Origin of the sequence: Streptomyces sp. sk2.1 (assembly GCF_008120935.1) — a bacterium.
Taxonomy (GTDB): Bacteria; Actinomycetota; Actinomycetes; order Streptomycetales; family Streptomycetaceae; genus Streptomyces.
Genome location: NZ_RDBO01000067.1, coordinates 24682 through 80958 on the forward strand (window position 1 = coordinate 24682; position 56277 = coordinate 80958).

A 56277-nucleotide genomic window follows, 5' to 3' on the forward strand; every position below is an offset into this window, starting at 1 on the left:
AGATCCGGGCCACGCTCCAGGCACACCCCGACCAGCGAGCCGGCCGAGACCCCGCGCGCCGCCAGGTGACGCGCGAGCCGGTTCGACCGGGCATCCAACTCACCGTACGAAAGCGACTCCTCGCCCACGGTCAACGCCACGGCGTCCGGACACTCCCGCGCCCGCTCCGCCACCAGACCGTGCAACGTCGCCGCATCCGCGACACCCGCCCCGACGCCGCCCCGCTCTTCCGACAACGCCCGCAACTCCGCCGCACCCAGCATCTCCAACTCGCCCACCAGCGCTGCCGGATCAGCCACCAAGGACGACAGGAGCGCGGCGAAGTGCCCGGTGAGACGCTCGATCTCCTCGTGCCGGAACAGACTCTTGTCGTACGTGAATTCCGCGAGGAGCTGCTCGTCGGTGTGGCCGACGGCGGCGGTGAGGGGGTAGCCCGTGCGGGCGATGCCTTTCTGGTGGTGCACGGCGAGGTTCCCCGGCAGATCCGAGTCGCCGAGGATCTTCGGGTAGTTCTCGAAGACGAGGATGGACCGGAAGAGCTGTTCGCCCTTGGGGACCGCGCTCCATGCCTGTGCGTCGACCAGCGACGTGTATTCGAACTGCCGCAACTCCACATGCTCGCCCTGGAGTTCACGCAGCCATTCCGCCACCGGCAGATCCGACCGCACCCGGGCACGCACCGGCAGCGTGTTGATGAACAGGCCGACGATCGATTCCGCGTCTTCGAGCCCCGCGGGGCGCCCGGAGACGGTGGATCCGTAGACGACCTCGTCGCCTCCGCCGTAGCGGGACAGGAGCAGCGCCCAGGCGCCCTGCACCACCGTGTTGACGGTCACCCGGTGGGCGCGGGCGAAGTCGCCGATTCGGCCTGCCAGGTCGGCGCCGAGCTCCAGGTCGACGTCCCCGAAGCCGTTCGCGCCGGTCGCCCCGCCGATGCCGAGTGCCGTCGGCTCGGCGAATCCGCCCAGGTAGCGGCGCCAGAACTGCTCGGCGCGGTCCCGGGACTGCTCTCCGAGCCAGCCGATGTAGCGGGCGTAGGGGACGGGGTCGGGGAGTCGGGCCGCGGTGCCGTCCGTGGCGGTGCGGTAGAGGGTGAACACCTCCTTCTGCACCATCTGCGTGCTCCAGCCGTCGAGCAGCAGGTGATGGAAGGTCCACAGGACCGTCGCGCGCTCGTCGGCGAGGCGGACCACCGTCAGGCGCAGCAGCGGCGCGGAGCCCAGGTCGAAGCCGCGGCCTCGGTCCTCGCCGAGCACGTCGTCGAGCCGACGTTCCTGTTCGTCGGCCGGCAGGGACCGCCAGTCGAGGACCTCGAAGGGCAGCTCGACCCTGCGCTGCACCACCTGCAGCGGCTCGTCCAGGCCCTCCCACACGAACGCGCTGCGCAGTGCCGTGTGCCGGTCGACCACGGCCTGCCACGCCTCGCGCAGCCGCGTCACGTCCAGCGGGCCGGTGAACTCGTCGATGGACTGAGCGACATAGGGGTTCGCATCCGACGCGTCGTACAGGACGTGGAACAACATCCCGGACTGAAGCGGCGTCAGCTTGTAGATGTTTTCGACGTTGGTCATTTTGAGAACCTTTCAAGGACTGACGCCAGACCCGCTTCATCGAGTCCCGCGAGCGGGAAGCTGTCGGCCGAGACGGTGTTCCGGCCTGCGCCGGCGGTCTCGTCGAGCAGTTCCGTCACGCGGCTCCGCAGGCTTTGGGCAAGTGCTTCGATCGATCCCTCGGTGTACGTGTCGGTCGCGTAGGCGAGCTCGAAGGACAGCGACCCGTCGTTGAGCACGGCGGTGACATCCACGGGGTGGACGCGCACGCCGGACGGTGCGGCGAACCCTCCTTCTTCCAGGGGTAGTCGCACTTCTTCCCCCAGGCCGGCGGGCGGCGGGCCGGACGGCTGAGCCACGGTCAGCGTCACGGCGGGCTGTTCGCCCCCGGGGTGCAGCAGGCAGCCGACGGTGCGGGTGAGGTCCATGCCGTCGATGGGGCGTTCACGGGCGCTCATGGCGAGCTCGACCCGTGCGGGTCCCTCTCGCCAGTCGCGCACCGCCGACTCCAGTGCCTCCAGGGCGACTTCGGCGAGCCGGGTCCGCCGCTCCTCGTCGGTCGTGTGCGCGGGCGTTCCGCTCGGGGCCCACTCGGCGTGCGTGCGCACGCGGGCCGTGGCGGAGGGCGCTGTCGCCGCGTCGGCGACGCGTGCCGCCCAGGCCGTGAACGGCGCGCTCTTCAGGGGAAGTACGACGTCCTTGCCCGCCACGCGCGCCTGGTGGGCGATGTCCAGGTCCGTCAGCAGGATCGGCCAGGACTCCTCGTCGACCGCGATCCGGTGGGCGGCGAGGAAGAGGTACCGGGCCCGGTGCTCGCCGATGTCGAACACGGCGCCGCGCAGCAACGGGCCCTCGGCCGGGTCGAGACCCGCCCTCAGGGTGTGACAGACGGCCTCCATCGCGGCGCGTCCGGCCTCTTCCGTCCGGTCCGTCAGGTCGTGGTGGTCCAGGAGCGCGTCCGCTTCCGGGACGACGTGCAACTTCAGTGCGTCGCCGCCACGTTCGAGCCGCAGACGCAGCGCTTCGTGGTGGTCGATCACCGCGGTCAGTGCCTGGCACAGCGCTTCGACGTCGAGCTCCGGGGCGGCGATCAGCCGGGCGGTGGTGCCCGGAGCGCCGTGATACGCGGTGTCGTCCAGGAGGACCCTCTGGTGCGCGGTCGGCGTCACCGCCCCTGTCACCGGGGGCTCGTCGGTCTCGCTTCCGGGTGCCGCGTGCTCGGCCAGTTCCGCGACCGTGGGGTGACGGAACATCATTGGTGGGGTGATGTCCACGCCGAACCTCCGGGCGCGGGTGATGGCCTGGATGCTGAGGATGGAATCACCCCCGAGTTCGAAGAAGTTGTCGTGGGCGCCGATCCGGTCCACGCCGAGCACGTCGCTCCAGACGCGGGCCACCACCCGCTCCACAGGCGTGCGCGGGGCGACGTACGTCTCCCTCAGGTCGGGGCGCTCGCCCTCGGGCGCGGGCAGGGCCTTGCGGTCCACCTTCTTGTTCGCCGTCAGGGGCAGCCGGTCGAGGAGGACGAAGGCACTGGGCACCATGTACTCGGGCAGGCTCCGCGCGCACCACGCACGCAGAGCGGACACGTCGGGCCGTTCCGCGCCGCGGCCCGTGACGCAGTAGGCGACGAGCCGCTTCGCGCCGGGCGTGTCCTCGCGCACGACGACCACCGCGGATTCCACGGCGTCGTGGCGCACGAGCACGGACTCGACCTCGCCGAGTTCGATGCGGTGGCCCCGTACCTTGACCTGGTGGTCGATGCGCCCCAGGTATTCGACGGTGCCGTCGGCCAGCCGGCGCACGAGGTCGCCGGTGCGGTAGACGCGGGCCTGCGGGTCCGTCGAGAAGGGGTGCCGCACGAAGCGTTCGGCGGTGAGCTCGGGGCGGTTCAGATAGCCGCGGGCCACGCCGGCCCCGCCGATCCACAGCTCGCCCGGCACACCCACCGGGGCCAGGCGGGCGAACCGGTCCATCACGAACAGTTCCGTGTTGGCGATGGGTCCGCCGATGGCAACGGCGCGCGCTGCGGGCACCACCTCGGCGGCAAGTGACCAGATGGTGGTCTCCGTCGGCCCGTAGAGGTTGGTGACCCGGCGGGTGCGCCGCGTCAGCCGCTCGGCGAGGTCCAGGGGCAGCGCCTCACCGCCGGTCAGGACGTGCAGTCGCGCCGCTTCCTCCGGCAGCTCGTCGACGAGCATCTGCCAGACCGACGGGGTCGCCTGCATGACCGTGATGCGCTGCTCGGCCAGGAGTGTGGCGAGCGCCAGCGGGTCGCGGGCCTGTTCCCTGCTCGCGAGCACGACCCGGGCCCCGGTGACCAGGGGCACGTACAGCTCCAGGTTGGAGATGTCGAACATGATGGTCGTGACGGACAGCAGCCGGTCCTCGGGTGTCACGTCCAGCGTGTCACGCAGGCCGAGCAGCAGGTTGGTCAGAGCGCTGCGGGGCACCCCGACGCCCTTGGGCATGCCCGTGGATCCCGAGGTGTAGATGACGTACGCGAGGTCGTCGCCGGACGCTTCGGACGGCAGGTCCGCCGCGCTCTCCCGCGCCACGGCCGCCGCGTCCGCGGCACCGTCCACGCTGACGACCGCGGCACCGCTGTCGGGCAGCCGTCCGCGCAGGCTCTCCTGGGTGACCACGACCGGGGCCGCGGTGTCCGCCAGCATGAACGTCAGCCGATCCAGGGGGTATTCGGGGTCCAGCGGAACGTAGGCGCCACCGGCCTTGAGCACGGCGAGCAGGCCGACGAGCATGTCGGGGCCACGTTCCAGGCAGACCGCGACGAGCGTGTCCGGGCCCACTCCCAGCCCCGTGAGACGGCGGGCGAGCCGGTTGGCCGCCACGTTCAACTCACCGTAAGTGAGGGACTGTTCGCCCGCGGTCAGCGCCACCGCGTCCGGGCGCTCGCGCACGAGCTCCTCGAAGAGCTCGGGGACGCCGAGGTCCGCGGGGAACGGGGTCGCCGTGTCGTTCCACTGGACGAGGAGCCGCTCGCGTTCGGCGCCGGTCAGCAGCTCCAGTTCGCCGACACGCCGGTCGGGGCCCGCGACCGCGGCCGCGAGGAGCACTCCGAAGTGCCCCGTCATCCGCTCGATCGTCGCACGGTCGAAGAGGTCGGTGGAGTACTCCACGCGCGCCGCGATGCGGTCGCCGTCCTCCCGCACCGACATCATCAGATCCAGGGCGGAGGTGGCCGCGCGGAGCGGCAGCCGCTCGGCGTCCAGACCCGGGAACCGCCAGTGCTCGTCGGAGCTGTCCTGCGGGGCGAGCATCACCTGGAACAGCGGGGTGCGCGAGAGGTCCCGCTCGGGAACCAGCTCCTCGACCAGGCGCTCGAAGGGGACGTCCTGATTGCCGTACGCGTCCAGGGCGCGGCCCCTGACCTGCCGCAGCAGCTCACGGACCGTCGGATCGCCGCCGAGGTCGGCCCGCAGGACGAGGTTGTTGACGAAGAACCCGACCAGGCCCTCGGTCTCCGTCCTGTTCCGCCCGGCGATCGGCACGCCCACCGCCACGTCGGACTGGCCCGAGTACGTGGACAGCAGTGCCTGGAAGAGGCCGAGCAGCACCATGAACAGAGTGCAGTCCTCGCGCCGTGCCAGTTCCCGCAGCCCCTCCGTCACATCACCGGGCACCTCGAACTCAAGGCTCGACCCGTGCCCCGAGCGCACCGGGGGCCGCGGCTGGTCCGTCGGCAGTTCCAGCGGCTCGACGCCCGCCAACGCATCTCGCCAGTAGTCCAGTTGGCGGTCGACGGCGGCTTCGCGCAGCCACTGACGCTGCCAGAGCGCGAAGTCCGCGTACTGCACGGGCAGTGCCGCGAGGTCCGCGGGGCGCCCCGCGCGCTCGGCCGCGTACAGCTCCGGCAGCTCCTGCGCGACGAGCCGCATCGACCAGCCGTCGGACACGATGTGGTGCACCACGACCAGGAGCAGATGCTCGTCCTCGGCGGCCCGCACCAGGGCCGCCCGCATCGGCGGCCCCATCTGGAGGTCCATGGGCCGGAACGCCTCGCGCCGTACCACGTCCAGCGGGTCGGGCCCGCCGTCGAGCCGGGCCAGGGGGAAGTCCGCGGGTGCGTCCACGACTTGCCGCGGATCGCCGTCCCGGCCCGCGACGAACCGCGTCCGAAGCGCCTCGTGCCGCTCGACGAGCCGCGCGAGGGCCCGCTCCAGGGCCGCGTCGTCGACGGCGCCGCGCAGGCGGACGACGACGGGCAGGAGATACTCGGCCGACCCGGCCTGCAGCTGGTCGAGGAACCACAGGCGCTGCTGCCCGAAGGACAGGGGCAGTTCTGCGTCGGCGGCCCTGGGGAGCAGGGGGACGCGGTCCGCGTCCTCGGCCCGGCCGCCCAGGTGCTCGGCGAGGCCCGCCACCGTCGGATGAGCGAAGAGATCACGTACCGGCACGTCCACCTGCATCTTGTTCGCGAGGCCGTTCACGGCACGCATCGCCAGAAGCGAATGGCCGCCGAGTTGGAAGAAGTTGTCGTGGACGCCGACCCGGTCCACGCCCAGCACGTCGGCCCAGACGCGGGCCACCTGCTCCTCGACCGGGGTGCGCGGGGCGGTGTAGCCCTGCGCGAGCTCCGGCCGCTCGACCTCTGGTGCGGGCAGCGCCTTGCGGTCCACCTTCTTGTTCGCCGTCAGGGGCAGCCGGTCGAGGAGGACGAAGGCGCTGGGCACCATGTACTCGGGCAGGGTCCGTGCGCACCACGCTCGCAGCGTGGACATGTCAATATCATGGCCGTCCCTCGGTACGCAGTACGCGGCGAGGCGCTTGTCACCCGGCCCGTTCTCCCACGCGAGCACCACGCAGGACGCCATGTCCTCGTGCTCCATGAGGGCCGACTCGATCTCGCCGAGCTCGATGCGGATGCCGCGCACCTTGACCTGCTGGTCGATGCGGCCGAGGAAGTCCAGCGTGCCGTCGGGCAGCCACCGCACGAGGTCGCCCGTGCGGTACATGCGGCTGCCGGACGCGCCGTAGGGGTCGGGCACGAAGCGCTCGTCGGTCAGCTCCTGGCGGCGCAGATAGCCGTGGGCGAGACCGACCCCGGCCGCGTACAACTCGCCCGCCACGCCCGGCGGCACGAGCCTGCGGTGCGCGTCGAGGACGTACAGGCGCGTGTTGCCGACAGGCCGGCCGATGGGGGCGACGCCGGGCCACCGCGAGACGTCGGTGGGCAGCGCGTGGTCGGTGACGCCGTGCGTCTCGGTCGGCCCGTAGCCGTTGTGCAGGGTGCACCAGGGGTGGCGGGCGTGGAAGGCACGGGCGGAGTCGCCGAGCACGTGCGTGTCGCCGCCCTGGGCGATGACGCGCAGCTCCGGCAGGACGGCGCCCGTGGCGTTGGCCGCCTTGTAGAACTCCTCCAGGACGAGGTTCGGGGCGTTGAGCTCGTGGATGCCGTGCCGCTCCAGCCAGCGCACCAGGCCGACCGGGTCGATGCGGACGTTCTCCGGCGCGACGACCAGGCACTTGCCGTACAGGAGGGCGCTGAGGATCTCGTAGGGGGCGATGTCGAAGCTGATCGTCGCGAACTGGGCGACCCTGCCGTGCGGTTCGCCGGGGGTGGCCACGCGCAGCCAGGACGTGAGGTTCACCAGGCCCGTGCCCGGCATCACCACGCCCTTGGGGCGCCCGGTGGAGCCCGAGGTGTACATCACGTAGAAGGGCGTGTCCCGGGTGACGGGCCCGAGCCGTTCGCCGTCGTGCGGATCGGTGGCCGGGCACGCGTCGATCCGTGCCGCGCAGTCCGGGTCGTCCAGGGCGAGCCGGTGCGGCTCCGCGGGCAGCGCGCTCTCGACGGTGGTGTGGGTGAGAACGCAGGTGGGCCGGGCGTCCTCGATCATGTACGCGATGCGGTCGGCCGGGTACTGGACGTCGATCGGCAGGTAGGCGGCGCCGGTCTTGGCCACGCCCAGGAGCGCCGCGACCAGGTCGACGGACTTGGGCAGGGCCAGCGCCACCACCTGTCCCGGTCCCGCGCCGGCGGCGATGAGGCGGTGGGCGATCCTGTTGGCGCGCCGGTTGAGTTCGCCGTAACTGAGCCCGGTGTCCTCGTGGAGCACGGCCGGTGCGTCCGGGGTCGCGGCCGCCTGCTTCTCGAAGAGGGCGGGCACGCTGTCGGCGGGCAGCGGGTGACCGGTGTCGTTCCACTCCTCGAGGAGCCGGTGCCGGTCGGCGGCGCTGAGCATGTCGAGCGCGCTCAGCCGGGCGTCGGGGGTGTCGACCGCCCTGGCCAGCAGGTTCTGGAAGTGCCCCGCCATCCGCTCGGCCGTGGCCCGCTCGAAGAGGTCGGTGCTGTAGCCGAGCTGCCCGTGGAAGGCGTCGGGGGACTCCTGGAGGACGAGGGTGAGGTCGAACTGGGCGCCGTCCATGCCCGTGCGGAGCGCCTCGCTGTGCAGGCCGGGGAGGTCCCACACCTCGTCGGAGAGGTTCTGCGGCGTGAGCATCGCCTGGAAGAGCGGGGTGCGACTCAGGTCGCGGTCGGGCGCGAGGTCCTCCACGAGCCGCTCGAAGGGGACGTCCTGGTGGGCGTAGGCGCCGTGCGCCGCCTCCCTGACCCGGCCGAGGAGCTCCTCGAAGGTGGGGTCGCCCGACGAGTCCACGCGGATTACGAGGGTGTTGACGAAGAAGCCGATCAAGTCTTCGGTTTCGGCCCGGTTGCGGCCCGCCGTGGGCACCCCGACCGCCACGTCGTCCTGCCCGCTGTACTTGGCGAGGTGCAGCTGGAACACCGCGAGGAACGCCATGAAGGGGGTCACGCCCGTACGGCGTGCCAGGCGCCGCAGCCCTTCGGACACCTCGGCGGGGACGGCGAACTCCACGCTCGCGCCGGCACCTGTGCGCCGCGGCGGCCGCTGGCGGTCAGTGGGCAGCTCCAGGGGGTCGAGCCCCGCCAACCGGTCGCGCCAGTAGTCCAGTTGGCGATGCAGGAGCGGACCTCGGATCCTGTCGCGCTCCCAGACGGCGAAGTCCGCGTACTGGACGGAGAGCTCGGGCAGCGCGGGAGCGCGGCCCTCGACGGTCGCCGCGTAGAGCTCCCCGACCTCCTTGGCCAGGACGGAGGCCGACCAGTCGTCGGAGACGATGTGGTGCAGAACCACCAGCAGAAGGTGCGCATCGTCCGTCTCGCGTACCAGGACCGCGCGCAGCAGCGGGCCGTCCTCGGGGTCCAGCGGCCTGCCGGCCTCCTCGCGCGCCAGCCGGAGCGCCTCGTCGGCTCCGGCCGCATCCCGCCGCTCGACGCTGAACTCGACGTTCGGTAAGACCTGTTGACGCGGTTCGCCGTCGTCGCCCCGCACGATCCGGGTGCGCAGCACCTCATGGCGTTCAAGCAGCGCGGTGAAGGCGGCGTCGAGTGCGGGGGCGTCCACGGCACCGCGCAGCCGCACGACCCGGTGGGTCAGGAGCTGTCCGCTGTCGGGCGTGAGCCGGTGCAGGAACCACAGGCGCTGCTGTCCGAACGAGAGGGGAGCGTCCCCCTCTCCCCGGTCGCGCGGCTCCAGGGCGGTGGCCGCGGCGTCCGGGAGTCCCTCCGCGCGCTCGGCCAGCGCGGCGACGGAGGGGCGGGCGAACAGGTCTCCGACGGTGAGGTCGAGGCGCAGGTCGCTCGTGATGCGGTTGACCACGCGCATCACCAGCAGCGAGTGCCCGCCGAGGTCGAAGAAGTCGTCGTGGATGCCCACCCGGTCCACGGCCAGGGCGTCGGCCCAGATCCGGGCGAGCCGTTCCTCCGTGGGGGTACGCGGCGCCACGTACCGCCCGTCGAACTCTGCGCGCAGGCCGCTGGGCTTGGGGAGGGCCTGCCGGTCCACCTTGCCGTTGGCGGACAGCGGCAGCCGCTCCAGGACCACGAACGCGTTGGGCACCATGTGCTCGGGGAGCCGCTCGGCGACGTGCCTGCGCAGGGTCCCGCGGAGCTCGGCCCCGCCGCCGTCACGCCCTCGCCGGGAGACCGCGGCCGGCCCGTCGCGGACGATGTAGGAGACCAGACGCTTGTCGCCCGGCTGGTCCTCACGCATCACGGTGACCGCCTGGGTCACCTCCGGGTGCGCCAGGACGGCGGCGTCGATCTCGCCGAGCTCGACCCGGAATCCGCGGATCTTCAGCTGGTGGTCCATCCGCCCGAGGAAGTCGATGTTCCCGTCCGGGAGCCATCGGACGAGGTCGCCGGTGCGGTAGACGCGGGCGTCCGGGTCGTCGGAGAACGGATGGGGCACGAAGCGTTCGGCGGTGAGTTCGGGACGGTTGAGATAGCCGCGGGCGACGCCCGCCCCGCCGACCCACAGCTCGCCGGGGACGCCGACGGGGGCGGGGCGTCCGTGCCCGTCCATCACGTACAGCTGAGTGTTCGCCATCGGCCGGCCGATGGGGAGCGTGCCGCTCCGCGCGGGCATGCCCGGGGCCACCTCGTAGAGGGTGGCGCCCACGGTCGTCTCGGTGGGCCCGTATTCGTTGAGGACGACGGTGTACGAGGCGCAGCCGGCGGCGGCCGACCTCGCGAGGTCCGCGGTGAACGGCTCGCCCGCCACGACCAGGGTGCCCACGTCGAGGAGGGCGTCGCTCCCCTCCAGCGCCTCCAGGAGCAGTTCGAGGTGGGAGGGGGTGAGCTTGACGGTGCTGAAGTGCTCGCCCCGGGCGAAGGCCGCGGCGAGCATGCCGACGCCGGCCGGACCCGACTCCTCCATGATGACCACTGACTCCCCCTGGACCAGTGGCAGGAAGAGCGAGGGGATCGGCAGATCGAAGGCGATGGACGACAGCAAGACCGATCCGTGGCCGCGTCCGGTCCGCGGGAACGCGGCGTCGGCGCTCATCAGGAAGTCCGCGAAGTTGCGGTGACTGACCTGGACGCCCTTGGGCGTTCCCGTCGATCCGGAGGTGTAGATGACGTACGCGAGATCGTCAGGACCCGCGGAGGGAGGCACGTCGTCGGCGGGCAGCCTCGCGATGGCCGGCCCGTCGCTGTCCACGCACACGACGCCGGGCCCCGCTGAGGGCAGCCGGTCGCGAAGGGCCTCCTGGCTGACGACGACCGACGCTCCCGTGTCTTCCAACAGGAACGCGATTCGCTCCGCCGGGTGGTCCGGGTCCAGGGGGACGTACGCGCCGCCGGACTTCAGGACTCCCAGCAGTGTCGGAACGAGTTCGACGCCTGGGCGCAGACAGACCGCCACCAGGCTGCCGGGGCGCACACCAATGTTCCGGAGGTGCCGGGCCAGCCGGTTCGCCCGGGCGTTCAGTTCCGCGTACGAGAGGGTCCGCCCACCAGCGATCACGGCTGTCGCCTGCGGGAAGCGCGCCGCCTGCTGAGAGATCATCCGATGCGCCGACGCGTCAGCCGGGTGAGGCGTTTCGGTGTCGTTCCAATCGACCAGGATCTGCCGTCGTTCGGCTTCGGTCAGCAGGTCCAGGGTGCCGACGGGTGCCGTGGGGTCCGAGACGAAGGCAGCGAGCAAGGTCCTGAAGTGGCCTGCCGCCCTGTCTGCGAGCCCATCGGGGAGCTCGTGAGATGCGGCCGCGAGGCGAACGGAGCAGCCGTCGGCAGCCAAGGACGCCGCGGGGCACGTGACGCCACCGCTCCCGGCCGTGCCATACGTCGTCGGCTCCAGCAGCCACTCACCGACGGGGGTGTCGGCGTCCGGAAGGGTCGACTCCCCGTCGACCCGGCCGCCGTATCGCGCCATGAGGAGGTGCCCGGCCTTCTCGACCACCACCTCCGGAGCCACGCCAATCTTCCTTGCGAACTCGCCGACACTGCCGATGAGTCGAGAGTCCAGCGGGAACACAGTAGATCCGGCGAGGTCGTCACTGCCCACAACCATTCTCAGGGAACCCTTTCTGCGCATGGATCAGCTCCTTACCCGTTGGCGCGCACGGATTTCACCGAAACTCCTCCGCAGAGGAGCGTCGGCCGCACAACGGGTAGGTTTCACTGACGATGGAGTCAGAAAATTCGGAAGTGGAACTTGTCAGGATCACGCACCGGGCAATATGCCGGGTGACGCACCTGGCACTTCAACCCCTGGTGCCGGCGCCCTCGGGAGCCGCGTCGTCCTCGTCGGACAACGAGGGGAACTTACGCATTCCGCGCAGTGGTGACAAGAGAATCGGAAGGAAAGCGGCACACCCGGCGGCCGCACATACGAGGAGTGCCTCGCGCGACCCGAGCCACCCTGCCACCGCGCCGCCCAGCATGGAACCGGCCGGCATCGCACTCCAGGTCAGGAAACGCATCGTCGCATTGACACGCCCGAGATATTCATCGGGCGCCAGAGCCTGTACACAACTGACCTGAGTGACGTTGTAAACGACTGTCATGAATGCGGTGAAGCCGTTCGCGCACGCAGCGATCCAGAGGGACCAGCCGGAATCAACGAACGCAAGGACAAGCGCGAAAGGGGACCCGATCAGCAGTATCAGCCACATGGCTGGGCCGGGCCCAAACTTCTCGGATATTCTCCTGGAGACAAAGGAAGCGAGTAGCCCACCCACGCCGGACACGCTCAGGAAAAGGCCGATCAAAGCAGGCGAAAGGTCCAGCGTCCTCGCCAGGAAGAGCATGGTCACCGTATAGACGGCATACGACGTCAGGTTCAGCCAGGCTGTCGAGCCCGCGATGGCGAGAAGCCGGGTGTTTCCCCACACCAGACGTAGTCCGGACTCGACCTCCTTGAACATGCGGGACTCCGGCCTGCGGACGGGCGCCTTCTCCGGAGTGCGAATCCGGAAGATGGAGATCGAAGCCACGGCGAGACCCACGCTGGTCACCACGAAAGAGACCGGAGCGGTAAGCAGCGCCACCACCTGACCGCCGAGGGATGGGCCGCCCACGGCGAACACCTGTTGAACGCCGACGAGCTTCGCGTTCCCTTCCAGAACTCTGTCCCGCCCTATGAGGCTCGGCAGGTAGCTCTGATAAGCAACATCAAAGAAGACATTGCAGGAACCGAAGAGAAGAACTGTGACGTAGAGCTGCCAAATCGAAAGGACGTCCATCCACCAGAACAAAGGGATGGAGATCAGGATGACAGAACGAGCCAGCTGACAGAACGCCAGTATATTGCGGCGCCTCAGTCTGTCCACCCATACGCCGGCCGGAAGGCCGATCAAGAGAAAAGGAAGGGTCAAAAAGGTGGAAACAAGACCCACCTCGAATTCGCCAACATCCAGTGCTATAACGGCGACCAGGGGAATAGCAATTCTTGCAATGCTCACGCTTGCGGCGCTGGCCGCTGTTGCAACGAATAGGTTCCTAAATCCCTGATCCCTAAATAACCCCGCTGGCTTGATCATGTGATTTAACGTATCAGCCGCGTTGATCGACTCACAAGACTCCCTAATCATGAAGGGCGTTTCGTGCGCAAATATGCATCCCCCAGGTTGTTCCGGACCGGCACGATCAGGCCACCAGGGCTGGATGTTTGCTTGCCCGGCCGATCGCGCAGATCCTGCATGCCAATGCCCGTCGGTTCACCCTTGCGGCCCCGGTACTCACGGAGCGGTCGGTGCCCCCGGGGCCGTCCGCCCGGCCTGCGGCAGGTCGGCCCGGCCATCGGTACAAGGCCAGACTCCGGCCGCATGCCGGGACCGCCGGCGTGGGTCCCTGGGGTCAACTCCGTTCGTGCGGTGGCGTCATCGCCTGACAGCTTCGTCCCCGAAGACGATCCGGCCGCTCAACGCCACCACGGTTCCTTTACCAACGGCCACGTCCACGTCCCGCGATGTGTTTCTCCTTCCCCGTTGTGTTCTTCACGGTCCTGCAAGAGGGCCGCCGGCCTCCGGGCCCGGCATGGCTGTGTCCCCCTGTCGAACAGATGGCCTGGGGAGTGGTGTCACCGGGCCCGGGAGGTGCCGTCGGAGACGTTGACGAGAGGTCCGGCCGCTGCGCCCGGTCCGGCGCAATGCCGGACGGCTCGCGGACGGCAGGTCTGCATGACGTGGATGCGCGCGTACGACACCACTGCCGAGGCCGGCACGTTCAACTCGCCTGGAGAGACGCGATGTTCGATACCGAAGGCGTGGGCGTGTTCCTCGGCCTGGACGTCGGCAAGAGTGCTCATCACGGCCACGGACTCACCCCGGCCGGGAAGAAGGTCCTCGACAAGCAACTGCCCAACAGCGAGCCGGGGCTGCGGGCCGCGTTCGACAAGCTGACCGCGAAGTTCGGCACCGTCCTGGTGATCGTGGACCGGCCCGCCTCGATCGGCGCCCTCCCGCTGGCCGCAGCCCGCGACGCGGGCTGCAAGGTCGCCCACCTGCCCGGCCCGGCAATGCGCCGGCTTTGACCAGCCGTTCCACCGTAGCCTCGACCCGTTGTGTGCGGACGTCCAGCGGGACGTCACGGCCCCCACCGACCTTCAGGTCGAAGTGCCACCGATTCACTAGGCAAGTGGGTTGTCGGGATGACACTTGTCGGGGCTTGGGTCAGTCGCTCGGGCTCGACGAGCCACGGTGGGGAGGTTGGGTTCCACTCCAGGGTGAGCCTGAAACCCGCTACCAGATGACCTTGAAGCCCTGACGAGGAGGCCGCGCGACCTGGCCCGCCCCCACGTCCGGCTGTCATCGGTGTGATGCGAGAACTCGGCCTTCAGGTGATACGAACCGGATCACAGGACACTAGCCCTGCCGTTCCAGCCATTCCGAAATCACCTGGTTGGTTTCTTCTGGCATCTCCTCCTGGACCCAGTGACCGCAGTCCAGGCCGACCACTTCCACGTTGGGCACGAACTCTGCCAGTCTTTCGAACCTCGGGATCGCGAAGTCCTGGTCGCCGTAGATCATGAGGGCGGGCTGCTTGATGATCGGGTCCGCGTCCGCCAGCTGGTGCCAGTTGCGGTCGAGGTTCCTGTACCAGTTGATGCCGCCCGTGAATCCCGACGTCTCGAACGCGGAGACGTAGACGGCCAGGTCGCTGTCGCTCATGACGGGCTCACCGAGTGGTGTTTCCGCCTTGGCGAGGTTGATAAATGCCATGCCCGGCTCAGGGGGTGCGGGGGGCACGTTCTTCCGGTAGAGGTTGCGGAGGAACTGGGAGGTGTTGGCATCGAATGCGGCGTCCGCGACGCCCGGCTGCCGGTTGAAGTGGACGAAGTAGAAGTCGCCGCCGAGGAAGGTTTCCATGACCTCGATCCACGGCGCTTCTCCGCGCTCCTGGTAAGGCAGGCTCAGGTTGATCAGCTTGTTCACCCGGTCGGGGTGCAACAGGGTCAGTCCCCAGACGACGAACGCACCCCAGTCATGGCCGACGAAGGTGGCGTCCTCGTAGCCATAGTGGTCCAGGAGCGCGACGAGGTCACCCGTCAGGTGTTCGATGTCGTAGTCCGTCACCTCGGTCGGGCGGGATGAGTTGCCATAACCCCGCTGGTTCGGTGCGATGACGTGGTAGCCGGCCGCTGCGAGGACGGGCATCAGGTGACGCCAGGAGAAGGCGTGCTCCGGCCAGCCGTGGCAGAGCACGATGGGCTTTCCCTTGTTCTCCCGGCCTGCCTCGAAGACTTCGAGCTCCACACCGTTGACCTGGATCAGGGTGGGCTCGGGAAATTCTGCTCGATTGAACACTGCATTTCCTCTCGGGGGGCGTTCGCTGGCGGTCGACCTCCTCGATGAGGTCATGTCGCCAGCTTGCTCCCCAAACCGGTCACCTCATGGCCGGTTTTTATGAGAGTTTTGTCTGTATGCGATCCGATCGGCTGGTGGCCATACTCCTCTTGCTCCAACGGCGCGAGCAGGTGACAGCCGCAGAGGTCTCCCGAGAGCTGGACGTCTCCGAGCGCACCGCCCGCCGTGACCTCGACGCCCTGGCCATGGCCGGGGTGCCCGTGTACTCCGTGCAGGGCCGAGGTGGCGGCTGGCGCCTGGTGGGCGGCGCTCGTACCGACCTGTCCGGGTTGACCGCCAGTGAGGCACGCGCCCTGTTCCTGGCTGTCGGTCCGGCCTCGGATGCGACGCCGGCGATGAAGGCAGCTCTGCGCAAGCTCGTCCATGCTCTACCGAAGCCCTTCCAGGTGCAGGCCGAGGCAGCGGCGTCGTCGCTGGTCGTAGACCCGCAGCGATGGGGGGCGAGCCGGATCGAGCACCGGCCGCCTCGCTTCCTCGACGAACTCCAGGACGCGGTGATCCGCGGCGTCCAGGTGTCGCTCGGCTACGTCGACAGCAAAGGCGTCGAAACCCGGAGAACCGTCCACCCGCTGGGCATCGTCGCCAAAGGTCCTGTGTGGTACCTCGTCTCCAACACCGAGACCGGCCGACGGATCTTCCGGATCGACCGCGTGTCGTCCGCCGACCCGACCGGCGACCCTGTGCACCGCCCCGGGGACTTCGACCTTGCCGAGAGCTGGAATGAGATCGCCAAAGAGGTCGATCGCAAACGAACGCCGCTGGAGGTCCAGGCGGTATGCACACCCGACGGGATAGGCATACTCCGGATGGCGCTCGGCGACCGGCTCGACGTGGGAGGTTCCACGACCGATGGCCGCATCGAGGTCGTGATCCGCGGCCCCAATGAGTACATGCTCGCCGGCGAGCTCTCCGGGCTGGTCGAATGGGTCGAGGTGACCGGCCCTCCGGGGGTCCGAGACCACCTGGCCTCGATCGGCAACGCCCTCGTCGAACGATACGGCCGGCCGCGCACCAGCGGAGACCTTCACCCGTCTTGAAGCGGACGAGGCAGGGCTTCGAGAACAGTTCCGCTCAATAGGCTGGGTTTGTCCGTTCCGGCAGGAGCCCGGTCACGACGCCGGCGGGTCCGCCGGCCTGGCTCGCTGCGGGTGGACCGTCTCGTGCCGGGCCAGCATCGCCACGCACTCGGCGATCTTCCGGGTTCGCGTCTCGGCCCGCTTGACGGCATTGACCCGGCTGATGAGGGCGAAGCGGTTGGTCTTGGTGAGTACCTCGAACATCGCCTGCGCCGCTGGGTCGGCGGCGATCGCGACGCGCAGGTCGGCCGGCACCTCCGCTTCCGATGACGGCGCATAGGCGGCCGTCCACCGCCCGTCGGCCTTCGCGGCGTCCACCGCGGCGCGGCCGACGGGCAGCATCAGGCCGGCCGCCTCCAACCGGGCCACGTTGGCGACGTTGCGCTGGGACCAGATGCTGCGCGGTCGGCGCGGGGTGAACCGCCTCCAGGAACTCCCCTCGTCGCGCTTGCGGGCCTGCCCGTCGATCCAGCCGAAGCACAGTGCTTCGTCGACCGCCTGCTGCCAGGTCAGCGTGGTAACGGAGCCGCCCTTCCTGGTCAGGGCGAGCCACACGCCAGGAGAGGCGGTGTGGTTGTCCAGCAGCCACGCGCGCAGCGCCGCGCCGTCGGCAACGATCAACTCATCCAGCTCGGTTCCGGTCACCACCGCAGGTTAGTGCCGCAACCAGGTGTCGCGACCTGTCGGGGTGACTCGTTGAGCCCGCGGCGTCGATGTCGGCCCGGCTCGCCCTCGCCGACGCCACCGTGAAGAACGGCTGCCCTCTCCGGTCAGCTCAACGACCTCGGCGTCCCCACAGCCGCCGCCCGGACCGGAGCGATCCGCCACAGTGGGTCCTGGAGATGCCCGCCCCGTCGTCGTCGACGCCCTCGGCTACCACGACGCCCTCGGCCACCACGACGTCATCGCGACCCGCCTCGCATCCGAGGTCGGAGAAGTCTGGAGTCGCTACGCCGACGACCACGTACGGTCACCAGCAGGTTGGGCCCCAGGCGGAACTGGCGACAGTTGAATAGGCGAGCCCACCAGTATCAACCCCCGGGAGTCCCGTAGGTTCACGCAAACTGAAGGGTTCTCGGTGGGAACTCAAGGGTCCGTCGTCGTGCTCTGCGGAGTTGCTTCCGTGGGTTCGGGGCCAACTCGCGACCTTGCCGTTCCTGGTCCCCTGGACCGGCAAGACGCCGAGCGGCCCCCTGCTCGAACGCAGCGAAGCGGAGTTGAGAGCTTGGGGAAGGAGTTGAGAGCTTGGGGGCGGGGCAGCCTCGGGTCGCTGCTGTACCGGCGGGCGCTGGGCGAGGCCGTCGCCACGGCGCTGGCGGTACGCGACGGCGCGCCGTCGACCGGCCCCGCACCCACGTACGCGCAGGTGCAGTCCCTCGTCGACGGGCCCGGCGTCACGTGCCGGTGAGCTTGTCGAGGTCGGGGGCGTAGACGGTCATCCAGTGCGGGTTCAGCCGGTAGTAGACGACCTCGCGGTTCCAGTCGAAGGCGTCGTCGCCGTAGAAGTCCTTCAAGTAGGCGAGGAGTTCCTGCCAGTCGGCCGTGGTCTCGGCGTCCTCGGGGTTCAGCTCCTCCACCGTGCCGTGGGTGAACACGCCGAGGTCCTCGCCGCGCATGTGCGCGACGCTGGCGGCCGGACGGGCCGCGAGATGACGGGCCTTGGCGGCGTTGCGCGCCGTGCCGAAGTGCCACCGGCCGTGCAGGAAGTGCCCGTCGGCGCCGCTGATCCGCGGTTCGCCCTTTGCGGTCACCGTGGAGAGGGCGAGCGTGCACATGCCGGTGAGGACCTCGGTGAGCTGCGCCGCCGTGATGGTGCGGCCCTCGACGATCGAGCGGAGGTGTGCGGTCGAGCCGGAGAGGGAGGAGCCGAGGAGGGACTGGAGCTTGTTGAGTTCTTCTGGGGTTTCGCGCATACGTCCATCGTCGGCCGTAAACCCGACACCCTCTGTCGTCATTGATGAAGCAGCGGTGAGGTTGCTCCGCGCGGGTTGCGCTCGGTGCTGCGTGGATGGCAACAGGTGGGGGACGAACGCCGGGACATGTTCATGTATTCGCGGTTGATTGACGAGCTGTGATGCCGTTGGTCCTGCTGTCAGGCCGCACGACGCGGTGTTCCCTTGAACTGATTGAGCAGCCATGATGTGCCGCCGTGACGGATTTCGTGGTTCCTCTCGCCATCGCAGTGATCGGGTTAGTGGCAACCGGCTTGGGAGCGGTTGTTGGGGCGCGGGCAGCTAAGTTCGGCGCGGAAAAGAACGCCGAAGCCGTCCGGCGGCAAGTACAGGACCAAGGTGCCGTCGAGCACGGTCACTGGATGCGCCAAGAACGCCTCAACACCTACGAGAGCTTTCTTGAAGCCTGGGATGAGTGCCTGCGCCTCTCCCAAGGATCTGCTGACGCCGACTCCAAGTCGCGTCAATCCGGGCCGAGTTCTTTTCCCGAGGGCGATGCCGAGTGCTCGGCTGCCTGTTCCAGTAGTGCCGTGCGGAGTCCGCGTAGCGCATCGCGGTCTTCTCGTCGAGCCCGAACACCTCGGCGAGGTGAAGCGGATCGGGCCCGTGGGTCAGGGCCTCTTCGAGCTGCCGGTCGACGCGGAGCCGCTCCAGCGTCGCGCCCTGGCTGCGCATCGAGGAGCTGATCCAGTGGTTGCTGGCGCGGCTGGTCTTGGTGGCGGTCTGGTTGTTGATCAGCAGATGGAGGTTCGCGGTGCTCGGCCACCGGTTTCGCCGGTGCTCCAGCCAGTCCAGCAGCGGTTTCAGGGTGAGGTCGTCGAGCGGGCGGACGCGTCCGGCGATGGTCGGCCGTCGGTTGCCGAGGTCGACGTCGTCGAGCATGAGCATGCCGATCTGGGCGACCCGGGCGGCGTGCACCGCGGCGAGGGCGAGGATGAGCCGTGTTGCCGGGGCGGTGGCCGCCGCGACGGACCGGCCGACCTGGGCGGGGACCAGCGGCTGCAGCACGCCGTACTCGTACTGGCCGGCCTTGATCCGGTAGGTCGGGTTGCGGAAAAGCAGCCCATTCCGCTTGGCCCAGGTGAACAGCGAGTGCAGGGCCACGAGTTGGTCACGCCGCTGGTGGCCGTGCAGTGTCTTGATGTAGGTCAGGACGTCGTCGCGGGTTACTTCCCGCAGATGGTCATAGCGGTCCGACCATTCCAGCAGGGCCGGCCGGACACGGTTGAGGTAGAGCCAGACCGTGCCTTCCCGTCGCGGGAGGCTGCGGGGGCCACCGTCGCGCAGGACGCGGGTCCAGCGCTCGGCCTCCGCGCGGATGCCGGGTGCGAGACCCTGCAGACGCTCGGCGAGCCAGCCCTCGAAGGAGGGTTCGCTGTCGTCCTTGAAGATCCCCATCTCCTCCAGGACCGTGACGACGTGGCCGACCGGGAGGTCGCGGGACCGGAGCGGGGTGAAGATCTCGCTGTGCCGGATGACGTCGCCCTCGACGTACCCGGTGAGGACAAGGGCCAGGCCGCGGTTGACGGCGAAGCGGATGTTGCGTCCCCAGCCCCGTGCCTCGGCGAACCGGTGAGCGAGGTACTTCGCCCAGGTCAGCCAGGGGCTGGTCAAGTCGACGCCGGAGGGGTCGAGACGGCCGTAGTCGCGCGGGACCTGTCCGAACAGCGGCAGCTGTCTCCAGTCGGCATTCGGCCGCCAGGCCGGCGCGGGCGGCGGCTTGCGAGGGGCGCCCCGCCGTCCACCGCGTCGCCGAGGGGCGGGTGCCGATCCGTTGCGGTGGTGCATGCCCATGAAGAACAGCTGATGGTGCCGGACCGCGTTGAGGCGGGCCCTCATATCGGCCTTCGCGGCCAGCCGGTCGACAGCGGTCTGGGCGCCCAGCCGGGCCTGGCACCAGCACAGACGACAGAAATCCCACTTCAGCGGCTGGACACGGCGGCAGCCGACGCAGACGGCCGTCGCGTGGCTGCGGCCGAACATGTAGCAGGTCGGGCAGAGCCGTCCGCTGAAGTCGCCCCAGGCCAGGCAGCCGTCGCAGGAGTCGGTGGGCTTGCGGTGGCCCTTCGGATACCGGCTCATGCAGGCGGCAGCGACCGGCCGTCGCGACGCTTGGGCACCACCGCCGGAACCGGTGCTGCGGCACCGACAGCGGTCCGGCTGGTGTTCTCCTTGCCGGGGCGGGTGACCTTCTGCGGTTCCGGGATCAGCAAGTCGCCGATTTCGCAGCCCAACACGACGCAGATGACGTCCAGGTCGTCCAGCTTGAGGGAGACCGGCTGGCCGGACCACAGCCCGGACATCTTGCCGGCCGAGATCACCAGGCCGTGCTCGGCCAGACTCCGCTGGAGCTCGGACGCCTTCCAGATACCCTTGTTCGCGGCGGTCAGCCGCAGGTTCCACCTCATCGGGCCAGTCCTTCCAGCCGCCTCGCGGCCCGTTCCATTCCGGCGACCCAGGCGTCCTCGACCCGGGTCTGCTGCACGTGTAATGGTGGGCTCGGGTATTGCAACCTCCCGAATGCCTGCCTGAGGGCGACCGCCCTTTGCGCCGTTTACATTGATATGCCCCGTCCTTCATAGGACAGCCTGAGCAGGTCTTGCCGCCGCTGGTCGAGGTACCAATTGCCGGACTGGTCGAGATCGATGGTGGTTCGGATGACGGCGGTGTCGCCGGAGGTCACCTCGGCCAGGACCTCTCCTCGCGGCGAGATGATCATGCTGGGGCAGTGCTGGTGAGCGTCCGCGACATTTGCCGCAACGACGAACCGCTGGTTCTCCGCTGCGCGGCTGATGAGGTGGCTTCTCCAAACCCCAGCTGGCTCGGCCGTATTTGCGGCGTGGGTGAGATAGATGAACGCCTGTGCTCCGCTGCTGGCAAGGTGCTGCCATTGCTCGGGGAAGCGGATCTCCCGGCAGATCTGGACACCGAGGCTGACTTGCCCGCCGGTCATCGGGATGGAAAGGGGGGGAGAGGTCGGTCCCCGCTTCCAGTCGGCCGCGTTCGTTCATCGCCAGGTTGATCTTCCGGTAGATCCACCTCGCGCCGTTGGGTGAAAAATAGACGGCGGCGTTGCTCCAGACTCCCTGGTCGAAGAGCAACGTGCCGCAGAACAGATGGACCGCTTTCCGCTGCGCCAGGTCGGCGACACGGTCTGTGGCGTGCGCCAGGGCCAGAGTGTCGAGGTCGTCCAGGACGGACAGGTCAGGCCCGTAGCCTGACAGTGCGCCCTCGGGCAGGACGACGATGTCGTCGGGCCGGGCTTCGGCCAAGACCTCGGAGATCAACTCCACATTCCGCTTAACGTCCCAGGTGATAGGGAACTGTGCGACCGTTAGCGATACCTTCATGAATCCTTCTTCCGGCGGCTGATCTCGGCTGCGTATGCCGCCCAGTCTCCGGCGGCGGCTCGCTGCCATTTGACGGCGACGGTGATGTCGATGCCGAGGGTGCGGGCGAGGACAGCGGCGGGCAGCTCGGTGGCGAGCTGGAACAGTGCGGTCGAGCGGGCTTGCGCGAGCCGGATGCCGAGTTTGCGGAGTCGTTCGCCCATGGCCCAGGCGCTGATCGGGCGGCCGGGTTGGCCTCCGGGGATTCTGTGTGTCGCTGTGACCACGCGACCTGCGGTTTTCTCGCCCGTCTGATGCAATTCCCGAGGGTTGATATACCGCATTGTGGCGGCGATCCAGGAATATCCCAAAACCTCCTGGATTGCGAGCAAGTCCAGCCCATTTCCATAGAGCTGGGACGCGCAGAAATGCCGCAGGACGTGCGGCGTCAACTTGTCCAGCCAGCCCGGCAGATGAGCCTTGACCGCGTTGTCGAGCCCGTTGCGCAGAGCGTCGTCGCCGATCCGGCGGGCGGAACCGTCGGTGTTCTTCCGCTCGCTCGGGAACAGCGGGGCGCCGGGCCGGATGTGATCGGCGTCGAACTGGCCCCACACGTCTTCGATGAACCACCGAAGCGTCCGGTCGGCGCCATTGATCAGCGGAACCATCCGCTCGCGCGGCCCAGAGCCGCGGGCCCCCTTGCCGTGGCGGACGTGGAGCTTGCCGAAGCGGCCCAGGTCCCACTTGATGTGGTCCAGGTCGAGCCCACACGCCTCGCTTACCCTCAGGCCGACCTGGGACATCAACTTCGAGGCGGTGCAGTTCCGGGCGGTCGGGGCGAACTTCCGGCAGGTGGCCGGCTCGCCGCCCCAGCCGGTGAACAACGTCCCGATCTCCGGCTCGCTCGGCGGGATCCGCAGCTGGGCGTCCTTGGCCCCGCGCGGCCGGTTCATCTCGTCGATCGGGCACTCGACCACCCGGCCGGTCATCCGGTGGATCTCGACCTTGTGCCGCAACTCCAGGAACATGAAGTACGTGCTCAACGCCTGCGACCGGCCCAGCCGAGTGCCACTGGGCGAATGCCGCAGCACCTTCCCGAAGTACACGTCCGCGTCAGCGGGCTCCATGTTCCACAGCGGCCGGCCGAACCAGGACCTGATCTGATCCAGGTGACCGACGTCCCCGCGGATAGTGCCGTCCGCCAGCCCTGCCCAGGCCCGCGCCAGGACGAACCCTGACAGTACGTCGGTCTCGAACCGCTCCAGCTCCTCCGCCGACGCGGGCGCCCAGTGCTCACGCAGGTCCCGTACGACTGCCAGCGCCGCCAACCCGAACCTCCTCGCCTTCGACCCGACTGCGAATCGGTCGGACGAGGTGAGAGCGCTTCAAGAATCCCGAAGTTACGTCACAAGCCGGCAGAGCACACGAAGGAGGAAGAACCCCCTGGCCACGAGCCCAGAGAGTCAGCGGAGCTCAGGGGAACTCGCGGGATGTCGCACAATCACACGAGTCCGCCCCGACGGCCAGGGCTCATGAGAAACCCAGGCCGCGAAGAACACCAGCACATCCACATGCGTCAGGCCGCCCCGGCCGGTGCGATACGGGCGGCCAGGAAGGCGAATGCCAGCGCAAGGGCGGCCTGCACCGTCACGGCGACGGCGAAACCGTGGGGCAGTCCGGCGGCGGGACCGCCCGCCGTTGCGGTGGCCACCGCGTGGAAGACGCCTCCAAGGAGCGCCACGCCCAGGCCCAGACCGAGCTGCTGCAACGTGGTGAAGAGCCCACCGGCCACACCCGCCGCCCATGTCGGTGTGCGGGACAGGACCGTGCGCAGGACCGGCCCGTACATCAGGGCCTGAGTGACACCGAGCACGATCAGGAGCGGCTGCAGGGCCGACGGAGACCCACCGTCCGCGCCGTTCACGATGAAGGCGAGGCCCAGGAGCACAGCCGCCTGCCCGATGGCCGCACCCGTCATCGTCCAGCGTCCGGTACGGCGCTCCACGGCCGGCAGGGCGAGGGCGGTGACGACGAACGCCGCGCCGAACCCGAGCAGCAGCACGACGGCGCCCCAGGCGTCCACGCCGAACGCGCCCTGGCAGAGCGCCGAGAACTCGTACAGGAAGGCCCCGTAACCGGTGAAGAACAGCAGCGTCATGATCAGGCCCTGGCGTACGGCAGGGGTGCGCAACACGCTCGGCGGTACGACGGGCAGTTCGTCGCGGCGCTCCGCGGCGCGTTGCGAGCGGACGAAGACGGCGAGCACCGCACCGCCTGCGGCCAGCATCGCGAGCACCGGGGCAGGACCGCCTGCGGAGGTGCCGAGCGTCAGGGGCACCACGACGAGGAGCAGGCCCGCCCCGAGGAGCGCGGCCCCGCGCAGATCGAGCGCGAGCGGTGCTGTCGAGCGCGACTCGGGCACGGTGCGCAGGGCGAGCAGCGCGACCGCTCCTATCGTCCCGGTGAGTATCTGGACGAGCCGCCAGCCCCAGTGGTCACCGGCGGCCTGGGCCACGGCGCCCGCGAGGAGCTGTCCGGTGACGGTCGCGATGCCGCTGATGGCGGCGAACAGTGTGACGCCCAGCGCCCGCAGCTTCTCCGGCGCCGTGGACTGGATGATGGACAGGACCTGCGGGGTGAACAGTCCCGCGGCGATGCCCAGTACGGCGCGCAGCGCGACGAGTGTGACCAGGTTCGGTGCGAGTGCGGCGAGAACGGAGGCCACGCCGAACGCGCCGACGCCGATCGCGAGCAGCCGACGCCGTCCGAACCGGTCGCCCAGACGCCCCGCGACGACGAGGGTCGCGGCGAACGCCGTGGTGTACGCGGACAGCACGAGCTGCCCGCCCGACACGGTCACACCGAGATCATCGGTGATCGCGGGTTCGAGCAGGTTGACCGACCCGAACGTCATGTTCACGGGCAGGTAGGCGACGAGCAGGACGGCGAGGCCGGCGCCGGTGAGGGCGCGCGCCGGGTGCGACGCCACAGCGTGCGCGGTGGGAATGGTCTGTGTGGTCATGACCACGACCCTGCGCCCCTCGTCATCCTGGTACCAGGGGCCCAGCTATAGGGGTACCAGTACTACCTGGACCCACCGGCCCCGAGCCATGACACTGGGATGGTGACGTCTTCGACACCCGACCGCAGCACCCTCGGCGCCTTCCTGAGAGCCCGCCGCGCCCGCATCACCCCCGGTGAGGTGGGCCTGCCCGCAGGCGGCCGACGCCGCACGCCCGGTCTGCGGCGCGAGGAGGTCGCGCAGCTCGCCGGCGTCGGGGTCACCTGGTACACGTGGCTCGAACAGGGGCGGGCCAAGAACGCGTCCGACCAGGTACTGAACGCGGTGGCGCGCGTCCTGCGCCTGGATGCCACCGAGCACCGCCACCTGATGGTACTCGCGGGCCGCGGCACGGCCACCGAGCCAGGACCGCCCATGGACCTGCGCCCCGAGCACACCGCCGTCCTGGCCAAGCTGCTGCCGTACCCGGCCGCCGTACAGACTGACTGCTACGACCTGGTTGCGGCCAATCGCACCTACCGGTACCTGTTCGCCGACCTGGACGCGTACCCGGTCGAAGAGCGCAACTGTGCCTGGCTCATGTTCACCGAACCGAGCTGGCGCAACAGTCTGGTCGACGAGGACAGCGTTCTTCGCGAAATCACCGCGAGGCTCCGCACCCGCCAGCCGGAACACCGCGACGACCCCCGCTGGAACGCGCTGATCACCCGGCTGCGCCAGGAGTCGCCGGACTTCGTACGGCACTGGGAGTCGTACGAAATCGTGGGCGACCGCACCCAGCTGCGCCGCTACCAGTCACCGCGCGTCGGCGCCCTCGACGTCCAGTTCCAGAGCCTGTGGCTGGACCGGGTGCGGGGCGAGCGGATCATCGTCATGACGCCCACCGACGTCGCCACAGCCCAGCGTCTGGAACGCCTCGACTCGCTGGTCGGCGCCGCACCGGCGTGGACCTCCCGTGGCGACTCCGCCGACGGTTCGGCCGCAGGGGCCTGAGGACCGGCCGGTGGTGCGGTCACCGGCGCAGAGCCACCACGGTCTCCACCACCGCACGGACCAGCGCCACCTGCTCATCGCGCAGCGCCTGCAGAGCCCCGACGACATCCGTAGGCGTCGGCGATGAGTTCGGTGGAGCGCAGTCAGGCCCGGAGGGAGTGGCCGACGCTGCCGATCATGAGTTCGTCGGCGCCGGAGTCCCGCTGAACCTGGTTCAGGTGGGCGGTGACCTGGTCGGGGATGCCGTGGGGGATGTGGTGCAGCCAGCTGTCGATGGCCTGGCGTTCCTGGGCGTCGTAGGCGCAGGCGTCGGCTTCCTCGGGCGAGGGCAGCAGGTAGGACTTGCGCTGGAACATGCGGAGCATGGCGTGCGCGAGGTGCCGGCCTGGCGGGCCTGTCGCGCGTCGTCGGATGCCGCGACGGTGAAGCTGACCAGCGCGTACGGCTCGGCCAGCGCCTTGGAGAGGGTGAAAGGCGCAGGGCGGCCACGACGTCGCGGGGGTAGAAGTGGGCGGCGAAGGCGAACGGCAGGCCGAGCCGGGCGGCGAGCCGCGCCGAGTAGCCGGAGGAGCCGAGCAGCCACACCGGCAGGCGGCCGACGGTCGGGGCAGCGCCGTTGAGACGGTCCTGGGCGGGGCCGGGCACGGCGTAGGGGTACTCGGCAGGGAAGTCGTCGCCGAGGAAGTGCAGCAGTTCGACGACTTGTTGGGGGAGGTCCTCGGCGCCGCTTGTGCCGCGGCGCAGGGCGGTGGCGGCGGCGGTGGCGTGGTCGGTGCCGGGGCACGGCCCAGGCCCAGGTCGATGCGGCCGGGGCGAGGACGTTGAGCATGCCGAACTGTTCGGCGACGACCAGCGGCGGATGGTTGGGCGGCATGATCCGCCCGCGCCGAGCCGCAGCCTGCTGCTCTCCGCGGTGAGCCGGGCGAGCAGGACGGGCGGACTGGAGGTGGAGACGCCGGGCATGGCGTGGTGCTCGTTCATCCAGTAGTGGGTGAAGCCGCGCCGGTCGGCGAGCCGGGCGAGCTCGATGCTGCCGGCCAGCGCCTCCGCGGCGGTCTGCCCGGTGCCGGTCATGGCGGAGTCCAGGACGGACAAGGCGGCGGGGGCGGTGCCGTGGCGGGTGCCGCAGATCGGGTCGGTCCTGGTGGTGCGGGTCCTTCAGGTCTGCGGTTCTTCGGCTTCGGGGTGTGCGGGGAGGCAGTGGGCGCCGGCCGACAGCCGCGGCAGGCCTCTGTCGGCCGGCGCCCGGTGTGCGTGCCTTACGGGGGCGGGGTCAGCCACGGATGCCGAAGTCGACGCGGTCGGCGAAACCGGCGTCGGCGAAGGCGGCGGCGAGGTGGTCGCGGCCCTCGGTGAAGTGGGCCCAGCTGTCGTAGTGGACGGGGACCACGCGGGCGGCGTCGAGGATCTTCGCGGCCTCGGTGGACCGGGCGCTGTCCAGGACGATCACCTTGCCGTCGAAGAGCCCGGTGAAGCGGGGTGCTCCGGCGAAGAGGAGGGCCGTGTCGACGGGGCGAAACGTTCGGCGATTTCCCTGACCGCGTCGAGGGAGGCGTTGTCGCCGCTGACGTAGCCGGTGGGCAGGCCCTCACCGGCCAGGACGAACCCGACGACCTCGCCGGTGATCGGCCCGACCTCCTCGCGCGGGCCGGGGCCTGCCTCTGGCCGTCGTCGTCACGCCGGGCAACGTCAACGACTTCACCGTCTTCGGCGAGGTCCTGAACGCCGTGCGAGTGCCCCGGGCAGGCGTCGGCCAGCCGCGCCGCAGGCTCGACGCGGTCATCGCCGACAAAGCGTACTCATCACGGGCGATCCGCCAGACGCTGCGAGGCCGGGGCAGCCGGGCGGTGATCCCGGAGAGGGCCGACCAGAAGACCGACCACGTGCGGCGCGGACGGGCCGGAGGCGGACCGCCGGCCTTCGACCGCGACCTCTACAAGGGCCGCAACGTCGTCGAACGCTGCTTCAACCGGCTCAAGCAGTTCCGCGCCATCGCGACCCGCTTCGACGAACTCGCCGCCTGCCACCGGACCGGACTCCACCTCGCGGCGCTCATCCTCTGGCTCCGCGAACCCAGCTGTCCTGTCGTGTTGGGTTTGTCTGTGGATCTTGTGCTCAGCTGCGGGGTTGCCAGGTTCGGTGAGAACGCTCGGCTTGGGACTCTCAGCGCATCTGGTTTCTGCGGAATCCACGGCGAGTTCGTGATCACCAGGGGACGACGCCGTCGTCCTCGAAGAACGAACCGGTCGGGCCGCCGTCGGGCAGCGTGGCGAGCCGGATCGCCGTGGTCGCGCCCTGTTCAGGAGTGCGGGGCCCTTGGAAGCCCGTGAAGTCGGTCGCGACCAGACCCGGGCAGGCGGCGTTGATCAGGATGTTCGTACCGGCGAACTGCCGGGCGTACTGCACGGTGAGGGCGTTGAGGAACGACTTCGACGGCGCGTAGGCCGCCATGACCGGGCCGATCTCGATGTCCGGGTCCGATTGCCGGGTCAGGGAACCGACGCTGCTGGAGACGTTGACGATGCGTGGCGAGGCCGAGCGCCGCAACAGGGGCAGCACCGCGTTGGTGACCCGGACGACACCCATGACGTTGGTGTCCACGACCGTGCGGAGCACCTCCAGGTCGAGCGCGGTCGGGTCCTGCACCCACCTCGGGCCCATCTCGCCCGAGATGCCGGCATTGTTGACCAGGGCGTCCAGACGCCCGGCCAGCCGTTCGATCAGTTCCGCGGCATCAGTGACGCTCCGGTCGTCGGTCACGTCCAGCGGTACCCCGAACGCGTCCACGCCGACGGCGCGCAGCTCCCCGACGGCGGTTTCGCGCCGGGCCGCGTCGCGGGCTCCCACGCCCACGCGGTATCCGAGGCTGCCCAGCCCGGCCGCGATCTCGTACCCGATGCCCTTGTTCGCGCCGGTCACCAGCGCAATCATCGTTTCGCTCATGCTGATGATGTTGGCTCGCGGACGAGTGGCGCGGCCAACACCGATACGGTGCCCTGTCATACTTTCCGGGTATCACCGCGTATGCTGCGGCCGTGGACACCCTGGAAACCCGCGAGTTGAGGTACTTCGTGGCTGTCGCCGAGGAACTGCACTTCGGACGCGCCGCCGAGCGCCTCGGCATGGCCCAGCCGCCGCTGTCGCGGGCGATCCAGCAGCTCGAACGGCGCCTCGGGGTCCGCCTGTTGCAGCGCAACCGCCGCGGTGTCCGCCTGACCGGTGCCGGAGAAGTGCTGTTGCACGAGGGCCGGGCGGCCCTCGACGCGACCGCTGCCGCCGCTCGCCGCACCCGGCGCGCGGGCGGTGCCGACAGCCCTGGCGGCCCCCACGGCCGGCTGGTCCTTGCGGTGAAGGCCGCCGCGTCGCACGAACTGCTGCGGAAGCTCCTCGACGCCTACGCGGCCGAGCCCGGCAGTGCCGAGATCGAGGTGCTGCTGTGCGGTCCGTGCGAGCAGGAAGGGCTGCTGCGCGACGGACGTGCCGATGTCGCACTCATGCACGCGCCGTGGAACTCCCTCGCGGGGTTCGACAGCGAGGCACTGACGACCGAAGGGCAGGTCGCCATCCTGCCCGCCAAGCACCCTCTCGCCGCCCGCGAGACCTTGTCCCTGGCCGATGTCGGGGACATCCCGGATCTGCCGCTCGCCCGCTGGCCCACCCACGGCACCTACGCACCCGGACCGGGCCCCGAGATCCACAACCAGACGCAACTGGCCCAGTTGATCGCTCTCGGACGCACCGTGGCGGTCGTCCCCGACTCCGCTCGCTCCTGGCTGTGGGCCGAGCACACCGCCGTCCCCTTGACCGACGCACCTCCCGTCGTGACCCACATCGCCTGGCCCGCGCACAGCCGCTCCCTCGCCCTGGCCGACCTGGTCCGCACGGCCGCACGGCTGTGACCAGGCCCTGCCGCGAACGCCCGGAATTCGAAACGGTGAGAATCCGACAACACGGATGAGATCCGGTGAGAATTCGTCAGCTCCGGTGCGACAGAAAACCAGCCAAGATCATTTGCCAGGCAGGGCCTGGCCGCATTGGTGACAGATGTTGCGCTCAGGTGACAGATAACGTGCTCCGGTGCAATCGGCCAGCGCCCCGCGGCCTGTCTCCCCGGACTTGAAATCGAACGCACATATCATTCAGGCGTGGCTGAAAACCCCTTCCCCGATGCTCTCCGCGCTACTCGGATCCGTCTGCACCAGGCCACCGCGGAGCTCACCGCGCTCGGGCGCGCCCTGCCCTGGTCCGTGGAGCCGCACGACGGGTGGCCGGGCAAGGAGCACTCGCACACCGGTGAGGTCACGGGCGGCCGGCCGCCGTCGCCCGGCTGGACGGACGAGCAGAAGGCCGCCGTCGACGAGTTCCGCCAGGAATGCCTGGCCCTGTCGGAGACCGTCAGCGCCCACCCGTACTGGGCGGACTTCGCCGGCGGGGCCCTGGTGGACCGGCGGATGGAACTGAAGTCGATCACACGGCCGGGTACCGTTCCGGAAGCCGAGGCCATCCCCGCGGCCTGACCCGATGGCCCTGCCCGCCCCCACCGGCACGCCGACCCTCGGCGCTGTACGGGCAGGCCCCGGAGGAGCCCATCGGACCATGACCACCGCGGGCGTCCGCACCCTGCACACCCTCCCCGACCGCGCAGCCCGACGGCACCCTTGAGGGCGGCATTCGCGCCGCCCTCGCCATAAACACCGGGGCACCCCCGCGCCGGCGGGGTTGTCTTTGAACCGTGTGCCGATCAAGCCAACTCGTGCGAATGCAGGCGAGGGAGCGATCACCACGACGAACGCTCACACGCCCGGGTCATGCACGCCCGCAGGCACGCGCGGGACTACGAACGGCTCGTCCAGCACTCGGAATCGCTCATCACCTGGGCCGCGATCACCCTGATGACCAGGCGCATCACCCGCCGAAACTCCCGCAGGAGCGGACAGCCTGCCTCCCGCGAGGCCCACCGCGACTGATCCTCTCGGCACTGACGGCCAGCAGTGCCACCTAGAGGTCACCGGCCCTCAGGTCCGCCCAATTCTCGCACCACCACGACGACTTCATCAGCGCAACCGGCAACATCGAGGCCGGTGTCCTGTTGCCCGGAAAACCCGGGTCGCGCTGCCGGACGGCATAGCCGGGGTCGCCCTGCGGCCACCAGGTCGGCACGCTCTGCTCTACGGGTCTGTAGTGTGCTGAAATGACAAGAAGCGAGCGGCTCGCGGAGCAGTTGGACTGGTACTGGCGCAAGAACCTGCGGCCGCGGCTGGACGGTCTTACCGATGAGGAGTACTTCTGGGAGCCGGTGCGCGGCTGCTGGAGCATCCGCCCACGTGGCACGTCGGCCGCACCGATGTCGGCAGGTTCGGGGAAGTGGACGATGGACTCCGCGTCCCCTGACCCGGTGCCGGCGCCGGTGACCACGATTGCCTGGCGGCTGGCGCACATCATCGTCTCGTGCCTGGGCTATCGGGTCGGATGGTACTTCGACGGCCAGGACGTCGACTCCCAGACATTCGCCTACGCGGGGACCGCTGACGAGGCGCTGAAACAGCTCGATGAGATGTATGGGAGATGGAACGCGGGGGTCCGCGAGCTCTCGGACGCTGACCTGGAGAATTCGCCCACGGTGGGTCCCGAGCGGTTTCCCATGGAGGGGATCGTCCTGCACGTCAACAGGGAGCTGATCCATCACGGCGCCGAGATTTCCCTGCTGCGCGACCTCTATCGCCGGCAGGACGGAGGCATACCGCGCCGAGGAGCCGCCCCCGCCACCCAAACCCCGCCGTTCGAATTCTGAGCTGGGCAAGCGCCCAGACACCACGGGTGGCCATGTCATGCCCGGCTCGGAAACAGGCGCCTAGGGTGCGTCGATACTGTACCGGCCCGCCGTCCGCGCGCTGGAGGTGGGCGGTGACTGGTACGACCTGGTGGAGCTGCCGGGCGACCGGCTCGGGGTCGCCGTGGGCGACGTGGTCGGTCACGGACTGTCGGCGGCCACCGTCATGGGGCAGCTGCGCAGCGCGCTCAGTGCCGCCTCCCGCTCCTGCGGCGGCCCGGCCCGCGCTCTGGAGATCCTGAAGCTGCACGCCGACTCCGTCGTGGGGGCCGAGAACACGACGGTGGCCAGCGCGGTCGTCGACTGGGACGCCCACCACATCACGTACGGCGTCGCCGGTCATCTGCCGCCGGCCCTGCTGCGGGGCGACGGCACCGTGGAGTTCCTGGACAGGGCCACCGATCCGCCGCTCGGCGCCCGCTGCGACCCGGGGCCCTGGCCGCAGGCGGCGGTGCCCTTCACCAAGGGCGCGTTCCTCGTGCTGTACCCCGACGGCCTGATCGAGCGCCGGAACGAGGACATCGACACCGGGCTCGACCGGCTCGCCGCCTCCCTCGCCCGCCACCACGGGGCCGGGGCCGAAGTGCTCGTCGACGCGCTGCTGGCGGCTCTGCTGCCGCCGACGGGCGCCGACGACGACACGGCCCTCGTCATCGTCCCGCTGCAGGCGCCCGGCCATGCACGCCCCGCGCCCCGGAGCCGTCCGCCGGCCCCGGAACGCGGAGCGCGAAAGGTCTACTCGGGCGCCTCGATCGTCACCGGCTTGCCCAGGTCGTAGAAGTGCTGCGTGGTCGTGCTCATCACGCCGGCCGTCCGGGACTCGGCCTGCCCGCCGTAGGGCGTGAAGTCGTCCCCGAACCAGAGGATGTGCTCGCGCACGGCCGCGCCCATGAATGTGTACGGCTTCTTGTTCACGATCCGCCACGCCGTGACGTCCTCCCCGTTCTCCAGGGAGAGCACGGGCCGCTCCTGCTCGACGGTCCACTCCGGCGCCGACGCGATCATCTGGGCCGTCATCTCCGGATCGGCGAGCGCGCGGTAGAGCTTCCCGGTGGCGGCCACGATCTGCTCCTGCGGGTCACTGCTGTTCTTGTCCCCCTTGACCCACTTGCCGAGCCCCGGCGTCTTGATCCACTCGTCCTCGCCCTTGAAGACGTACGCCTTCTCCCCCTCCGGCCCCGTCATCGACCCGGCCAGCGCGGGCTCGTCCCCGAAGAGGAACCGCGACGTCCCCGACTCGTCCCCCGACTGCACGGCCTCCGTCCCCGATCCGTACGCCTTCAGGGCGGCCACCAGGCACTTCGACAGGGCCGAACCGGCCAGGGTCGTACCGCCCTTGAGCTGGAGGCCGTCGCACTCGGACGGGGTGGCGAAGGCCGGGGACGACGCCTTGGGGCTCTCGTTCCCGGGCGCGGGCCGGCCGGACGACGATTCCGAACGCGTCGGCTCGGCCGACCCGTCCGACGAGGAGCAGCCGGCCAGGAGGCCGACGGCGAGGAGGGTTCCTATGCACGCGTAGGGGCGCGGACGTACAGGTCTCATGTTGTTCGAACTCCACTGGTCACGGACAGCCCGCGACCGCGGGCCGTCTTATGGGCTCTCGCAAGCGAATCCATAGCCCCGCACCACCGGTCGTGAAGGTGTTCGCTTCACGGGCCGCGGATGCGGGCCTTGGGATCCTACTGACTTCGGATTGTTGGGGTGAATCTACGCGAAGTCCCTGGACTGCTGCACAGTTGGGTGTCGCGGTGGCAGCGCAACGGGTCGGCGTCGTCGGACCGGTCGGCCGAGCCTGCACCGGGCGGGCGGATGCGGGAGGCCGAGCGCGCCGAGCTGGAGCGGCTGCGGCGGGAGATGGGCGAGAAGAACAAGCGGATACGCGAGCTGGAGGTGGAGCGTGATGTCCTCAAGCGATGCATGGTCCTCTGGGAGAAGCGACCGGGACGGACCCGGCCGCCCCGGCCGTGTTCATCGGTAACCGGAGGACCAAGCACCGCGTCCCGCACCGTCTGGCCTGCAGAGCCCTTACTGATCGTTTCAGAATGAGTTCAGCGTGAGGGCTTGGCGACCGGGGCTGGCAGGGGCAGAGTGGTGCGGGTGTCGGATGATCTTGTGCCTGATGACCTGTGGGAACGCATCGCTCCGCTGCTGCCGCCCCGGCCGCCGCGGCGTCATCGGTATCCCGGGCGGTTGCCGGCGGACGACCGTGCGGCTCTTCGGGGCATCGTGTACGTGCTGCGCAAGAACGTCAGCTGGAGAGACGTGCCCGCCGAGCGGACCGGCTGCAGTGGGGTGACGGCCTGGCGGCGGCTGCGGGACTGGACCGCACCCTGCCCGCCCCCCAACAGCCCCTGGCAAACGCGGACGCTCCGCCCGGCCCTCAACGCAGACAGAGGAGACTTCGATCATGAGCAGCGTCCCCGAGTCGCAGAGGCTGCGGCGGGAGGTGTCCCCGCTGGAGCTGTTCTACGACCTGGTCTTCGTCTTCGCCGTCTCCCAGCTCTCCCACCACCTCCTGGAATACCTCACCTGGCGCGGCGCGGCGGAGACCGCCGTCCTGCTGGTCGCCGTATTCGGCACCTGGGCCTACACCAGCTACGAAGCCACCCTCCTCGACGTCCACCGTGACGTCACCCGCTGGATGATCGTCATCGTCATGGGTCTCGGCCTGTTCATGAACGCCGCGATCCCCGGCGCCTTCGCCGACCGGGCCTGGGCGTTCGTGATCCCGCTCCTCGCCATCCTTTTCTTCGCAGGCGCGGTCACGGCCCTGGCCGGCCGCACCGACGCCCTGCGCGAGCACTTCCGCCGCACCCTGGTCTGGATGGCGCTCTCCGCCCCCCTGTGGATCGTCGGCGCCGCGGTCAGCTCCGGCTCCCGCCTGTGGTGGTGGGCCGCCGCCGCCCTGATCGACCTCACCGGCACCTGGCTCGCCCACCCTCTGCCCGGCCGGACCCTCAGCGGCCGCGAGCTCGCCTTCGATGCCGAGCACATGCTCGAACGCCTCCGGCTGTTCTTCATCATCCTGCTCGGCGAGACCGTCCTCACCGCCGGTCGCGCGATGACTGAAGCCCCCGTCGACATCCCCAGCGTGCTCGCCACCGCCGGCGTCTTCACCGCCCTGGTGTGCCTGTGGGCCGCCTACTTCGGCGGCGGCGAAGACGTCATCACCACCGCCGTCACCACCTCCACCGACCCCGTGCGCTCCGTCCGTCTCGGAGTCAACAGCGCCTACCTCGTGCTGGCCGCCCTGGTCGCCCTCGCCGTCGGCAGCGAACTCGTCATCGCCCACCCCACCGGCCACGGCTCCACCACCCTCGCCCTCCTCCTCTTCGGCGGCCCGGCGCTCTACCTCGCCACCACCGCCTGGTTCTTCGGCACCACCGCCGGCGGCGCCTGGAAAGAACGCCTCCTTGCCGCCACCACCCTCGCCATCACCGGCGTGGCCGCCATCTGGCTGCCCCCACTCGCCTCCCTCGCCCTCCTCGACATCATCCTCATCGCCACCGCGGCCATCCTCACCCGCGCCCACCGACGCCTGACCACCTCGCTGAAGACCGCGGTCACACGCTGAAGAACGCGACCGCAGATCCCGGAATACCGCACGGTTCGAATGACGCTCCCTGCCAGCTGAGGCCTCGGCCTGGACCGCGGCCCGCCGCGAGGCCTACGCCAACGACCTCGGCCGGCGTCCTCGCTCGTGGCGGTCACCGCCCGCACCAACAGGTCCAAGGCCGACCAGGACCCCGCCGAGTGGCTCCCCGTTATCTTTTTCGCGGTCCTGCAATGGGGCCGCTGGCCTCCGGGCCCGGCATGACTGTGTCCCCCTGTCGAAGGCATGACCTGGAGGGGGTGGTGTCACCGGGCCCGGGAGGTGTCGTCGGAGACGCTGATGAGAGGTCCGGCCACCGTCCGGTCCGGCGCAACGCCGGACAGCTCGCGGGCGACAGGTCTGCATAACGTGGATGCGCGTGTACGACACCGATGCCGAGGCCGGCACGCTCAATTCCCTGAAAGGGCTCGATGTTCGACACCGAAGACGTGGGCGTGTTTCTCGGCCTGGACGTCGGAAAGACAACCCACCACGGCCACGGACTCACCCCGGCCGGGAAGAAAGCCTTCGACAAGCAGCTACCCAACACCGAGCCCAAGCTCCGCGAGCTGTTCGCGAAACTCCAGGCCAAGCACGGGACGGTGCTGGTCGTGGTCGACCAGCCGGCCTCGATCGGGGCCCTGCCGCTGGCGGTCGCAAAAGACATGGGCTGCCCGATCGCCTACCTTCCCGGCCTGACGATGCGACGGATCGCCGACCTGTATCCCGGTGAGGCCAAGACCGACGCCAGGGACGCGTTCATCATCACGGACGCGTCCCGCGCGATGCCCCACACGTTGCGGGCGATCGATAGCGAGGACGAGACGATCGCCGAGCTGGAGATGATCGTCGGCTTCGACGACGACCTGGCCAGGGAAGCGACCAGGGTCGCGAACCGGCTGCACGGGCTGCTGACCCAGATCCACCCGTCGTTGGAACGGGTGCTGGGGCCCAGGTTGCAGCACCCGGCGGTGCTGGCCTTGCTGGAACGGTTCGGTTCACCGGCCCAGATCCGCAAGGCCGGCAGGCGCCGCCTGGTCACCCTGTTACGGCCGAAGGCTCCGAGGATGGCCGAGCGGCTGGTCGAGGACATCTTCACCGCGCTGGACGAACAGAGCGTGGTGGTGCCCGGAACCGACGCGGCCGCACTGATCGTCCCGAGCCTCGCCGGATCCCTCGCCGCCGTCCTCGACCAGCGCAAACTCCTGGCCGGGCGGATCGAAGAACTCCTGGATGACCACCCTCTTTCCAAGGTCCTGACAAGGTCCTGACCTCGGTGCCGGGCATCGGAGTCAGGACCGGCGCACGAATCCTGATCGAGGTCGGCGACGGCAGCACCTTCCCCACCGCAGGCCACCTCGCCGCCTACGCCGGACTCGCCCCAGCGACCCGCAGTTCCGGATCATCGATCCGCGGCGAACAGCCCTCCCGCAGAGGAAATAAGCAGCTCAAACGGGCCTTCTTCCTCTCCGCGTTCGCCGCCCTGGGAGACCCCGCGTCCAGGACCTACTACGACAGAAGATCGCCCAGGGTAAGCACCACGCCCAGGCCCTGCTCTGCCTCGCCCGACGTAGGGCCGACGTCCTCTTCGCAATGCTCCGCGACGGAACCTTCCACGAGTCCCGGCCCACTGCAGTGGCATGAGACCGCTCACGACTCGCGCTGCATGGATGTCGAGAGGGGCGACTCGCAGTCGAACTCGAAAGTCTCTACGACGGCGTCAGCGGGGAACTCCGGGTGGTCGTGCCAGATTCCAGCCAAGGCGACCAGCAGGTTCCACGAGGCGGTTGCATGCAGCTCCGTCTCCCCTGAGCGCTCAGCCGGAGAGTTTCGGTGGAAGATCACCGCCGCGATCTGTTTGTTCGCGGCCAGGCGCAGGGCTGCGGCCGCGCGGCGGGCTTCGCCTTGAAGCGGAGCGGTTTCGGAGATGCGTGCCGACACGAAGCCGACCAGCCGCGCGACCTGGTCCCCAGTGATCCGTTCCACTCATACCCCCTGCGGCTAGCAACCCTACTCACCTGCGACGGCGCCAACTATCGCACCGGGCTGACACCACCACGGGCGACGAGGGCCCAGACAGCTTGACCCAAAAATAGGGGCACCCTCCAGACCTACGTACGCCCGCCTGCGACTGCCCCACTACGCCGGGGCAGTCGCAGGGACGCCTCATATCGCGGTGGTTTGCGGCCCGGTCCGGCGGCCTCTGTTGGACACCACGGCGCAGACCGCGAAGGTCACGCCGAACAGACCGAAGATGATCGCCAAGTTGCCCTTCGCCTGGATGCCGGCCCGCCGTGCTGCAGTCTCCCTTTCCCAGAGCGCCGCACCCTGTTGATTGGCCGACTGGTACTCGAAGAGGCACTTCATGTCCGCCTGAGTGGGTGCGGCGTCGCGATCAGCGCGGCAGTTGGAGTCCGCGTAAAGAGTCAACGCTCCGCTGGCGCCACCCAGTGGCTCATCAGCCACCTTGGAGGCCGCGTCCAACGCGACCGCCGACAGGATCACCGCCGTGATCATGCTGATCATGGCCACGACGATGCACAAGACAGTTCCGGCACTACGCCCTTGGGATGTCATGCCCTGGAGAGTAACGACACGCGTGAACCACCGCCCCACCAACCGAACTTACTGAGCAGTTCGCCGGATGCACCCGACTCGTCCCTGCCGGCGCCACGCCCTGCCGGGCACCTCATCAGCTCCAGGCACGGGCATCGGACGCGGGCGGGTGCCTCCCGAACTGCTGCCGAAACGCTGCTCCACGACGTGAACAGAGCCAGGCGGGCGACGGTGACATGCGGCGGGGGCGCAGCGCGGGCCGGGTCCCGGAGCAGTCCGGTCGGTCGACGACCCCGCGCGAAACCCCGGCCCCCCGTCCTGCGGCTGGCCCCGGCACCGCCCCGKMCGGGGCGGGCGAGGAAGGTGGTCGACGACGCGGCGGCAACGAGACCGCGGACGGCGGACGGGGCGGTGACCAGACCTCCGGGACCACGCCCCGCACAGCCGGGCCCCGCGGCCCCGCGGCCCCGCCGCCCCGCGGCAAGAACGAACTGTGTACCCGGACCCAGGCGTTACACCCCGGCCCGGACAGAACGACCAGGCACAGCAACGGGCCGGGCCACGGGGCCGGACGGCAGGGCGCAGCTGCGGGGCCGCGGCGGCCTGGCCCCGGCGGTCGACCGGGCAGGGCAGGCATCGGCGGACAGCCGAGCGGCGACACAGGACGGCGGGGCGGGGACTGCGTGCGGTGCACCAGGCCGTCCTGCGGCACTTTGCCGCCACCGGGATCGCACCGGAGCCTGACGAGCTGGAAGCAGCCGCCGCTTCAGCCGGCCGGACGGCCGGGCAGGTGCTGGAGGAACTGTTCCGCGAGGACTTCCTGACACTCGACGAGCACGGCCGCATCCGAGCCGCGTACCCGTTCTCCGCCGTACCGACCCGGCACCGGGTACGGATCACGGGAGGCATCGAGGCGTGGTCGATGTGCGCGATCGACGCGCTCGGCATCCCGCCGATGCTCGGCCAGGACGCGGTGATCACCTCCCTCGACCCGGTCACCGAAGAGGCGGTCACTGTCACGGCCACCAGCGGGCTGACGGTCTGGGAGCCGGCGGACGCCGTGGTGTTCGTCGGACAGCGGCCGGGTGGCGGCCCCGCAGCCACCACCTGCTGCGACGCACTGAACTTCTTCACCAGCAACGCCACCGCCCACGCCTGGGCGAAGGCGCATCCCACGATTCCCGGCCGGATCGTCGGGCAACAAGACGCGGAGAAGCTCGCCACGCAGACCTTCGGTCCATTGCTGGCCCCCTAACTCCCCGCCCTCGCACCTCAACGACCGAGTCTTTCCGCTCGCACCGGTCGGCCCGCACCACGTCCGACGCTTCGTTGACATCCGCTCGCCCGAACACGCACGCCATCGAGCCAGCCGCCTCGCACCACCGGAAGCTGATCTTCAACGAACAGCAGGTGACGAAAAGGCTGATCATCTACCGCAGGTGACAAGTAGCCCGAGTAGATGGTGACAGCCATCGCGCTTCGTCCGACGGCTTCCCCCAGCACGGCCGCCGCGCTCAGTGACAACTACGGGGCTCTGGCACAACGGGGCACTCTTCCTGTCCCCTCCTTCAGGCTGACTGGTATCTGCGCCGCCGCCCGCCCGCCCCGGCAAGCCAGGTCCTCTCCGGTCCCGGACTCTCCTCGAAGCCTACGGCTCCACCGGCCCGTCGCCTACGGGGTATGGCTGTGCTTGCAGATGGCGTCGCCGCCGTGGTGGCCGGCCATCTTCCAGAGCACGCGCTCGTCCGGGTCGGACGGCCCGGGAAGCGTAGCGGTGAGCTGGGACTCCCACGCGCCCAGGGCGTCGGCCACGGCCTCGGGCGTCACGCACGCCCGGCCCCGGTACGTGTACGTGTCGACGTCGGTGACCGCGGCCGACGACAGCTGGTCCAGCGCCGCGCGGGCGGTGCGGAGCGCGGCGATCGCGTCGGTGACGAGGGCGTCGCGGTGGGTCTCCTCCTGGTGGCGGGCGGCGCAGGTGGCGGCGCGGTCGTCGTGCTGGTCGCCGCGCACCGTCTTGGACGCCCCGCACCCGTCCCTCTCGCAGGTCCACCGGGACCAGACATCCCGGCGCTCCGTCCTGTAGCCCCTGCTGTACCCCACAGTGCTCCCCTTCTCCAGGCTTGGAGGGGTCAGTACATCAGCGGGGGCGGTGGTGTACGGCGGACTCGTCGAGGGGCGGCCCGCAAAGGGTGACGGGCGGGCCGGTGCCGGTCCGGGCGGGTGAATTTTTCCCTTGTGTACGCGGGCGCGAAACTATCCGAGTGCACCCAATTTGACCTGAAATAATGCGAGTTGACCTGACTTGCGATGGCCTGTCACGGTGTGGTGCATCGGGGCCGACCTGCCCGAGGAGCCGTGAGGAGATCGCTGTGGAGTCCTTGTCCTTGTCGCAGATCGGGCAGCGTGCGGGCGTGGGCCGCGTGGCTGTCGTCGCCTGGCGGCGTCGGCAACCGGACTTCCCGGAGCGCGCGTCAACGACACTGACAACTCCCTCACCGTCGGCGACCGCGGCCCACCCTGCTGGAGGACTTCCAGCTGCACGGAGGCTCACCCACTTCGACCACAAGCGCACCATCCATGGTTGTTCGAAAATGAATAAGCAAGGAGCTCAAACACCAGTAGGAGGCGGTGATCATGAGCACCGTTCCCGTGCCGCCCGATCCCGACATCACCTCCGTCCCGCCGCCTGAACCCCCATCGCCCCCGGGACCGCCAGAGCCGCCTGTGCCGCCGGATCCTCCGGCGCCGCCCGGGTCGCCCACACCACCGCCTGAGCCACCCCGCCCGGATGGCCCGGGTGTTCCCGGTCCCGAACCCGAGCCGGGACAGCCGCGCCCACCGGAGCCGCCCGACTGAACGCAGACCGATTGACGCGAGTGGGCCGGACAGATGATGGCGGCCCCATACATGCAACGCTGCCCCGGGCGACAGCGGATCGGGACCAGTACGTCCTGGCCACTCGGGTGCTCTGCTCTGCATTTCGCAGGGCCGCGAGGACGGCATCCTCAGCCTGTCACTGGGCTGAGGAACGGCAGAGCCAGCGGTACGGCGGGGGTACGGCGGGAGACGGAGGCCGGTCACGGCACAGCGGGAACAACGACAGGGCGGCCGGAGCCCGGCAACGCGAGGCAGGGCCAGCACGGCGACGGCCCGGCCCGGACAGCAGCGAACCGCAAGAGCCGCCCGAGCCGCCCTCCCCGAAAACCCCGAAGAACGAACCGGCCACCCCCGCACCCTTGCAGGCGCTCTCCGCATCCCGGGAACCCGGCCGCACCACGGCCGACGACCAGGAAACCGGCAACCCGGACCTGAGCGCGCCGGAGATCCGGGTCCTGGGACCGGTGGAAGTCGACGGGCCAGCAGCACCGGCCACGGTCCGCGCATCGCTCAGCCCGCTGCGCTGATGTACTTCCGCCCCGGGCAGACCGCCCGATGTGCTGTGCGCCGGCATGGACCCGCTCACCCCCTGGTCGGTGGCCACCCTCAACGCCCGGCTGCAGGGCATGCGCCGGGCCCTGGGCAACGACAGCGCCGGCAACCCCTACCGCCTCGCGCCCGCCGTGCGCTGCGACTGGGCCCGGTTCCTCCAGCTCGCCGAACGCGCCCTGCCCCAGGCCGCGGCCGGCCTGCCGGACCTGGAGAAGGCGCTGTCGCTCGTGCGGGGCCGCCCCTTCGGCACCCGGCCGCTGCCGTGGGCCGAGCCCTACCAGCAGGAGATGATCACGCGGATCGTCGACGTCGCGCACACCGTGGCCGCCTACCGCACCGCCGCCGGCCCCCACCACGACCTCGGCGCCGCCCGGCAGGCCATAGTCACAGGCCTCGAAGTCGACGAGCACGCCGAGCTCCTGTACCGGGACTGGATGCGGATCGAAGCAGCGGCCGGGAACCGGTCGGGGCTGCACACGGCGATCTCCCGCGTCCAGCAAGTCAACCGGGCCCTGGACTGCGACCTGGAACTGGAGACCGAACAGCTGATCAGCGAACTCCTCAACAGCCCTGCCCGAAGCTCCCCGCCGCCGCGCTCTAGGCGCAGTGCTCCAGGTGCCCTGAACAAAACCAGGCTCCGTCGCCGGCTGCGCGATGGCTACGAGGAGGCTCCGCAACTGGCCCTGGACCCTGCCCGGTCACCGAAAGGCGGGCTCTTGGACTGGCAGCGGCGCCCCGGCTGATCACCTGCCGGTGCGCCGTGGCCAACGCCGACGTTCCTCCTGCCGTCAGTACCGTGCCGGGGGCACACCGCGAGTGGTTGGTGATCTACACGGTCGTGATGGCCTTGATCTCGGCGTACAGGTCGCACCATGCGGTTGACGTACCGCCCGACCCTGCGACGTTGCCGTAGTGGGTGTACCAGTAGTCGGCGCTGCTCTTGTAGCAGAGGATCGCGATCTGGAACGTGGTCCCTGTGCACGAAATCGACGCTCCGTGATGCCCTCCACTGCCGAAGAACATCTTCGGGGTGGCGCAACTCGCGTCCGCTCCTGCCGGGGCGGGGACTGGGCCGGCCGTCGCGGGAGTTGAGGCCCCCAGCATGAGACCCGCTCCGAGAGCGAGCGTGGATAAGGCCGCAGCAGCACGGCGTACGAGCATCAGTGTCTCCCCGTTCGGTAGTTGGTCGGTGCTGCGACAACGTAGCCGGGCCAGTGCGTTCCAAGCAGGCACATCGAGAGCGCACACAGAGCAGAAGACGGCGCACGGCCCTGCCGCACGAGGCCAGAAGATCGTGCTCTGATGCGCCACCGCTCAGAGCACGGCCGGCTACCGGCGGGCGGCGACGTCACGCACGGCGTGGACGAGAAGTTCGTGCACGGCGGCCTCCCCGGTCGAGGCCCGCCATGCACGAATGCGGTGCACGGCGGCCGACGCGGCCGTGGCACCGTGACGCCGTACGGCTGTTTGAGGCCGCGGCGAGGCGGGCCGGCCCTGTGCTTGGCCCGCCTCGCCGCGCTTCGGCACCGGTGCCATACGGAACGACGGGTGGCCTGCCGACTCCATGACGAGGTCGCCAGCGAGGGCGGCAGGAACCACCAGCGCGGCACCGGTCCGCATCGCGATGACGGGATCGTCGCATCGATCCGACCGACTCGGGCTTCGAGCACTCAGACTGTCGCGGTCTTCGCGCTCCTGACCTCGCGTCGGACGAGCAGTGCTCCGACGGCAGCACACAGGGCGAGCGGGGCGAGGCCGAGGACGGGCAGGCGCGCGGGGTCGAGGCCGTCGCCGAGCGCGGTCGCTCCGAGCCAGCCGGCAAGGGCGATGCCGATGTTGAAGGCGGAGCTGTTGACGGCCAGCGCGAGGTCGGGCGCGACGCCGTCGGCGTGTGCGGCGATCCAGGTGTTCAGCGGCGGGAACGTCGAGAAGTAGGCGAATCCGACCAGCGCCAACCCGATCACCGCGCCCCACAGCCATCCCGACAGGAGCAGTGCGGACGCGAGTGCGACCAGCGCCAGGACGGGAGCGAGCGTGATGGCACGTCGGAGGTCCCGGTCGGCGAGCCGGCCGCCGGCTGCGTTGCCGAGCAGGCAGGCGAGCCCGTAGGCGAGCATGATCGGTGCGACCCACTCCGGCGCGGCTCCTGCGCCTTCGGTGAGGAAGGGCACGGCGTAGGCCAGCAGCGACATCGCGCCGAGTCCTGCCAGGGCGCTCATCGCGACCCCGCCGCCGACCGCGGGCCGCGCCAGCACCCGAAGCGAGGACCATCCGCCGGTTCCGCGCGGCACGTCCTCACGGGGGACGGCCATCAGCACGATGACGAACGTCCCGATAATGAGGGCCGCGATCAGTGCGAATGCCCACCTCCAGTCGAAGGCCTCTGCCAGCCAGTTGCCGACCGGGACGCCCAGCACTGTGGCGATCCCGAGGCCGAGAGTGATCCGTGCAACGGCCCCGGCGCGCTGATCCGCCGGCGCGAAGCGGATCGCCGTGAGCATGAAGCAGACCAGTGCCGTCGTATGCATCGCCCCCGTGAGGATCCGGGCAGCGAGCAGCGCCTCGTAGGACGGTGCGAAGACCGCCAGCACGGAGCCCGCGGCGTAGACGCCGACCACGGCCGGCGCGAGCATCCGCATCGGCACGCGTGGGGTGACCAGCGCCAGGACCGGCCCCGCGACGACCGCCGTCGCGGCGTAGGCGGTCATCAGCAGGCCGACCGACGCCACCGGGACCCCGAGAGACGCGGAGAGCTGCCCGATGATGCCGGCGATCACGTTCTCGGAGGTGCCCAGCGCGAACGCTCCGAGAAGGAAGGCGAAAGCCAGCGGAGCGGGCAGCACCGTGACGCGCTGCGCCGCTGTCGTCAATGAAGTCATGCTCGGACGGTAGACTCTGACATTGATGTGAGAGTCAAGCCGGAGGGGTGCCGCGTGCGGATCGGCGAACTGTCCCGGAGGGCCGGAGTGAGCGTCCGTTCACTGCGGTACTACGAGGAGCAGCAGCTGCTGCAGCCCGAACGCCTGCCGAGCGGATACCGGGTGTACGCGCAGAGCGACGTCGTCGCCGTGCAGCGGATCCAGGCACTGCTCGCCGCGGGCCTGGGCACCCAGAAGATCAAGCATGTGCTGCCCTGCCTGCGCCAGCACGACGACGGGCTGGCGCTGTCGTGCTCCGACCTGCTGGACACCCTCGTCGCCGAACGCGACGAGATGCTCGACCGCATTCGGACGCTTCAGGTCTCCGTCGAGGCCCTCGAGACCGTGATCGCCGGCAGCCCGCAGGGCTGATCACGCGGGCCGATCACAGCGGCCTCATCGTCGACGGACTCAGACGACCCAGCCCGTTCGGCCGGATCCCCTCCGCCAAGCATGTTTTGTACTCTCTGATCCAGAATGGTGTAGAGTCGTCGACATGGGACGACCACGCACATTCGACGAGGCCGCGGTCCTCGATGCCGCGGCCCGCGAGTTCAGGGTGCACGGCTTCACCGAGACCTCGACCGAGCAGCTCTGCGAGGCGGCGGGCGTGCGCCGCAGCAGCCTGTACAACGCCTTCGTCTCGAAGGACGAGCTGTTCGTCCGGGCCTTGGAGCACTACGTCGCGACCACCGGGGCGCGCCAGGCGTCGATCCTCGCCGACGACGCGCTCCCGGGCGCGGAGAGGCTGCGGGCCCTCGTCGACGTCGTGGTGGGCGAGGAACTGCAGGCGTCGAGCCACGGCCACGCGGCCGGCTGCATGGTCGTGCAGAGCCTCATGAGCCCGGACCTGCGCGCGCGGGACGAGCGCGTGGCCCGGATCCTCGACCGCGACCTGCGCGAGAGGCTCTCCACCCTGTCCGCAGCGATCAGAGCCGGCCAGATCGACGGGTCGATCGCCGAAGATGTCGACCCCAACGACGGGGCCCTGCTCGTCAGCACCGTCATCTCGGGGCTGCGCGTGAGCGCGCAGACCGGCATCGGCGTCGAGACGCTCCGCCGGATCGCCCTGGCCGGAATGAGCTCCCTCCTGAACTGACAGCGCCGCCGCCCTGCGGCGCTTCTCCATGCCCACGTTTTGGATAATCAAGTACAGAAAGGCTGTCCCTTGAGCACAGCAGCAGCACCAGCCATGAAGAAGGCCGTTCCGCCCGCGGTGTACGTCCTCGCCGCGGGAGTGTTCGCGATGGTGACCAGCGAGTTCACCGTCGCGGGCCTCATGCCGCAGCTCGCGGAAGGCCTCGGCACCGGGATCCCGCAGATCGGCTACCTCGTGACGATCTTCGCCGCGGCAATGGCCGTCGGCGGCCCGCTGCTCACCGTCGCCCTGCTCAAGACCCCGCCGAGGACCGCGCTGATGATCGTGTTCGCGATCTTCCTCGTCGGCAACGTCACCGCCGCGCTCGCGACCGGCTATCCGATGATGGTCCTCGCCCGGATCGTCAGCGGAGCCGCCTCGCAGGCGTTCTTCGGCATCGCGGTCTCGATGGGCGTCCAGTTCGTCGACGAGCGGGGGCGCGGACGCGCGGTCGCCGTGGTGATGAACGGCCTGATGCTCGGCACCCTGCTGGGGCTGCCCTTGGCGACCTTCGTCGGCGGCCGGTTCGGCTGGCAGCCCGCGTTCTGGGCGATCACCGTGATCACACTGCTCGCCGCTGCCCTGACCCACGCCGTGGTGCGCAATCCCTCCATCCCGTCCGACGAGGGCAACGACTTCGCCGCCCCCGCTGGCTCGCAGCTCGCGGTGCTCCGCCGGCCGCAGTTCCTGCTCGCCCTCGTCTCCAGCACACTGATCATCGGCGCGACGTTCTCGGCGTTCAGCTTCTTCACCCCGATCCTCACCGAGGTCACCGGGTTCTCCGAGGGCATCGTGCCCGTGCTCCTGCTCGTCTACGGCGCAGCGACCCTGCTGGGCAACATCGTCGTCGGACGCCTGGCCGATCGGCACACGATCTCGACGCTCCTGATCGGCACCGGCCTGAACGCGCTCTTCCTGGCCGGATTCGCGCTCTTCGCCGATCTGCCCCCGCTGGCACTGGCGTTCATGCTGGGCATCGGCCTGGTCGGGGTGACCATGAACCCCGCGATGGCGGTGCGCGTCCAGCGCAGCGGGAGCACCGCGCCGCTGGTGAACACCATCCACGGATCCTTCATCACGCTCGGGGTCGTCATAGGCTCCGCCGCCGGCTCGGCACTCATCCCGCAGCACGGCCTGCGCGCCCCGATCGTCCTCGGCGTCGGCCTGGCGGTCCTGGCGATCGTCGCCATCCTGCCCGCCCTGTCCAGCCCCGGCCTGCGCCGCGGCGCACCCGACGACGCACCCCCGCTCGCCGAGCCGCCCGCGCTCGCAAGCGCTGCGCCCACCACCGACTAGCACGAACAAGACAGAACAGGACACGGACATGACCAGCTCGCCCCCATCCCTTTCCCACGACGCCAACGACCTCGCCGCGCAGCGCGCGGCCATCGTGCGGCAGTACTTCCGGATGGTCGACGCCGGCGACCCCGGACTGCTCGATCTCTACACCGACGACGTCGAGCTGTTCTTCCCCAAGTTCGGCCACGGACACGGCAAGGAGGACATGGTCGAGTTCGCCCGCAGGCTCTGGACCGACCTGGGCAGCATCGGACACGACATCGACGGCCTGGACATCATGGTCTGCGGCGACCGCGTCATCGTCGAGGGCCGCGAGTGGGGCACGCTCGCCGACGGAACGGCGTGGCCGGACGGTACGGTCTCCACCGGCCGCTTCTGCAACGTCTTCACCTTCCGCGGGACCCGGATCAGCTCCGTGCACATCTACGCCGACCCCGACATCGCCAGCGCCCACACCGAAAAGATCCAGCAGCTGCACCGGGCCTCGTGAGGCGGTGACGCAGCGCCTCCGATGCTGTGAACGCAGACGGAAGAACCCCGTGACCTTCATGGCCACGGGGTTCTTCCGTCTGCGTTCACAGCGCCATCGGATGCTCGATCACACGACGCTGCACGCCTCCGCCTGCGCGGGATCGGGGGCCCTGCGCACTGCCGCCCTCGTCGCAATCCAACCGGTGAGCGCCAGGGCCAGCACAGCGGGGACAAGCGCCCAGGCGGCGAGGTCGGCCGCCCGGATCCCGGCGGTGAGCAGCGCTCCGCCGAGCGCTGCGCCCACGGCGGAGCCGAGGTACATCGCGGCCATCTGGAACGCGATGACCGGCATCGCCTGCGCGGGCCGGTCCGCCGTGAGCGCCTGCTGCAGCGTCGGGACGCTGGCCCAGCCCGCCGCGCCCCAGACCGCGGCCGCGACCAGCCATGCCGCCGGCGAAGAGGTGAGCCACGCCACGGCGAAGCTCAGCGCCAGCAGGGCGGGCAGCGCGACCAGCAGCGGCCTGGGGCCGAAACGGTCGAGGGGCCTGCCGATCAGCGCCGAACCGGTGACCCCGCCGATGCCCCAGGCCCACACCAGGGCGAAGCCCAGGCCCCCGAGCCCTCGGTCCTCGGCCATCGGCAGCAGGTACGTGTAGAGCCCCAGGCTGGCCACGCCGAGCAGGAACGCGGCCACGACGCCGACGCCGGTCCGACCCGACCGCAGCACCGCGAAGGCGGACCCTCCGGAGCCCGCGTCGAGCCGCGGGAGCGCCTTCGCGCGAAGGGCCAGCGCCACCATGCTGACCACGCCGATGAGCACGACCAGGGCCATGGTCCAGCGCCAGCCGGCGCTCTGCCCGATGAGCATCCCGACCGGCACGCCCGCGACGGTGCCGGTGGACAGCCCGAACGTCACCAGGGACATCGCGCGGCCCCGCTCATGGTCGGCGACCATCGCCGCGGCCGTGGCCGTCGCGACGGCGGTGAGGACGCCCGCCCCCACGCCGGCGACCACGCGCGAGGCGAGGAAGACCTCGACTCCCGGAGCGAGTGTCGTGACGAGGTTCCCGAGGTTGAACAGCCCGAGCGCGACGAGCAGGGCCCGCGCCGTGCCGCCGCGGGCGAGCCGCCCCGACAGCAGGGGGCCCGCGACGGCGTACGCGGCCGTGAATGCCGTGACGCCGAAGCCGATCATCGCCGTCGTGGTCGTCATCGAGTCGGCGATCTGGGGAAGCACCCCAGCGAGCACATAGGCGTCGATCCCGAGCGAGACGGCGGCGGCGACCAGCGGCCAGACCCTGCGGATCATGCGCCCGCCCCCTCGTGGTCGCCCGCGGCGCTCTCGTAGCCCGCGAGCACCGTGCCGAGCAGGCCGGGGAAGCGCGCCTCGAGGTCCTCGTCGCGCAGCTTGATCATGCACTTGCGGCCCTCGGCGCGGACGAAGACCACCCCGGACTCGCGCAGCAGACTCGTGTGGTGGGTCAGGGTCGAGCGCGGCAGATCGGGGCCGAGGCCGATGCTGTCGACCTCCCCCTGCTCGGCGAGCATCCTCACCATGTTCAGCCGCAGGGGCTCGCTGAGGGCGAAGAGGACGCGCGCGATGGCGATCTCCTCGACGTCCGGGTGGTGGTAGATGCGTGGGGGCACGGGGCGCCTCCTATCGTTCGAACTTTCCCGCACAATAATAGTTCGAGAATTCCCGCACGATCAAGTCGGCGGATCGTCGCCCGATGGGGACCTCGCGAAGCCGTTCACGTGCCGCCCGACGGCCTTCGGCGACTCCCCGTCGGCGACCCCCTGCGTCTGGCGGCGGCGCTCCGCGCCCGCGCCGCCGTACGGGGCGCGGAGCTGTCCGTCGGTTCGATCCTGGGCGACGAGCGCACGCGGATCGGCTGACCCCGGGCATCACGGCGACCGCCTACCCGTCCGCGGCCAGGCCGAGCTGCTCCCGCAGCCGACCGGCTTCCGCCTCGATCTTCGCGAGCCGGGCCTCGGCCCTCGACCGCTCCGCCTCTGCCGGCTTCGGCGATCGACCGCGTGTACGCCCGGACCGAACCGCACATGGCCTGCTCCAGCTTCTCTCCCGGGCATCGGCTGTACCGCGAGAGCTGGCCGTCGCGCGGCAGAGTGGACGGGATCGGCGTCGCCCTGCCCTGGGGCTACTGGGACTGGACGCCTCCGACCGCTTCCCGTTCAGACGGCGGCGAGGGAAGCGGGGCCGGGGCCGCTGTGGCCGGGTTCCTTGCCCCCGGCCACAGCGGGACGTACCTGTTCGACTTCGGCGACCGGTGGTGTCACTCGGTCAGGGCTCTGCGCTGGACGGTGGCGGAGGAGGACGCACAAACCGGCGGCGGGCCGCCGCTGCTGGCGGTGTACCCAGGGTGCGAACTTCCCTCGCAGTACGACGGGGACACGGTGCCCGGGCTGAACCATTTCCCCAGCCTGGACACCCTCCAGATCACGGGGAACTGAGCGTAACGGTCGGTTCCGGCCCGCGCTTCGGCGGCGATGACGCGCTCCCCACAGGCATATCGAAGCGAATCGTGGGGCTCACGAAGGAGACCATGGCAATGGCTCGAGTGGGTGCGGGGCCGGGCGTGGAAGGCTGGGCGTACCGCGCAGCCCCGCGATCCGCAGGGCCAACTGCTGCAGGGCTGCGCCCGCTTGCGACCATTCAGCCGGTCCCGGCCTTCATGTCCGGAGCCCCGTCAGGACGGAATCCTGCCGTGAACCACCCGCTTCTCCCTTCCCCTTCTGTTCCCGCTCCCCTGTCGGCCGTCGGCGAGACACCGCGGGGCGTCTGGGGCCCACACACACGCTGATCCTGTTGATCTCGTTCCTGGCGCTGGGCACCGTCCTGTTCCTCCGGGGGACGCCGCTCGACGAGGTCTTCCTGCTGCTCGGCGGGTGCGGGGCGATCGGCGCCGCCACCCTCACCGCGGCCAGCGGCTGATGGCCGTTCTCGTCGAGACCGCAGTGCGCTCCGGCGCAGGCAAGTAGGGGCCGGCCATGGCTTCACCTCTCCTCGACGATCCACTCCCGCCCTTCGCCGGTCTCGCCGAACACCTGATCGCCCTGCGCCGGGCGCAGCGGATGTCCCAGCGCGACCTCGCCGCGGCCGCGGCTGTCCCCCCGTTACCGTTTTCGTGGCTCCGCAATGGGGCCTCCGGCCTTCGGGTCCGGCATGACTTCCCCCTCCTGTTGTTGATGATCCGGGGGGTGGTGTCACCGGGTCCGGAGGCATCGACGGACCGCTGATGAGGGGCTTGAGCACCGGCTTCACCCAAGGCCGGAAGAGCTCTCCGTAACGTGGATGTGGCAGCTCGGTGCCGAGGCATGGCCGGACGAAAGCGTGATGGAGGGGCTGGCACGTGATCGACACCGGCGACATCGACGTCTTCCTCGGCCTGGACGTCGGCAAGGGCGAACACCACGCCACCGCCGTCACCCCGGCGGGCGAGAAGACCTTCGACAAGCGGCTGCCCAACACCGAGCCCAAGCTCCGCGAACTGTTCGCGAAACTCCAGGCCAAGCACGGGACGGTGCTGGTCGTGGTCGACCGGCCGGCCTCGATCGGGGCCCTGCCGCTGGCGGTCGCCCGGCATATGGGCTGCCCGGTCGCCTGCCTGCCGGGGCTGACGATGCGGCGGATCGCCGATCTCTGTCCAGGTGAGGCGAAGACGGATGCGAGGGGCGCGTTCATCATCGCGGACGCGGCCCGGGCGATGCCGCACACGCTGCGGGCGATCGACGGCGAGGACGAGACGGTAGCCGAGCTGGAGATGATCGTCGGCTTCGACGACGACCTGGCCGGTGAAGCAACCAGGGTCGCGAACCGGCTGCACGGCCTGCTGACCCAGATCCATCCCTCGCTGGAACGGGTCCTGGGACCACGGCTGCAGCACCCGGCCGTCCTCACGCTGCTGGAACGGTTCGGGTCACCGGCCCAGATCCGCAAGGCCGGCCGGCGCCGCCTGGTCACGCTGTTACGGCCGAAGGCACCCAGGATGGCCGAGCGGCTGGTCGAGGACATCTTCGCCGCCCTGGACGAGCAGACCGTCGTCGTTCCGGGCACCGAGGCGGCCGCGCTGATCGTCCCGATCCTGGCCGGATCGCTGACCGCCGTCCTTGACCAGCGCAAACTCCTGGCCGGACGGATCGAGGAACTCCTGGAGGCTCACCCTCTTTCGAAGATCCTGACCTCGATGCCGGGAATCGTCGTCAGGACCGGAGCCCGGATTCTGATCGAGGTCGGCGACGGCAGCACCTTCCCGACCGCCGGCCACCTCGCCGCCTACGCCGGCCTCGCCCCGGCCACCTGCAATTCAGGGTCGTCCATCCGTGGCGAACAGCCCTCCAGGAGAGGAAACAAGCAGCTCAAACGGTCCTTCCTCCTCTCCGCCTTCGCCGCCCTGGCCGACCCGGCATCACGGGCCTACTATGACAAGAAGATCAGCCAGGGTAAGCACCACACCCAAGCCCTGCTCTGTCTCGCCCGACGACGAGCCGACGTTCTGTTCGCCATGCTCAGAGACGGCACCTTCTACGAACCCCGGACACCTGGAGCGAGTTGAGGGCAACCGGCCCTGCCTGCGAACCAAGATCATGCAGGCCCATGGCGGCAGCCCTACATATCGTGAACCTCCACGGAGAACCCTTCCGCAAGGACGGAGTTCAGGTGCTCCGCATGCGCACCCAGCCATTGGCGCGCGTCAGAGAACTGCGCTGTCAGTTCGACGAGCACATAATCCTCGGCGCCGTCAGTCGGCCCGCCACAGACACAGCAACGGAGACGCTGACTCACCGCACCCGTCCACTCCGCTCCGTTCCCGCCCACTGCCACCGTCTCATCATCAACATGCACGGGCACATCGTTGCAGCCGCCCTAAAACAGCACCCATCCACCTTGACCAAAGAGATAGGGGCACCCCCCTGGGGGCGGTGTGGTGAAGACGGCGCCCCTGGTCCCGGTCCCAGACCCGCGGGGCCGCGCAGCAGCAGCGGCCGCCGCGACAAGGGTGAACTGTGTACCCGGACACAGGCGTTACACCCCGGCACGGACAGAACAACCAGGCACAGCAACGGGGCCAGGCCGCAGGACGGGGCGGGCGGCGGCACGCGGCGGGCTGGGGCGCAGCGCAGGGCGGGCGACGGTGGCATGCGGCGGGGCGGGAGCCGGGCCGGGCCCCGGAGCAGTCCGGTCGGTCGACGACCCCGCGCGAAACCCCGGCCCCTGTCCTGCGACTGGCCCCGGCACCGGAACCACACCCCAGCACGCTTCGAAGCTCTACCGACCAGTCACTCGCCGTCAATGTGACAACGCCCTGCCAGGTCCTCGGCCACGAACTCCTGCCCAAAAACGTCGAGGGCATCCGAGCCAAGCTGAAGCGCCTGGTCAAACTCGGCTCCTCATCGAAGCCGACACGGACAGCTTCGCCAGGAAGCAATAGTCACCGCCACGACCAGCACCCCTGACACAACCCTCACCCGGAAACGGATATCACCTCACGAACCGCCCACTGAGCGTTTTCAACGTTGCCTCTCCAGGGTGAGGACGGCTTTGGCGATGACGGTCATGCGGTTGGGGCTGATGCGGGATCGGCGGAAGATCTGCCAGGACTTCAGCCGTGCCATGCCGCGTTCGACCGGTGCTCTTGCAGCGGCCAGGGCCCGGTTGACGGTGCGCTGGGTGGGGGTGAGTTCACCGCCCGGTGGGCGTTTGAGTCCGGTGGTGACCCAGGGGCCGGCGCCCTGGTAGGCGCGGTCGGCGACGATGGGGACGCCCTGGCGTTCGCAGATCCGGATGATGCGGTGGGTGCGGGCCGCGGTCAGGTCGTGGGTGCGGCCCGGCAGCGCGGGCGAGATCCACAGGATCTCACCGGTGGGGTCGGTGACGACCTGGACGTTCACGCCGTGACGGCGGTGCTTGGCCGAGTAGTCGGTCCGGCTGTCGCCGACGCGGTCGCACTCGGCGAGAGTGCCGTCCAGGAGGACGAACTCCGGATCATGCTCGCGAAGCGTCTTGAGCAGGCCCGGGGCCCGGTCGGCGAGCAGGCCGGTCACGGCGGTGACGTAGGCGTGGGCGGTGCCGACGGATACCCCGAAGCCGGACGCGATCCGGGTGAGGGTGTCGTGGCAGCGTAGGTACACCAGAGCGACGAGCGCCCGCTGGTGCGGCGGGAGCTTGCAGCGCCGGTCACCCTCACGGGTGACGATGAGCATCGTGACCCACTCGACCAGGGCATGTGGGAGGTCGAGTGCGGCAGGATAGGGAACCAACAGGGCTCCTGTGCCGATGGGTTGAGACTTCGAACACCTCCCCCAACGGCACGGGAGCCTTGTGCGTTGTGGCCCTCACCTCAACCACACCGGCGCCACCCGATCAGTGGCCACGCTGAATACGCTCACTGATGCCTCACGCCTCGTCAAAGGCCTCGAGCAGGCGCTCGTACGCCAGCTTCGGCCGCAGGGCCGCGTCCCACGGCAGGGAATCGGCCGTGCGCGGAGGATAGATCTTGGTGTCGGCGGTGGAACCGTACCGGTCGGTGAATCCCCACGTGGAGAACGATGTGCAGTTCGGCTCCTCCAGGCAGACCCGCAGCTTGCCCACCATCTCGTCGGCCTGGGTCTCCCGCCCGTCCTCCTCGTTCTCGCCTATGGGGACGTCCATCTCCGACACCCGCGCCTGGACCCCGAGCTCCGCCAGATCCCGCACATGGCTGCGGAAGGTCTCCGGGTCGATGCGGTCGCCGGGTGCGTACTCATGGTTCTGGAAACCCACGCCGTCGATCGGTACGCCCCGTTCCTTGAGCCGCTTGACCAGATCGTAAAGGGCGTCCCACCGCTCGCCTTCCTCCTCGACCCCGTACTCGTTGAGGAACAGCCGTGCCTTCGGATCGGCCCGGTGGGCAGCCCTGAACGCCTCGTCGATGTACTCCTCGCCCATGGCCTCGAACCACGGGCTCTGCTCGGAGCGCAGACCAAGATCCCCGTTGGTGTAGCTCTCCTTGTCGTCGGACATGGGCTCGTTGACCACATCCCATTCCGCGACCTTCCCCTTGAAGTGACCGGCGACCGTGGCGATGTGCCGGAGCATGGTCCGGCGCACCTCCTCGGGATCGTCGTTCTCCCGCATCCAGTTGGGCAGAGCCTCGTGCCAGACGAGGGTGTGCGCATGAACCTTCATGTCGTTTGCGCGGGCGAAGCGTACGAGTAGGTCCGCGTCGCGAAAATCGTAGACGCCCCGGCGCGGGTGGAGGAACTGTGGCTTGAACGCGTTCTCCGGAGTGAGCATGGAGAACTGGCTCCCCGCGAGCGCCCGGTAGCGGGAGTCGGTGAGCAGCGGGTTCTCGGCTAGGGCGGCGCCGACGTCGAACGGCCGCCCCACGTCTGCGGCCCGCGCACGCAGCGAGTCGTCGGACTGCTCCTGGCGTAGCTGCGGCGCGTTGACCACGCGGAGCAAGTCACCGCTCTCTGCCCGCGCGATCAGCTGCGTCAGACGCCATCCCTCGCGGCGCTCGTCTTCGCCCGCGTCCGCCTCCAGGCCGAACCAGACAGTGCCCTCGGCGAACACCCCCGGGTCCCGCACGGTTCCCAGCCGCCGCCCGTCGGCTTTCACGCGGAAGGTGTCACCGATGCTCGACACGGCGAGCGTCACCGTCCCGGAGCAGCCGCAGTCGAAAACCTTGGAGGTGGCTGGCTCGTCGCCCTCGCCGTCCCATATCTGTACCTTCACTTGTCCGTCGGCGGTCACGCCGACGCGGAGTGAGGGCCGCTCCTGCCGCCACTCGTCGTAGATGACCGGTACCTGTCCGTACAGCCGCAGCCATGAGTCGCCGTCATCGTCGCCCACACCGGCCATCCGTGCGGTGACGGTGAAGTCGCCATCGGACTTCAGATGCGGGCCGGCCAGGTTCAGCGGGGGATTGGGCTGGCCGCCGGAGGAGTCCTGCTCCACGATGTGCCGATCCGATGCGCTGACCCGCAGGACGTCGTTCCGCGCGGTGGTGCCCGGCATCTGCGTCCAGTCGTGGTTCCGCAGCAGGTCTTTGTCGTTCCCGCCCTCCGGCCCTTCGCCCTGCCCCGTACACCCGGCCGCCACCGCCATGACGAGCGCCACGGCGGTCAGCCGCTGCCACGTCCCCCTGCCAAGGTTCACGGTCCCTCCCACTTTCTTGCCGAGACGAGATCAACGTCTGGAAACCGGGCCATAGTTCATCACACATGAGGTATGGCGGCGGGCGTGACCGCGGCCGGGCCACCGGCGCGAGGGGAACCCGGGGCGCGGATTCCCCTCGCATCGACGGCCCGGCGGCCTGGCGGCGGGGTACGGCCCGGCAGCAGGTCAGGGACGTCGGCGGGACGGGTGCGCCGGCGGGTTGGGGGCACCGGCGGCCGGGCCCGGACCCGACGGCGCGAAGCAGCGGGGCGGGGACGGCCGGCGCGACGGAACGCGGAGCGGCCCGGCTCGGCGACGATGCGCGGGGCGACGCAGGGCCGCAGCCGGGCCGTCGACCACGACACAGCCCGGCGACGGCACAGCCCGGCCTGGCGGCGCTGGGGCCGCGGAGTAGGTGGTCGACGACACGGAGCGGTGAAGCGGCGGCCCGGACGGGGCGGGCGAGGAAGGTGGTCGACGACACGGTGAGGCGACGAGGGCAACGGGCGGGCGGGGCGGTGACCAGACCTCCATGGACACACGAAGTCGAACCTGACCGCCGGGCGGCCGGGCCGCCGACGCGACAGGAACCCGGGACGGCGGGGCCGAGCGGTGAGGCCCGGCGCGGCGACGACACGGGAGCGGCGACCCGACGACAGGCGCGGAGCGGGGCAGGGCCGCGGCCAGGCCATCGACCACGACACAGCACGGCAGCGGCCCGACGCAGTGAGGCGGGGCGGGGCAGGAGCGCGGCGGGAGACGGAGGCCGGTCACGGCGCAGCGGGAACAGCGACAGGGCAGCCGGGTCCCGGCAACAGCGAGGCAGGGCCGGCACGGCGACGGCCCGGCACCGCAGCGGCGAGGTCGTCGATCACGGCCCGGTACGAGACCGCGACCCGGCATGGCCCGGCACCGCGGCGCGGAGCGCGGGGCGTGGTGCCGGGCGGCGCAGGGCCGCGGCGCGGCCGAGGCCGCCATCGTCATCTCCGCCATCGCCGCGGTGACTGTCCTGGCCGTCCTGGAGCGCCCGTTCCCCGCCGTCCTGGCCGTCCTCGCCTCGGCGGCTGTCCTTCTGCTTCTGCCCGGCCGTGCCCTGCGTCTGCTCGCGGTACTCACCGGCGGCCGGCCGTGAACCGCGCCCCGGGCCATGGCCGCCCGGCTGCCGAAGAGTAGTGGCTCCAAGGCGCTCGCCGACCGGATCGGTGCCCGCATGTTGAGGGGTGTGACGGGTACGGGTATCGGCTACGGGTGAGTGTCACGTGCAGTGCGACGCCGGGCACGGCCGGGCAGAAGCAGAAGGACAGCCGCCGAGGCGAGGACGGCCAGGAC

The 56277-nt window shown here is 70.0% G+C and carries 40 protein-coding genes and 11 pseudogenes; 26 read left to right on the forward strand and 25 right to left on the reverse strand.

What is annotated here, in order from left to right:
* The 3 genes from EAO76_RS23875 to EAO76_RS23885 form a co-directional block, all read right to left on the reverse strand.
* Positions 1 to 1571, reverse strand: a 1571-nt coding sequence (locus EAO76_RS23875) for a condensation domain-containing protein (RefSeq protein ID WP_148838008.1), incomplete at its 3' end; no start/stop codon positions are given.
* On the reverse strand, positions 1568 to 11290 hold the full coding sequence (locus EAO76_RS23880; protein ID WP_187438768.1) for a non-ribosomal peptide synthetase: 9723 nt from the start codon (positions 11288 to 11290) through the stop codon (positions 1568 to 1570). The genes EAO76_RS23875 and EAO76_RS23880, both read right to left, overlap by 4 nt.
* Before the next feature lie 289 nt (positions 11291 to 11579).
* Positions 11580 to 12857, reverse strand: a complete 1278-nt coding sequence (locus EAO76_RS23885) for an MFS transporter (RefSeq protein WP_187438769.1) — start codon at positions 12855 to 12857, stop codon at positions 11580 to 11582.
* A 707-nt stretch (positions 12858 to 13564) separates the two neighbouring features.
* On the opposite strand from EAO76_RS23885, the pseudogene EAO76_RS23890 reads away from it, so the two are divergent.
* Positions 13565 to 13846 (forward strand): annotated as a pseudogene (locus EAO76_RS23890) (transposase); the annotation flags it as partial.
* Here EAO76_RS23890 and EAO76_RS46550 read toward each other — a convergent pair.
* Positions 13824 to 13949 (reverse strand): annotated as a pseudogene (locus EAO76_RS46550) (VOC family protein); the annotation flags it as partial. The pseudogenes EAO76_RS23890 and EAO76_RS46550 sit on opposite strands and share 23 nt — an antisense overlap.
* A gap of 231 nt (positions 13950 to 14180) precedes the next feature.
* Positions 14181 to 15122: an alpha/beta fold hydrolase gene (locus EAO76_RS23900; RefSeq protein ID WP_148838011.1), complete on the reverse strand. Its 942-nt coding sequence runs from the start codon at positions 15120 to 15122 to the stop codon at positions 14181 to 14183.
* 116 nt (positions 15123 to 15238) lie between these two features.
* On the opposite strand from EAO76_RS23900, the gene EAO76_RS23905 reads away from it, so the two are divergent.
* Positions 15239 to 16219: a YafY family protein gene (locus tag EAO76_RS23905; RefSeq protein WP_148838012.1), complete on the forward strand. Its 981-nt coding sequence runs from the start codon at positions 15239 to 15241 to the stop codon at positions 16217 to 16219.
* Positions 16220 to 16291: 72 nt separating this feature from the next.
* On the opposite strand, the gene EAO76_RS23910 is transcribed toward EAO76_RS23905, so the two are convergent.
* Positions 16292 to 16906, reverse strand: coding sequence for a YdeI family protein (locus EAO76_RS23910; protein ID WP_222872196.1), 615 nt, complete (start codon positions 16904 to 16906; stop codon positions 16292 to 16294).
* A 589-nt stretch (positions 16907 to 17495) separates the two neighbouring features.
* Between EAO76_RS23910 and EAO76_RS23915 the strand changes: the two genes are divergently transcribed.
* Positions 17496 to 17666 (forward strand): hypothetical protein, encoded by a 171-nt coding sequence (locus EAO76_RS23915; protein WP_262375697.1) that lies wholly within the window; start codon positions 17496 to 17498, stop codon positions 17664 to 17666.
* On the opposite strand, the gene EAO76_RS23920 is transcribed toward EAO76_RS23915, so the two are convergent.
* The 6 genes and pseudogenes from EAO76_RS23920 to EAO76_RS23955 form a co-directional block, all read right to left on the reverse strand.
* Positions 17653 to 18171, reverse strand: coding sequence for a pyridoxamine 5'-phosphate oxidase family protein (locus EAO76_RS23920; RefSeq protein ID WP_148838014.1), 519 nt, complete (start codon positions 18169 to 18171; stop codon positions 17653 to 17655). The two genes, EAO76_RS23915 and EAO76_RS23920, sit on opposite strands and share 14 nt — an antisense overlap.
* A 417-nt stretch (positions 18172 to 18588) precedes the next feature.
* Entirely contained in the window at positions 18589 to 20292 is a 1704-nt protein-coding gene (locus EAO76_RS23925) for a hypothetical protein (protein WP_262375698.1), read from the reverse strand.
* Complete coding sequence (locus tag EAO76_RS23930; protein WP_148838015.1) at positions 20289 to 20618, reverse strand: helix-turn-helix transcriptional regulator; 330 nt, start codon at positions 20616 to 20618, stop codon at positions 20289 to 20291. The genes EAO76_RS23925 and EAO76_RS23930 overlap by 4 nt, the downstream gene beginning before the upstream one ends.
* A gap of 146 nt (positions 20619 to 20764) precedes the next feature.
* Positions 20765 to 21629: pseudogene (locus tag EAO76_RS47705) on the reverse strand (carbon-nitrogen hydrolase family protein).
* Positions 21557 to 22867: a site-specific integrase gene (locus EAO76_RS23950; RefSeq protein ID WP_262375699.1), complete on the reverse strand. Its 1311-nt coding sequence runs from the start codon at positions 22865 to 22867 to the stop codon at positions 21557 to 21559. Before EAO76_RS23950 ends, EAO76_RS47705 begins: the two are co-directional and overlap by 73 nt.
* Before the next feature lie 248 nt (positions 22868 to 23115).
* Complete coding sequence (locus tag EAO76_RS23955; RefSeq protein WP_148838017.1) at positions 23116 to 24561, reverse strand: MFS transporter; 1446 nt, start codon at positions 24559 to 24561, stop codon at positions 23116 to 23118.
* Between the two features lie 99 nt (positions 24562 to 24660).
* Between EAO76_RS23955 and EAO76_RS23960 the strand changes: the two genes are divergently transcribed.
* Positions 24661 to 25554, forward strand: a complete 894-nt coding sequence (locus EAO76_RS23960) for a helix-turn-helix transcriptional regulator (protein WP_262375700.1) — start codon at positions 24661 to 24663, stop codon at positions 25552 to 25554.
* Positions 25555 to 25697: 143 nt separating this feature from the next.
* Here EAO76_RS23960 and EAO76_RS23965 read toward each other — a convergent pair.
* Together EAO76_RS23965 and EAO76_RS23970 are read right to left on the reverse strand one after the other, a co-directional pair.
* A pseudogene (locus EAO76_RS23965) lies at positions 25698 to 26685 on the reverse strand (MsnO8 family LLM class oxidoreductase).
* Positions 26686 to 26827: 142 nt separating this feature from the next.
* Positions 26828 to 27210 (reverse strand): annotated as a pseudogene (locus EAO76_RS23970) (MBL fold metallo-hydrolase); the annotation flags it as partial.
* Here EAO76_RS23970 and EAO76_RS23975 point away from each other — a divergent pair.
* Positions 27201 to 27632, forward strand: a pseudogene (locus EAO76_RS23975) (IS5 family transposase); the annotation flags it as partial. The pseudogenes EAO76_RS23970 and EAO76_RS23975 sit on opposite strands and share 10 nt — an antisense overlap.
* Before the next feature lie 127 nt (positions 27633 to 27759).
* Here EAO76_RS23975 and EAO76_RS23980 read toward each other — a convergent pair.
* A complete protein-coding gene (locus EAO76_RS23980; RefSeq protein ID WP_148838019.1) occupies positions 27760 to 28497 on the reverse strand; it encodes an SDR family oxidoreductase in 738 nt (245 codons plus the stop codon).
* A gap of 92 nt (positions 28498 to 28589) precedes the next feature.
* Here EAO76_RS23980 and EAO76_RS23985 point away from each other — a divergent pair, with 92 nt between their 5' ends.
* The 5 genes and pseudogenes from EAO76_RS23985 to EAO76_RS24010 all read left to right on the forward strand — a co-directional run.
* Positions 28590 to 29453 (forward strand): LysR family transcriptional regulator, encoded by an 864-nt coding sequence (locus EAO76_RS23985; RefSeq protein ID WP_148838020.1) that lies wholly within the window; start codon positions 28590 to 28592, stop codon positions 29451 to 29453.
* A 246-nt stretch (positions 29454 to 29699) separates the two neighbouring features.
* Entirely contained in the window at positions 29700 to 30071 is a 372-nt protein-coding gene (locus EAO76_RS23990) for a hypothetical protein (RefSeq protein ID WP_148838021.1), read from the forward strand.
* 270 nt (positions 30072 to 30341) lie between these two features.
* Positions 30342 to 30467 (forward strand): annotated as a pseudogene (locus tag EAO76_RS23995) (IS5/IS1182 family transposase); the annotation flags it as partial.
* Positions 30468 to 30745: 278 nt separating this feature from the next.
* The gene (locus EAO76_RS24005; protein WP_148838023.1) at positions 30746 to 31345 is read left to right on the forward strand and encodes a DinB family protein; all 600 of its coding nucleotides are present in this window, start codon (positions 30746 to 30748) and stop codon (positions 31343 to 31345) included.
* 67 nt (positions 31346 to 31412) lie between these two features.
* Positions 31413 to 32048, forward strand: a pseudogene (locus EAO76_RS24010) (PP2C family protein-serine/threonine phosphatase); the annotation flags it as partial.
* 71 nt (positions 32049 to 32119) lie between these two features.
* Here the strand turns inward: EAO76_RS24010 and EAO76_RS24015 are convergent.
* Entirely contained in the window at positions 32120 to 32926 is an 807-nt protein-coding gene (locus EAO76_RS24015) for a hypothetical protein (protein WP_148838025.1), read from the reverse strand.
* A 555-nt stretch (positions 32927 to 33481) separates the two neighbouring features.
* On the opposite strand from EAO76_RS24015, the pseudogene EAO76_RS24025 reads away from it, so the two are divergent.
* The 4 genes and pseudogenes from EAO76_RS24025 to EAO76_RS24040 all read left to right on the forward strand — a co-directional run.
* Positions 33482 to 33709, forward strand: a pseudogene (locus EAO76_RS24025) (transposase); the annotation flags it as partial.
* Positions 33710 to 33791: 82 nt separating this feature from the next.
* Positions 33792 to 34958, forward strand: a complete 1167-nt coding sequence (locus tag EAO76_RS24030) for a low temperature requirement protein A (RefSeq protein ID WP_148838026.1) — start codon at positions 33792 to 33794, stop codon at positions 34956 to 34958.
* Positions 34959 to 35019: 61 nt separating this feature from the next.
* A pseudogene (locus tag EAO76_RS46555) lies at positions 35020 to 35147 on the forward strand (HNH endonuclease); the annotation flags it as partial.
* A 260-nt stretch (positions 35148 to 35407) separates the two neighbouring features.
* Positions 35408 to 36620 (forward strand): annotated as a pseudogene (locus EAO76_RS24040) (IS110 family transposase).
* 6 nt (positions 36621 to 36626) lie between these two features.
* Here EAO76_RS24040 and EAO76_RS24045 read toward each other — a convergent pair.
* Together EAO76_RS24045 and EAO76_RS24050 are read right to left on the reverse strand one after the other, a co-directional pair.
* Entirely contained in the window at positions 36627 to 36962 is a 336-nt protein-coding gene (locus EAO76_RS24045) for a hypothetical protein (RefSeq protein WP_148838027.1), read from the reverse strand.
* A 180-nt stretch (positions 36963 to 37142) separates the two neighbouring features.
* Positions 37143 to 37502, reverse strand: coding sequence for a hypothetical protein (locus EAO76_RS24050; protein WP_148838028.1), 360 nt, complete (start codon positions 37500 to 37502; stop codon positions 37143 to 37145).
* Between the two features lie 718 nt (positions 37503 to 38220).
* Between EAO76_RS24050 and EAO76_RS24055 the strand changes: the two genes are divergently transcribed.
* A complete protein-coding gene (locus EAO76_RS24055; protein WP_262375701.1) occupies positions 38221 to 38787 on the forward strand; it encodes an alkylmercury lyase family protein in 567 nt (188 codons plus the stop codon).
* 416 nt (positions 38788 to 39203) lie between these two features.
* On the opposite strand, the gene EAO76_RS24060 is transcribed toward EAO76_RS24055, so the two are convergent.
* A complete protein-coding gene (locus EAO76_RS24060) occupies positions 39204 to 39635 on the reverse strand; it encodes a hypothetical protein (protein ID WP_148838029.1) in 432 nt (143 codons plus the stop codon).
* 1136 nt (positions 39636 to 40771) lie between these two features.
* Between EAO76_RS24060 and EAO76_RS47345 the strand changes: the two genes are divergently transcribed.
* Positions 40772 to 40939: a hypothetical protein gene (locus tag EAO76_RS47345; RefSeq protein WP_316248367.1), complete on the forward strand. Its 168-nt coding sequence runs from the start codon at positions 40772 to 40774 to the stop codon at positions 40937 to 40939.
* Positions 40940 to 40984: 45 nt separating this feature from the next.
* A complete protein-coding gene (locus EAO76_RS24070) occupies positions 40985 to 41707 on the forward strand; it encodes a bacterial transcriptional activator domain-containing protein (RefSeq protein ID WP_316248368.1) in 723 nt (240 codons plus the stop codon).
* An 85-nt stretch (positions 41708 to 41792) separates the two neighbouring features.
* Here EAO76_RS24070 and EAO76_RS24075 read toward each other — a convergent pair whose 3' ends face one another.
* Both EAO76_RS24075 and EAO76_RS24080 read right to left on the reverse strand, forming a co-directional pair.
* Positions 41793 to 42068, reverse strand: coding sequence for a hypothetical protein (locus EAO76_RS24075; protein WP_148838031.1), 276 nt, complete (start codon positions 42066 to 42068; stop codon positions 41793 to 41795).
* A gap of 566 nt (positions 42069 to 42634) precedes the next feature.
* Positions 42635 to 43843 carry an MFS transporter gene (locus tag EAO76_RS24080; RefSeq protein ID WP_222872198.1) on the reverse strand — a complete coding sequence of 403 codons (1209 nt, stop codon included), beginning with the start codon at positions 43841 to 43843 and terminating at the stop codon, positions 42635 to 42637.
* Between the two features lie 54 nt (positions 43844 to 43897).
* Here EAO76_RS24080 and EAO76_RS24085 point away from each other — a divergent pair, with 54 nt between their 5' ends.
* From EAO76_RS24085 to EAO76_RS24100, 4 genes are all read left to right on the forward strand, one after another.
* Entirely contained in the window at positions 43898 to 44254 is a 357-nt protein-coding gene (locus tag EAO76_RS24085; protein ID WP_148838032.1) for a MerR family transcriptional regulator, read from the forward strand.
* Between the two features lie 124 nt (positions 44255 to 44378).
* Complete coding sequence (locus EAO76_RS24090) at positions 44379 to 44981, forward strand: TetR/AcrR family transcriptional regulator (RefSeq protein ID WP_148838033.1); 603 nt, start codon at positions 44379 to 44381, stop codon at positions 44979 to 44981.
* 93 nt (positions 44982 to 45074) lie between these two features.
* A complete protein-coding gene (locus EAO76_RS24095) occupies positions 45075 to 46316 on the forward strand; it encodes an MFS transporter (RefSeq protein WP_148838045.1) in 1242 nt (413 codons plus the stop codon).
* Between the two features lie 28 nt (positions 46317 to 46344).
* On the forward strand, positions 46345 to 46809 hold the full coding sequence (locus tag EAO76_RS24100) for a nuclear transport factor 2 family protein (protein ID WP_148838034.1): 465 nt from the start codon (positions 46345 to 46347) through the stop codon (positions 46807 to 46809).
* A 108-nt stretch (positions 46810 to 46917) separates the two neighbouring features.
* On the opposite strand, the gene EAO76_RS24105 is transcribed toward EAO76_RS24100, so the two are convergent.
* Complete coding sequence (locus EAO76_RS24105) at positions 46918 to 48099, reverse strand: MFS transporter (protein ID WP_148838035.1); 1182 nt, start codon at positions 48097 to 48099, stop codon at positions 46918 to 46920.
* Entirely contained in the window at positions 48096 to 48437 is a 342-nt protein-coding gene (locus EAO76_RS24110; protein ID WP_262375702.1) for a helix-turn-helix transcriptional regulator, read from the reverse strand. The genes EAO76_RS24105 and EAO76_RS24110 overlap by 4 nt, the downstream gene beginning before the upstream one ends.
* A gap of 108 nt (positions 48438 to 48545) precedes the next feature.
* Between EAO76_RS24110 and EAO76_RS44775 the strand changes: the two genes are divergently transcribed.
* From EAO76_RS44775 to EAO76_RS24130, 4 genes are all read left to right on the forward strand, one after another.
* Positions 48546 to 48686, forward strand: a complete 141-nt coding sequence (locus EAO76_RS44775; RefSeq protein WP_187438770.1) for a hypothetical protein — start codon at positions 48546 to 48548, stop codon at positions 48684 to 48686.
* Between the two features lie 141 nt (positions 48687 to 48827).
* Entirely contained in the window at positions 48828 to 49262 is a 435-nt protein-coding gene (locus tag EAO76_RS24115; RefSeq protein WP_187438771.1) for a hypothetical protein, read from the forward strand.
* 355 nt (positions 49263 to 49617) lie between these two features.
* Positions 49618 to 49743 carry a hypothetical protein gene (locus tag EAO76_RS46560; protein WP_262375703.1) on the forward strand — a complete coding sequence of 42 codons (126 nt, stop codon included), beginning with the start codon at positions 49618 to 49620 and terminating at the stop codon, positions 49741 to 49743.
* Positions 49744 to 50161: 418 nt separating this feature from the next.
* On the forward strand, positions 50162 to 51364 hold the full coding sequence (locus tag EAO76_RS24130; RefSeq protein WP_148838038.1) for an IS110 family transposase: 1203 nt from the start codon (positions 50162 to 50164) through the stop codon (positions 51362 to 51364).
* Positions 51365 to 52319: 955 nt separating this feature from the next.
* Here the strand turns inward: EAO76_RS24130 and EAO76_RS24140 are convergent.
* Entirely contained in the window at positions 52320 to 53069 is a 750-nt protein-coding gene (locus tag EAO76_RS24140; protein ID WP_148838039.1) for a transposase family protein, read from the reverse strand.
* 136 nt (positions 53070 to 53205) lie between these two features.
* A complete protein-coding gene (locus EAO76_RS24145; protein WP_148838040.1) occupies positions 53206 to 54948 on the reverse strand; it encodes an endo-1,4-beta-xylanase in 1743 nt (580 codons plus the stop codon).
* Positions 54949 to 55849: 901 nt separating this feature from the next.
* Here EAO76_RS24145 and EAO76_RS24150 point away from each other — a divergent pair.
* Positions 55850 to 56080, forward strand: coding sequence for a hypothetical protein (locus EAO76_RS24150; RefSeq protein WP_148838041.1), 231 nt, complete (start codon positions 55850 to 55852; stop codon positions 56078 to 56080).
* Positions 56081 to 56277 lie beyond the last annotated feature (197 nt).

Bases quoted from the DNA above. Each gene is read 5' to 3' on its own strand.
- EAO76_RS24075 (WP_148838031.1), bottom strand. From the start codon at position 42,068: ATGCTGGGGGCCTCAACTCCCGCGACGGCCGGCCCAGTCCCCGCCCCG.
- EAO76_RS24090 (WP_148838033.1), top strand. From the start codon at position 44,379: ATGGGACGACCACGCACATTCGACGAGGCCGCGGTCCTCGATGCCGCG.
- EAO76_RS24050 (WP_148838028.1), bottom strand. From the start codon at position 37,502: ATGATCAGCATGATCACGGCGGTGATCCTGTCGGCGGTCGCGTTGGAC.
- EAO76_RS24005 (WP_148838023.1), top strand. From the start codon at position 30,746: ATGACAAGAAGCGAGCGGCTCGCGGAGCAGTTGGACTGGTACTGGCGC.
- EAO76_RS24015 (WP_148838025.1), bottom strand. From the start codon at position 32,926: ATGAGACCTGTACGTCCGCGCCCCTACGCGTGCATAGGAACCCTCCTC.
- EAO76_RS23960 (WP_262375700.1), top strand. From the start codon at position 24,661: ATGGTGACGTCTTCGACACCCGACCGCAGCACCCTCGGCGCCTTCCTG.
- EAO76_RS24100 (WP_148838034.1), top strand. From the start codon at position 46,345: ATGACCAGCTCGCCCCCATCCCTTTCCCACGACGCCAACGACCTCGCC.
- EAO76_RS23955 (WP_148838017.1), bottom strand. From the start codon at position 24,561: ATGACCACACAGACCATTCCCACCGCGCACGCTGTGGCGTCGCACCCG.
- EAO76_RS24080 (WP_222872198.1), bottom strand. From the start codon at position 43,843: ATGACTTCATTGACGACAGCGGCGCAGCGCGTCACGGTGCTGCCCGCT.
- EAO76_RS24105 (WP_148838035.1), bottom strand. From the start codon at position 48,099: ATGATCCGCAGGGTCTGGCCGCTGGTCGCCGCCGCCGTCTCGCTCGGG.
- EAO76_RS23980 (WP_148838019.1), bottom strand. From the start codon at position 28,497: ATGAGCGAAACGATGATTGCGCTGGTGACCGGCGCGAACAAGGGCATC.
- EAO76_RS24030 (WP_148838026.1), top strand. From the start codon at position 33,792: ATGAGCAGCGTCCCCGAGTCGCAGAGGCTGCGGCGGGAGGTGTCCCCG.
- EAO76_RS23905 (WP_148838012.1), top strand. From the start codon at position 15,239: ATGCGATCCGATCGGCTGGTGGCCATACTCCTCTTGCTCCAACGGCGC.
- EAO76_RS23930 (WP_148838015.1), bottom strand. From the start codon at position 20,618: ATGAGGTGGAACCTGCGGCTGACCGCCGCGAACAAGGGTATCTGGAAG.
- EAO76_RS23920 (WP_148838014.1), bottom strand. From the start codon at position 18,171: ATGCGCGAAACCCCAGAAGAACTCAACAAGCTCCAGTCCCTCCTCGGC.
- EAO76_RS24150 (WP_148838041.1), top strand. From the start codon at position 55,850: ATGGCCCGGCACCGCGGCGCGGAGCGCGGGGCGTGGTGCCGGGCGGCG.
- EAO76_RS24095 (WP_148838045.1), top strand. From the start codon at position 45,075: ATGAAGAAGGCCGTTCCGCCCGCGGTGTACGTCCTCGCCGCGGGAGTG.
- EAO76_RS24070 (WP_316248368.1), top strand. From the start codon at position 40,985: ATGGACCCGCTCACCCCCTGGTCGGTGGCCACCCTCAACGCCCGGCTG.
- EAO76_RS23925 (WP_262375698.1), bottom strand. From the start codon at position 20,292: ATGAGCCGGTATCCGAAGGGCCACCGCAAGCCCACCGACTCCTGCGAC.
- EAO76_RS23885 (WP_187438769.1), bottom strand. From the start codon at position 12,857: ATGATCAAGCCAGCGGGGTTATTTAGGGATCAGGGATTTAGGAACCTA.